The sequence below is a fragment of the Paraburkholderia sp. J67 genome, from assembly GCF_905220265.1.
Classification (GTDB): Bacteria; Pseudomonadota; Gammaproteobacteria; order Burkholderiales; family Burkholderiaceae; genus Paraburkholderia.
The window spans coordinates 56,227-113,897 of record NZ_CAJMZK010000015.1 but is presented as its reverse complement, the minus strand read 5'-3'; the positions used below and the strand labels follow the sequence as shown (position 1 = coordinate 113,897).

The following is a 57,671-nucleotide window of genomic DNA, read 5'->3' as shown; positions in this document are numbered from 1 at the left end:
GAGGACGAGGCACAGCACGAAGACTGGCGTATAACTGCCGGTATGATCGAATACCGCGCCCGCTGCGCCCACGAGTGCCGAACCGGTCAGCGTGCCGACCGCCAGCAGGATGCCGAACAGCTGGGCAAAAATACGGGCTCCAAAATAATTGCCGAGCAGCGCCATGAGGCAGACCTGGGAGGCGCCATAGCCCAAGCCTGCCGGGACCGCGAACAACCACGGGCCAGCGGCGACATCGGGCCGAACGGCGGCGTAGAGTCCCATCGTGAGCAGGGCCATCGCCGCGGCGCCGATACGATGCGGCGCGATGCGGTCTCCAAGAAGGCCTGCCACAAGGTTGCCTGCGAGAGACGAGGCGATCATCACCGCGATCGCGAAAGCGGCCGCTGCGGACGAATAGCCGCTATCGACGAGATGCACGACGCCATGCGCCATCAGCAGCATCCAGTCGAGGCCGACGACACAGGAGAAGCCCATGATCAGCCAGTACGCGCGGCAATGCAGTGCGTCGCGCAAGGGCCAGGCGTGAGTCGTGTTGAACACGTGGGCCGTTTCCGCGAAGGGTGCTGCGCTCGGCGTGGCATCTTCACCCGCGCCATCGTCCCGCATCACCAGCGCGGTAATCAGGAGTGCGAGTAATGCGGCAGCCGACATCGCATACCAGCCTGCGCGCCAACCAAGCGAACTGACGGCGATAATCTTGTCGAGCGCGGGCGGGGCGAACGTGCCGCCGATATCGATTGCCGACAGGACGATCGACACGGCCAGTGCGCGCTTGTCGGGAAACCAGCGAGCCACCGCGGCCTGCGCCGGGAGGATGCCCGCACACGCCACGCCCGCGCCCACCAGCAGGCCAAACACCGGCGGAAAGGCCCAACTGCTGGCCACGACCGTTCCGGTCGCCAGGGTGCCGACGACGAGCAGCGCGCACCCGGCCAGCACGACGCGCTTCACGCCGAAGCGGCGAATGAGCGCGGCCACGAGCGGGCCAGGCACGCCCATCGTGAGAATGAACAGCCCGAACCCGAGGCCGATAACCGTTCGGTCGAAGTGCAGGGCAGCGGCCATGTGTGCATTGACCACGCTCGAACCGATGCTCGGCACCGACACGGCGCAGACGATGATCAGCCAGAGCGCGGCCAGCAAACGCCAGCGATACGGCACGCGCGAGGCGCGTCCTGGGCGGGCTTGCGTGTCGAGCGCAGCGCCCCCCTCCTGGAGGATGTTCATATGTCTCCTTCTTTATGGTTTTTTCTAATGCCCGGCCTCGGGCCGCGATACGCTTTTGCGCGCTTCGATGCTGTTAGCCGGCTTTCTGGGGCGCGCCAACGTCGGGCAAGCCGCCTGCGAACATGTTGAAAGGCGGCCTGCCGAGTAATTGACGGCCGTGAATTTCCGCGAGCGGTTCGAGTCGCACAGCGCCGTGCAGATTCGCCACGCGAATGTCGCGCACGAAGCGCTGGATCGGATTGGTGTCGCGCGCCGTCGATGAGCCCAGGCACAACTGGATCATGCCCACCGCGTCGTCGCAGAGCTTTGCGCCGTAGACCGTGTGCATCGACATGCGGGATTCCGCCTCGGCGCTCAGGCCGGTGCCTTCGAGCGCGGCACGATCGACGACTTCCGCGCATTGCCGGATGACGGCTTCGGCGGCCGTGATCATGGCATCGGCCTTGGCCGCCACGATTTGCGTCGACGCCATGTCGGCGACGGTGTCGTAGGGCAGATTGAAGGGCTTCATCTTTTGCGTCTGCTCGATGAAGCATTCGAGCGCGCCGCGCGCCATGCCCAGCGCGATCGCCATCACGCTCAGATGCGTGACGAGCATGAGCCCGCGCATATCCACGCGATACGCGAGGCCGCTGTATTTGCCGCGCAACGCATCCATGCGCGGCGCGAGTTCGGCGATGTCGAGATAGCGGTGAGTGGGCACGAACACTTCTTCGCGCGCCGCCACGCTGTTGCTACAGGTGCCGCGCATGCCCATGACATGCCAGTCGTCGAGAATCTCGAACTGGCCGCGCTTGAGCAGCGCCATGCCCCGGCGCGGCATGCCCGCGCCATTCGCGAGTTCGACGCCCACCGTCACCCAGCCGGCGTGTTTGCAGCCGCTGCCGAAGTGCCAGACGCCTTTGACCATGTAGCCGCCGTCCACGGCGCGCGCTTCGCCCACGCGCGTGGAAAAGACCGATGCGCCCGCCGCGAGCGGGCCGATCCAGTCGTCGCGTTCGGCGAAAACCTCTTCGACGGCCTGCTCGGGGAACGGCAGCAGATTGCGCGTGCCGCCCGCCACGAAGGCCATCCAACCCGCTGCGCCGTCGCCGCGCGAAATCTCGGCGACGATATCCACGACATCGCGCGCGCCCAGTGCGTAGCCGCCAAGCTCGATGGGCGTCGTCAGCTTGAAAGCGCCTGCGCGTGTTAATGCATCGAGGGTGGCGGCGGGAATTTCGCCGAGGCGTTCGCCTTCGAGTGCGTGCTGACGAATCAGCGGAACCAGTTCGGTGATGTGGTCGCGCAAGCGGCGCCCGGTTTCCGTCGTCAGCTCGATATTGTTCGGAAGAAGCGATTGATTCATGGTTGCGTGTGTTCCTGTGAATGAGGTGACGGAAGGCGAAAGTGCTGCCGTTGCGCTGCAATGTGCGCTGCCAGCCGGGCGGAAGTAAGTCGCAAGACGTCTAAGACAACGTCGCGGGTGGCTGTCTTAAGACGTCTGCGCGAGCCGTTGGGGTTTGTCCGGAATGGCACGCCGCGCAGGCGGCAATTACGATTTCGCACTATCCTGGCCTCTTCTCGCGACGACGAATCTGATGAGCGAACGCACCGCGTTGCCCGTGCCGGCCGGCGAGTTGCCGGACCCCGACACCGTGCGGGCCGAGCTTGCGCGCGTGCTGGAGAGCAAGTGCTTCGCGACGTCGGCGCGCTTGCGCTCGCTGCTGGCCTGGCTGGTCGAGCAGACGCTGGGCGGCAACGCCGAGCGCTTGAAGGAGTACACGATCGCGCTGGAGGTCTTTGGGCGCGGCGCGGATTTCGATCCGCGTATCGAGGGCGTCGTGCGTAACGAGGCGTGGCGTCTGCGCACGCGCCTCGCCCAGTACTACCGGACCGACGGCGCTGACAACCCCGTTCGCCTCGAACTGGCACCGCGTTCTTTCGCGGTGAGCGTTGCCCGGGCTGCGGCTTCGGTCACTGGGCTTGCGCTGCCGGGCTCGCCCACATCGGTGCCTGCGTCGCCTTCGGCGGTGCGCCTCGCCGTCCTGCCGTTCGACGTCGACGAACATTCCCCGGAAGCCAGGCGATTCGCCGACGGTCTGGCCGAGGAACTCGGCCACGCCCTGCGCAAGCTGCCGCGCATCGAGATCGTCGGGCGTTCGTCGTGCCGCCGCGTGCAACTGGGCGCGCTCGATGCGCGCGAAATCGGCGAGCGTCTGGGTGCGCGCTTGCTGCTGGAAGGCAGCGTGCGCCATGACGGCGCGCGCTTTCGTCTGATGGCGGAACTCGTCGATACGCAAACCGGCTGCCAGATCTGGACCCATGCGCTCGAACGTCCGTGGAGCGACGCCATCACGCTGCCCGGTGTCATCGCCGACGATCTGCTCGCGGAACTCATGCGCAGCGTCGATGGCTGGATGACGCCGCTTGCCGAATCTTTCGTCGATAGTCTGTGCTTCGATGCCGACCTGCGGCAGATGCTGCTGTTCGGCATGGCCTGCCCGCCGCACGCGGGAAGCATTCTGCGTCGCGCGGTGACGTGGCTCGAAGCCCGCGTGTCGCGCGAGCCCGCCAACGGCGCCGCGCGAGCGCAACTGGCGTCCGTGCTGGCGCTGTTCGTCACGATCGTGCCCGCCGCCAGCGCGGACCTGCTGCCTCAGGTCGAGCGCCACGCGCTGGCCGCCCTGAGCGCGGACCCGCAACAGGTCGATGCGCTCGTCGCGTGGGGCATGGCGTCGTTGTTCGTGTGCGACTGGATGTCGGCGCGGCGCGCGCTTGGCCGCGCTATTGCCGTTGCGCCCCAGCATTGCAGCGCGCGCATCGCGCATGGTCTTTTGCAGATGCAGGTGGGCGAACTCGACGGCGCGCTGGACGATCTGCGTATCGCGCGCGAAGCGAATCCCTTGTCGGTTTCCGTGAGCGGGACGCTCTCTGCCGTGCTGATGAACGCCCGCCGCTATGGCGAGGCGGCGGAGTTCGCGCGCCGCGCAATCGCGCTCGACGAGGCGTTCAAGCCGGCATCGGTATTGCTCGCCGACGCCATGCTCTGGGACGGCCGCACCGCATGCGCACTGTCGCGATTCGAAGAGCTGAGCCGGATGGATGGGCGCACCGTCTTCGGGCTCGGCAAGCTCGGCTTCGCGTATGGGCGCGCGGGCAATATCCGCAAGGCGCGGGAGTTGCTCGACGAACTCAAGCAGCGCGATGAGGATCCGGCGCGCGTTGAAATGGCGTGCGCCCATATCCATCTGGGGCTCGACGAGCGCGAGGCCGCGCTCGATGCGCTGAGTACCGTGCTGGCTACGCCTACCGGCGTGGAACGGCTCGGGCCGGAGCTGATGCTGCGCAGCGCTCCGCAATTCGACGCCGTTCGCGGCGATCCCCGTTTCGTCCAACTGCTGAACCGGCTCGGCCTCGTCCGTAGCTGATCCCGCTCGCCGCGCCCCAACTCGGCGCGAATACCTTCTCCTCTATCAATCGCATGCCATCGCGCATGCCGAACGCACGCGCCTGTTCCGTCCCTCTCAGGCTGGCGCGCGAACAATCTATGCCGTTCAACTTATCGGATACACCTATATTTTATCGATAATTTTGCACTTACTCTACGATCCATTGTTCGACTTGAGGTCATGAGAATGCAGATCGATTCGAAACGCGGAAGGGCGGCCCTGCTGGTTGGGCACATCGCCGGCATGGTCGATATGGTGGCGCTGCCGGTGTGGGTCGGCACGCTGGTGCAGCGGTACGGCCTCAACGCGCAACAGGCGGGCGGCCTCGTCACGCTTTTCCTGAGCGGCGTGGTGGTGGCGAGCGTGCTCCTCGCGCCGCGCTTTGAGGCATTGCCGCGCCGATGGATGCCCACGCTCGGCTACGGCGTGGCGGCGCTGGCGTTTATCGTGCTGGCGAACCTGGACAGTTTTCCGGCCATGGCGGCGTTGCATGTGATCGGCGGTCTGGGCGTCGGCTGCGGTTTGTCGTTCACGCACGGCACGATTGGCCGCACCGCCAATCCGCATCGCACGTTTGCCTGGGCGCAGGCCGCGCTTGGCGTGTTCGCGGTGGGCTTTCTGGGCGTCGTGCCCAAGGTCGTCGCAGCGCGCAGCGGCGCGGCGTTCTTCGTCATCCTCGCGGCTGTGATGCTGACGGCGATGCTCGTTGTGACCGTGGGCTTTCCTGCAAGCCGCGCGGCAATCGCAGAGAAGCGCACGCCAGTGACGAAGCCGCCGATTCCGCGAGCAACCTGGTTTGTGATCGCCGCGGTGACGCTGCTGACGCTCAATCAGGCGATGGTGTTCAGCTTCCTGGAGCGGATCGGCGTCGACCGCCATTTCGGTGCGGCGCGCGTGAATCTCGTGCTGCTGATGACCGGCATCGTGGCGCTTTTCCCCGCGATCATCGCCGCGTGGCAGCAAAAGCGTCTGCATCCTCGCACGGTTGCACTGATCGCGCCGTGGGCGCAGGCGCTCCTCGCACTGACGATCTCGACGAGTCTTGCGTACGGACCCTATGCGCTCGCGGGCAGCGCCTATCCGTTCGTCACGCTGTTCGCGCACACCTTCCTGTTCGGCTGGATCGCCCGTCTCGATCCGAGCGGTCGCGCCGTGGCGCTGACGCCCGCGATGGTGATGAGCGGCTCCGCCATCGGCCCGTTTGTCGCGGGCACCCTCGTGCTGGGCATGGGCTATGGCGCCATCGGCGCGGGTGTCGTGGTGGTGGCGCTGCTTTCTACCGTGCTGCTGTCGCGCATTCCACGTTCGTCGGCTGCCATTGCCGCTGAGACCGTCATGAGGCCGGCGCCATGAGCGTGCCGTATGCCGACTTTGCTCACGCGTCACCGATATCCGGCCAGAATCCAGATAATCGACGAAGAAAACGATCATTTATAATGACGGTTGGGTTCGGCTGCACGCGCGGACCGTTTAACTCTGGGATTGCACACACCTATGGACATTCAAGGCGCGCCCGGCAGCGCGAAGAGCCTCACTACGACGGCCTTCGAGTCGATTCGCGGCGATATCCTGCTGGGCAAACTGCTGCCCGACGAGCGGCTGCGCGTCCAGAGCCTGAGCGAACGCTATGAAGTGGGCGCGACGGCGGTGCGCGAGGCGCTTTCGCGGCTTGTGACCGAAGGTCTCGTCGACGTCGAGGACCAGCGCGGCTTTTGCGTCGCGCCCGTGTCGGCGGAAGACTTGATGGATCTGACCGAGACGCGTATCGGCGTGGAGCGCCTGGCGCTGGACCGCGCGGTGCAGATCGGCGACCTCGAATGGGAAACCAGCGTGTTGAGCGCGTATCACCGGCTTTCGCGCACGCCCGTGCCCAGCGACCCGGAGAAGCATCTGGCGTGGGCGCAGGCGCACCGGCTGTTTCACGAAGCGTTGGTTGCCGGTGCGTCGTCGGCCTGGCTCACGCGGCTGAGCCGCCTGCTCTACGATCAGTCCGAGCGGTATCGCAATCTTGCCGAGATCCGCACTTCGCCGCATCAGCGCGACTCGCTCCAGGAGCACAAGCAACTGCTCGACGCCGCGCTCGAACGCAATAGCGCCACGCTGTGCCAACTGGTCGACGAGCACTTCCGCGCCACGACGAAGATCATTCTCGATGCCGGGTTTGTGCAGACGCCCGGGAAGAAGAAGTCGCGTGTGAACGCGCGCGCCGCGCTGATCGCCTGATCGGTGGGTCGTTGGACGGCCGGGTCGTCTGGCCGTCCGTTCTCGTTGTTCTCCTCGCTGTCCTCGTCGTTGTTCTCTTGACCGTTATGGTCGTCTCGCCTTAGCGCCCGCTACACCCGGCAAGGGCGCCGCACGCCATTTCCTCCTCGCTTTACGCCTGATTCCGTCCGGGCGCGCTGACCGGCGCGCGCTGGCGGCCTTCGTTCGCCCGTCGCGCAATTTCGTACAGTTTTTCATTGATTATCGATAAAACGTGTTTTAATCTATGTCATCGGGATCGGGGGGGAGATGTATCGCCGCCGGCCTCACACACAGAAAACGGAGACACGGAAATGAATTTCGATGCCGATGTGGCGATCGTTGGCTACGGACCAGTCGGTCAGGCTCTGGCCGCGGCGCTGCTGGGGCGTGGGCACAGCGTGCTCGTGCTGGAGCGCTGGCCGGCCCTGTACGCGTTGCCGCGCGCGGTTGTCTACGACCACGAGGTCGCGCGCATCCTGCAATCGATCGGCGTGGCCGATGCGATGCGGGAGCACACGGCATTGAGTTCGCGCTACGAGTGGCGCAACGGGCGCGGGGACGTGCTGAAGGCCTTCGAAGGTCTGAACCGCGACGGCGTCTCTGGCTGGCCCGAGCGCCTGAGCTTCAGCCAGCCGTCGCTCGAACGCGCGCTCGACGCCAAGGTGCGCGCTTATGGCGACCGTGTGCAGATCCTGCAAGGCTGGCAGGTGCAGGCCGTCGTGGAAGGCAATGACGGCGTGAGCCTCACCGCTGTCGCCACCGAAGCGGCCGACGGCGAGCCGCGCAGCTTCAGGACGCGTTACGTCGTCGGCTGCGATGGCGCAGGCAGTTTCGTGCGCGAAGCGATGGGCGCGCGCTATGACGATCTCGGCTTTTCGGCCGACTGGCTGGTCGTCGATGTGGTGCCCAACAATCCGGCGGACTGGACCGATGACCTGATCCAGCTATGCGATCCGATGCGGCCGACGACCAACGTGTCCGGTGGCCCGGGCCGTCGCCGTTTCGAATTCATGCTGCTGCCGGGGGAAACGAAAGAGGCCATGAACAACGCCGCCACGGCGTGGCGGCTGCTGGAAGCGCATGGCTGGAATACGTCGAACGCCACGCTCGAACGCCATGCCATGTACACGTTTCGGGGTTGTGTGGCGGCGCAGTGGCGCAATGGCCGCGTGATGATCGCCGGCGACGCCGCCCATCTCACGCCGCCGTTCGCCGGCCAGGGGCTGTGCGCCGGGATGCGTGACGTCGCCGCGCTGTCGTGGCGCCTCGATCTGATTCTTCGCGGACTGGCGCAGCCGCAACTGCTCAATTCCTACGGGCTCGAGCGCACGCAGCATGTGCGCCGCTTCATCGATTTCGCGATCGAACTCGGCAAGGTGATCTGCGAACTGGACCCGCAGGCCGCGGCCGGCCGGGACGCCTGGCTGCTCGGCCCGGGTGCGAATGCCGAAGACCGTTTCCCGCCGTTGACCTTGCCGCCTTCCGATTGTCTGCGCGCGGGCGACCTGCTGGCCGGTGAGCTGTCCGTGCAGGGCCGCGTGCGCATGGTCGACACGACGGGCCGGTTCGACGATATCGCTGGCGGCGGTTTCACGCTGATCGCCTGGGAACACGATCCGCGCGCGGATTTCAGTGCCGCACAGATTGCCTGGCTCGAACGGGTGGGCGTGAAGGTCGTCACGGTGGGCGAACGCCAGGCGCTGGCCGATATCGACGGCACCTACGCCGCCTGGTTCGCGCAAATGGGCTGTAAGGCCGTGCTCGTGCGCCCGGACTTCTACGTGTTTGGCGCTGGCGATGCGCTGGACCTCGTCCGCGACCTGCAACGCACGCTTCACTGGAGCACGCCGGAAGAGTCGGCGCCAGCGTCGCGCGACCTCGTCCAGCACTACTTCGCCGCCAGATTGCACGCGCGCGTGAGTCCCGCGGTGCTCCGGGGCTGGCTTGCCGTTGGCCGTACCGATGTGGCCGTCGTGGACGTGCGCAATCCGCGCCCGGAACTCAAGGCGCGCATCGAGGGCGCGCTCGTGGCCGCTGCGGGCGATCCGGCGGCGCTTGCGTCGTTGCCTCGCGACAAAACCCTCGTGCTCTATTCCTGGGACGACGCCTGCACCTTGCTCCCGGCGGTGGCGCTCAAGCTGCTCGGCGATGGCTATGCCGTGAAGGAGCTTGCTGGCGGATTCCGCGGCTGGAATGAAATGCGCTTTCCGGTGGTGGAAGCCACGCCTGACGAAGCGACCGCGGCATAAGGCTCGGCTCGTTACGATCGGGGTTTGTCGATAATATGGAAATCCCGATGTTTTATCGATAAAAAGTGGTTTAATCTTTCAACCATGTGGCCGGGATGCGGCCAAGGTGTGCCGCGCCGCCGTTGGCGGGCCACCTGCAACAAAGGAGACAGGCGTTGATTACCGTCGAGGACATTGCATTCGTCCGCTACCAGGTGAGCGATCTCGAGCGCATGGAGCAGTTTCTGGCCGATTTCGGGCTGCACCGCGTCGCGCACACCGGCGAGGCGCTCTACATGCGCGCTGCGGGCGCCGTTCACCACTCGCATATCAGCGAATTCGGCGAGACGAACCGGGCCATCGGCTTTGGCTTCTTTGCCCGAACGCGTGCCGACCTGGACCGTCTTGCTGCGCAGACGGGCACACGCGTCAAGGACAACCCGGAGCCGGGCGGCGGCCAGCGGGTCCGCCTGACCGATCCGGCGGGCTTCGTGGTCGATGTGCTGCATGGACAGGCGACGCATGAGCCGCTGCCGACGCGCAAGCCGGTCGAGGTGAATCCGGCATTGGGGCGTCAGCGCTTTGGCAAGACGATCCGTATCGGCCGTGCGCCGAGTTCGGTTATGCGCCTTGGTCACGTGGCGGTGCTGGTGCCGAATTTCCAGGAAACGCTGGCGTTTTATCGCGACGTGCTGGGCTTCCGTGTTTCGGACACCTACTGGGCGGGCGTCGAGCAGAACACGATTGCGGCATTCCTGCACTGCGGCCTGGGCGATCAATGGACCGATCACCACACGATCGCGCTGGTGGCCACGCAGGAGGGCCAGGCGCGCTTCGACCATACGGCGTTCGAGGTGCTGGATCTCGACGACGTCCATCAGGGCGGCGAACACCTCAAGGCCTGCGGTTACACCCACTCATGGGGCGTGGGCCGCCATGTGCAGGGCAGTCAGATCTTCGATTACTGGCGCGACCCGTTCGGCAACAAGATCGAACACTGGACCGATGGCGATCTCGTCAACGACAGCACGCCTGTCGGTCACGCTGAGATTTCCAACGACGAACTGAGCCAGTGGGCACCGCCGCTGTCTCCCGAATTTTTTGGCTGAACTCATGGCTGATCGAGGCTGACGGAAGCCGATCGCCCATCCGCATCATTTTCTCAGGAGTATTTGCATGAAACTCGCACGCTACACCTACGATGGCGTCACCACCATTGGCGCAATCGACGGCGATCGTGTCGTGCCGCTGGCGTCGCTCGATTCCGCTGCGCCCGCAACGATTCGCGAAGTGCTCGCGGCTGGCCCCGCGTTGATCCAGCGCTTCGCGCGCGCGCTGACCGACGCGCCCGCCGGAGTGCCGCTCTCGGCCGTGCGTCTGGAGGCGCCGATTCCCGATCCGCAGAAGTACCTCGCGATCGGCATGAACTATCACGATCACGCGGAAGAAGCTGCGCGCGCGGGCATCAAGGTGCCGGAAAACCAGCTGTGGTTCAACAAGCAGGTCACCTGCATCACCGGCCCGTACGATCCGATCTACAAGCCGCGCGTCTCGCAAAAGATGGACTACGAAGCGGAACTGGGCGTGGTGATTGGCAAGCGTTGCCGCTATGTGTCGCTCGAAGAGGCCGCGAGTGTGGTGGGCGGCTATTTCGTCGCCAACGACGTGACGGCGCGCGACTGGCAGTTCAAGAGCCCGACTTTCACGCTCGGCAAGTCGTTCGACAGTCATGGTCCGATTGGCCCGTGGATCACGACCGCCGACGAGATCGCCGATCCTCACGCGCTGCAAATGAGCCTGTCGGTCAACGGCGAGCCGCGTCAAAGCGCCAGCACGGGCGGCATGATCTACAACATCTGGCAGCAGATTCACGAGCTCTCGCAAGTCATGACGCTCGAACCGGGCGATCTGATCGCAACGGGCACATGCGCGAACGTGGGGATTGCACTGGGCAAGTTCTTGCAGCCTGGCGACGTGGTGCGCGTGGAAATCGAGCGGCTTGGTCATATCGAGAACACCGTCGCCGACGAACCGGTCTGAGCGCCATCCAGCCACGGCACAGCAAGTATTTTTACGCCGATAGACGTCGGTTTGAGTCGATTCGGAATGCGAATGAATAACGGAGACTAACGATGACGATTGAATTCAAACCTGGCGTACGCTATCGCATGCCCGCCGTGTTCGGCCCCGCACCGGGCCCGCGCCAGAAGGCCGATGGCACGATCTGGAAGCCGGAAGAAACCGGCATGATGCGCGCACAGTGGATGACGGTGAGCTACCGCACGCGACGCGAGAGCCTGGAGCGCATTTTGCCGCCGGGCTTCGCACTGCGTGGCGAGCCGGAAGTGCATGTTTCGCTGGCGTTCTTCAATGACCTGTACTGGCTGGCGGGCCGTGGCTACGGCATCCTCAATGTGGAAGTGCCGGTGGTCTACACCGGCAAGACGGAAACGATCGAAGGGGCGTTTTGCCCGGTCCTGTGGGAAGGCGTGCCGGACGCGATCATGACGGGGCGCGAGGAACTGGGCTTTCCCAAGCTGTTCGCGGACATTCCCGCGCTGAAGATCGACCACGACAACGGCACCGCAGGCGGCGAGGCGTCATGGTTCGACTATCGCTTCTTCGAAATCGACCTGCACGGCCTCACGGAAATCTCGGGCGACAAGAAGCTGCCCGGTCCTGGCGGCGCCACGCTGTTCTACAAGTACATGCCGCGCACGGGCAGTTCGGGCACGGGTGGCTGCGACGTTGCATACGCAACGACCTCGCAGCCCTTGCCGGGCGCATCGGGCGATACGTCGCCGATCAAGTTCAGCGACGCGAACTTCCGCAAGTGGAAGGGCACGGGCGGTTCGGTCAAGTGGAATCGCGCGAGCTTCGAGCAATTGCCGACGACCTTCCACATCGTCAATGGCCTGGCCGATCTGGAGATCGTCGAGTACCTCGGTGCGGAGATGATCGAGTTCAGCGCACCGGGTGTTGCTGTGATGGCCAACGTGATCCGCCCGGTTGACCCGGCGGTTTGAACCTGATGGCGCAGTGGCCGATAGCTGGGCGCGCCTGTGCAAGGCGCGCCCAGACACGCTGTCTTCGTCCCGTTAGCGCCAGGAGTTTCGAATGACAACTCAAATTCAACACGCGCCGAGTCGCGATTACCCCATCATCGAGCAGAAGGATTTCCGCAAGGTGCTCGGTCACTATCCCACCGGCGTTTGCATCGTGACGACGCGGGTGGACGGCAATCCTCTCGGGCTGACCATTGGATCGTTCACGTCGGTGTCGCTGGACCCGCCGCTCGTGGGTTTTTTGCCTGCGCGCAGCTCGAAGACCTGGCCGCTGATTCAACGCGCGGGAACCTTCTGCGTGAATGTGCTCGCGGACGATCAGGAAGGCCTCTCGCGGCGTTTCGCGACGTCGGTTCCGGAACGCTTCAGCGATGTCACACATTCGACCTCGGGCCTGGGATTGCCGGTTCTGGACGGTGCATTGGCGTGGATCGATTGCGAACTCCATAGCGTTCAGGACGCCGGCGACCATGTGTTTGTTCTGGGGCGCGTGATGGCGATGGAGGCGGTGCGCGATAGTCGTCCACTGCTGTTTTTCCAGGGTGGATTCGGTCGCTTCGTGTCTTGCGAAGCGGCCTGAGGTAACCACGGCTCTAGAGCCGATGCATGCAGTCCGGGCCGCTTCGAGAGGGCCCGGACTGCTTTGTTCTTTGCTACTGTGAACGATATTGCAAAAACCGATGCCCCGACATCGAGATGTCGGGGCATGTTTGCGGATTCGCTACGCTTTACGACGACGAATCAGGATGCGACACCGGGGCCTGACTCGCAGCGCGCAGATGTTCCATCGGCACATAGACGAGGCGGTCGGCGCCCCGCGCGGTGAAGTACAGCTTGCCGTCCACCATTACCGCGCCGCATGAGTAGTTGACGAGCGAGTCGCCGCTACCGGCGACCAGTTTCTCGACCGTTCCGCGAGCCGGATCGACATGTGTCACTTCCCACGCTTGGGGGCAGTCAGGGCCGCAATGATGGAGGCTCGCGACGCTTGCGCGCTGACCGGCGACGAGCAGCGTGCCGTCCGCGAGCCGATGGATATTGTCCGGCAGGAAATCGAGCGGCAGCTCGCGGACATGGCCGTCGGCGCGCGAGATGATCAGGAGCTTGCCTGCCGACCACGCGCTGACGTAGGCGGTTTTGCCGTCAGGGCTGACCTCGATCCCGTTAGCGCCGGCAACCGCCGGGAAATTTCGTGCGGGAGTGAATTCGGCGTCGCCCGGATGCCATTCCAGCACAACCCCGGTCGTTTCACCGCGCTCCATGCGAACTTGCGAATCCTTGTCTCTCGAATCGAAGAAGCTGGTTGCGAGGAGACCGCCATCGGGCAGTGCGATGACCCCATTGGGAAAGCCCCCTTCAGGCAGCTTGACGCAGCTTTCCCATTGCAGTTGCCGGTTGTGTTCGTCGAAGCGGAAGCCTTCGATCGAGCGGCGGGCGTTATTCACCGCGTAGAGGTGCGTCACTCCATCGGCATCGCGGCGCACGCTCAGTCCGGCGAAGGAGGCGTGGTCCGCATCGACGGGCGTCGAACAGGATTGCGCATCCTCTGACTGGACTGGTGCCGCGGACGCGTTGGGAAAGAGTGCTTCGACCTTGCGCGATCGGGCATCGATCAGATAGAGGTGCCCATGCCCTTGTGGACTCATGCCGCTGGCGAACAGCAGCGGTGCGCCGGGGACCTGGATGAGATCTTCACTGGCGACCGGGCCGCAGATGAAGTGCAAACCGTCGTGCGCGTCGCAGTTCGTCGTGACCGCGGGGGCTACTGCCGGTGCAGCGGCGAGCGCCGCTGTGGGCAGTGCTAAGGAGAGGGTGCTGCTACAAAGTAAAGCCAGCGTTCCGGCACGAACATACGTGCCAAGAGAGCGGATTCCACGGTCCATGATTGTGCTCCTCCATTGGGATTGACATTGCCCGGAACTGGGCGTGCTTTCACGATTCCGTCAGGTCATGACGAAGATGTGAAGACGACACGTCGATCTCCTCTCCCCGAACAGGGTGAACCTGTTCGGGGAGATCGATCTTCGAGAATTAATATGTTGTTCGTACTACGAATTATTACTGACGAAATAAAAATGACACTCGCTTGCTGATGTGTCGGTTGATAAAGTCAGGTCTATTCGAGAGACATCCGGGAACGTACTGCGTCGACAAGAGGCTGCGCGTTTCTTTAGAACATCAGCGCCACCGAAATGTAGCCGTTCACAGCAAGCGGAACATGCGGCGTGATCGTGATGTTCTTGACCAGCGCGATAGCGGGCTGGATGAAAACACCGCGTGCTACGTGGAAAGAATAAGAGAGGCTGGTGCTCTGTGAGTAGTGGTCAGTCGGTTGGCCGGGGAACACGGCTCCCAGCGCGGCGCGGCTCAGCCCGTTATACGACACGACGAATGACAGCAGGTCGGCAGGACGTCCCGGGATCAAGCCAATACCATACATGCGAGCTTCATAGTATCGCGTGTAGAGGTTCCGGTTCGGCGGCTGATAGCTTATCGACGCTCCCGCGTAGAGGCCGCGGGCTGGTGAGCCTGCGTCCGGTTGCCAGAACTGATAGTCCACCAGCGCGTAAAGGCCGTAGTTGGATTGTTTCGTGCCCGTTTCGAAGTTTGTGTATTGGGTGCTGTTATAGACACCGCCCGCGCGGAACCAGAACGATTTATGGTCCGGCGCAGCTGGCTGGTTGACGCCGATTTCGTTAAGTGTCACTACGCCAGAATTGGGAAAGGAAAGACGCAATCCGAAGGCGTTATTGTGAATGCTTTCGGTATATGACTGATTCGGAATGCTGCGCGCGACAGCAACCTTGTCGTAAAACCCGTTGGGACCGTTGTAGCGGAAGGTGAAGCCCGGCGTGGTCAGGCCCGGATACGAAAAGCCAGCCGAAACGGGAAGCGACGCGTTCGGGCCGAGCGTGCCAGAGGTGAAACTTCCCGCAATATTGGCGCCCATGAATTCGTTGGACAATTGCAGCCAGCCGACTTTCATTTCGAACTCGTCGTTGTTGAACGACTGAAAATACGCGAGCGTACCGATACCCTGCGAGCGGGTCGGATTCAGATCCGGCCGGCTGCTGGTGATGGCCTGAAGGAGCACCTGGATCTGCCCGCCCGGCAGCCCGATCTTGCTGGCGTCGTAGGTAATGAAAATACCCTGTGAGCCTGTGAAGTAGGTCGGGTATTTCCCGTTGTAGCTGGCCCCCGGCGTCTTGTCATTGCGGAAGTTATAAGCGACGGCATTGACGCTGTAGCCCACGATGCCGATGCCGTAATCGGCCAGCGCCGAGCGGGCGCCGCCCATATCCGCGAAGATCGTATCCGACGCCGGTGGAAACGGCGTGTCCCAACCCTTGACGCCGAGCGCGTCATACGCGGGCGGCGACGGCGGAACCGGTGAAAGCCCGGGCGTCGTCAAAGGCGTGATTTGTGGCATCGTCTGCGCAGTGCTGATGGGCGCTTGCGACTGACTTTGATCGTCAGCCTGGGCAAGTGCCAGAGCGGGACATGCGGCCACGCATAGTGCTGCAATCTGTGTTTTCAAGGACGTGCTCCTCCGTCATGTTTCTTGTATGGTTCAGCCTCGTCGACGCCATGCCCGCGAGAGGGATGGCAATCGGCGAGTGCCTGTGTTTCGAGCCGTCTGTGTGCTCGAATGTATGTAGGGCTACTAATCTATTGCCTGAGTGGCGGCCGAACTTTTCGCTACTTCCTGCTACTTCGTTCAGCCATCACGTCGCACTACTACTTCACTCACCGCCGCCGTTATGTCGGCGGCAAGCCTGTCAATCGCGCTGCAGAACCAGCGTGTCGACAGGCAGTCGCGTGCGCTCGGCGATCTCGCGCGCTTGCAGATCTTCGGGGAGCAGACCTACGTCCGCGACCTTGCCGATGGCGATCGTCGTGATCGGGCTGAAGTGCGCCGGAAGGGCAAACTCCTCGCGCATCTTGTCGACTTCCATACCGGCCATCTGATGAGCGTGCAGACCCAGCGCGTGCGCCTGGAACACGATGTTCGCCGCAGCTTGTCCCGTGTCGTATTCGGCCCACGGGTTCGGTCTCGCGTCCGCCGTCGGGCCGTCTGCCTTCACGGCGATGGCGAGAATCAGCAAGGACGCGTTCGGCGCCCACACCTTGTTGTTGCTCGTGAGGTGGCTGGCGATCTTGTCGAACGTCGGCGTGCCGCGCTTGCCCACCACGAAGCGTCGCGGCTGGAAGTTCACGGCGGAAGGCGCCCAGCGTGCGGCTTCGAGGATCGACAGAACCTGCTCATCCGTGATCGTTGCGTTCGCATCGAACGAGCGCGGCGACCAGCGCCATGCGAGCACGTCTTCGATCGGTGCGGAGGTAACTGCCTTGCGGTCAGATTGCGTTTCTAATGCCATTTCCTGATTTTCCCTTGATAAAGGACGCTACTAAAGCGTGGATGGGTGGAGGCGGTGATTCACGTAAATTCATACAGGGTGGTGGCATGCCACCTGACGGCCGTCGACTTCACGAAGGACCGGCCGCGTGTGCGTACAGAGCTGCGTCGCATTCGGGCAGCGACCCGCGAACGGACATCCGTTGCCCGCGCCGGGTAGCGGCGACTTTTCCCGTGTCGCGATCGAGAGCCGTGCGGTGCGCCGCCTGGCCTGTTCCTGGGGATCGGGAATGGGCGCCGCGTTGACCAGAGCGACCGTGTACGGATTTCTGGGCCGCGTGGTGACGAGCTCCGCCTTGCCGACTTCCATCACCATGCCGCGGTACAAGACGACAACCTGCTGGCACAGGAAGCGCACCACACCCAGATCGTGTCCGACGAACAGGAACGCATAGCGCTGCGTGTCGCGCAGATCGGCGATCAGATTGATCACATGTGCCTGAGCCGAAAGATCCAGCGCACTCACGGGTTCGTCCATCAGCACGATTTGGGGCGTGCTCGCCAGTGCGCGGGCGATACCGATGCGTTGACGCTGCCCGCCCGAGAACTGGTGGGGATAGCGGCGCAGGTCGCCGCGTGTAAGACCCACCGATTCCATCGCGTCGCCGGCACGATCCCACATTGCCGCGCGCGCGGTCTTGCTGTCGCGCAGCGCCTCGACGATCGTGTCGCCGATGGTCTGGAACGGACTGAGCGAGGCAAATGGGTCCTGAAATACGGCGCGAAGCTGCGAAACTACGGGGCGGCGTGCTTTCCCTGTTGCATGGGTAATGTCATTGCCGTTGAGGAGAATGTTGCCCTCGCTCGCGGTGGCCAGACCCAGGATCGCTTTGACGATGGTGGACTTGCCCGAGCCCGACTCGCCGACGAGTCCCACGGTTTCGCCGTGGCCGACGTCGAACGTGATGTTCTGCACCGCCGGTCGCGCTTTGCCGATCAGGCGCTTGGCGCCATACGATACGGAGAGATTCCGGATCGAGAGGGCGGCGGTTTGTGTTGCCTCACTCATGCGTTAGCTCCCATAACGACGCGCATCACCGGTGCGGGCAAAACGCAGGGTTTGGCCTGGATATCGTCTTGGCGGATGCAGCGAACCCATACACCGTTGTCGCCAGAAGAAAGGTCGACAGGCGTTTTGCATGCCTGTGCGGCGTAGGGGCATCGCGGCGCAAACCGGCATCCTTCGGGCCATTCGCCCGGACGAGGAACACGACCGGCGATTGCAGCCAGGCGCTCCGGCATCGGCTGATCTTCCGGCAGATGCGGGTTGGCCTTCAGCAGCGCCATCGTGTAGGGCTGGATCGGATTGCGCAGCACCTGTTCGACCGGGCCGTGTTCGACAATCTGGCCGGCGTACATCACGGCGACCTGATCGCAGACATCGGCGATCACGCCCATGTCGTGGCTGACCATGATCATCGCAATGCCGGTTTCATGCGCCAGCCTGTGCAGCAGGTCGAGGATTTCCATTTGCACGGTGACGTCGAGCGCAGTCGTCGGTTCGTCGCCGATCAGCAGACGTGGCTGACCGCTCAAGGCCATCGCGATGGTCACACGTTGCGCCATCCCTCCAGAAAGCTCGTAAGGGCGCGAGCGCAGGACACGCTCCGGGTCGGGTATCTCCACGCGCTTGAGCAGGTCGACGGCGATCTGACGGGCTTCGGCACGGCCCACTTTGCGCAGTCGCATGATGGGCTCCATCATTTGCGCGCCCACCGTGAACAGCGGATCGAGCGCGACCAGCGGGTCTTGAGGAATCCTCGCGATGTCCTTGCCGCGAATCTGGCGCATGTCGCGCTCGGACAGGCTGGAAAGATCGCGTCCATCGAACCCGATCGAGCCGCCGACCTGACGAACCTCGGCGTCGAGCAGACCCAGGATCGAAAGCGCCGTCACTGTCTTGCCGCAGCCCGACTCGCCGATCAGGCCGAGGATCTCGCCCGCCTGCACACGCAACGACACATCCGTCACAAGCTGCGTGCCGTTCTGGAGCTCGATGGTCAGACCGCGAATGTCGAGGAGTGCCTGGTTTGTCGGCGCTGGGGACGGCGTCACACGCTTCGCCGCCTGAGGACGACGTCGACGAATCGGCGCGGGGTCCGGATGCGCGATGACCAATGCAAGCTCGTTCGCCGCAATCACGGTGAGCGTGAGCAGGAGACCGGTCGGCACCATCATCCACGGCTGCTGGTAGATGTATTGCGAGGCGGTGGCGATAATGCCGCCCCAGCTCGGCACCGGCTGGGAAGGGCCGAAGCCCATGAAGGCCAGTCCTGCTTCCACGAGAATGGCGCCTGCAAACAATTGTGAAGCCTGCACGGCGATCACGGTGCGCATGCCCGGCATGACGTAACGCAGGCTGATCCGGACTGCGCTCACACCATCGACGCGGGCCGCATCCACGTACAGGCGCTTATGCAGCGATTGCGCCACGCCGAGCAGGATGCGGTACACGGGCGCTGCGGCCATCACGCCGAAGATCGCCATGATCGTGTAGGTCCGGTCGCCGCCCACGGCGCTGATCACCGCAAGCAGAATGACGGTCGCGGGCAGCGCGAGGATGATCTCGGCGCTGCGCGATAGCGAATTCGCCAGCATGCCGCCGCGCTCTGCGGCGACGAGGACCAGCGGCACGGCGATGAGCAGCGCAACGCCAGCGGTGATCGCTGCCGCAAGCAGGGCGGGGCCACTGGCCGTGAACATTCGCGTGAGGATGTCGCGGCCCAGTTCGTCGGTGCCAAACCAGTGGGCGGCGCTCGGCCCCAGAAGCCGTGACGCCAGGTCGCCATCGGTGGGGCTATAAGGGCGCCACAGCGGCGACGTGACCGACAGCAACACAACCAGGCCAAGCCATGCCGATGCCAGCGCGCCAGCGGGTCTCGTCAGCAGGCGTCGCAATGTCGATCTGTTTTCCACGCGCGAGTTGCCGGATTCAGTGGCGGGGCAAGGGGGCGTTTGCGGCTCGTTAGTTTTTGCGGCGTTCATGCGAGCCTCACTCGGGGATCCAGCAGGACGACGAGCGCGTCCAGCACCAGGTTGACCATGACGACGACCAGCGAAGCCACGATCACCACGCCTTCGACAGCCGGGAAGTCGTGATAGGTCACAGCGGTCGATGCCGCCTGACCGAGGCCGGGCAGACCGAACAGACCTTCGATGATGATCGAGCCCGTGAAAACCGCGACGAATTGCATGCCGAGCACCGAGACCACCGGCACGCTGGCCGATCGCAGCGTATGCACGAACAGCACGCGCCACGGCGGCGTGCCCATCGATCTGAGCATCTGGATATGCGGTTGCGCGAGCGACTGGATCGTCGACACGCGTGCGGTGCGGGCGACGATGGCGATCCCCGGGATGGCCAGCGCGATAACGGGAAGCGTGATGCTGGCGAGCCAGCCGCTCAGTCCATCCGCAGGCGAGACATAGCCCGTGGCGGGAAAGAGGCTGGTTTCCACCGCGAGCAGGTACACGAGCACCACCCCGATCCAGAACGGCGGCGCGGACAGCGCCATGCCGTTCGCGGCGTTGATCAGCCGATCCGTCACGCCGCCGCGCACGGCGCACACGACTCCGATTAGCACACCGAACACCGCGCTTACCAGCGTCGCGAGCGCTGCAATGGTGCCCGTGATCTGCAAGCGTGCGGAAAGATCGGGGCCGATCGCGTGGCCATCGATGATGGACTCGCCGAGATCGCCCTGAACCGCGCCCGCGAGATAGTGGGTCAACTGGCTCACGAGCGATTCGTTCCAGCCGATCTTGTCGTTCAAGGCGTCAATCTGTTCCTGCGACGCGCCCGAGCCGAGAATCAGCTGGCCCGGGCTGCCAGGCGTCAGATGGACCAGAAAGAAGCTGAGGACGACGGCGCCCATCACCGTGACCAGCGACAGGACCAGACGACGCGCGAGATACTGGATCATGATTTGACCGCGCTAATGCTCGACAGCAGGGGATAGACGCCCGAGGACGACGCTACCGGCTTGCTGACCTTCTTCGGGTTGTAACCCACATAGGTCGGCTGGCTGTAGACCGAGATGGACCATCCCTGATTGACGATTGCGTTGTTGACCTTGACGAGGCCGGCTTCGCCTTCGTTGCCCTGGCCGCTTTCGGCGTTGGCCAATGCGCTCTTGATCGCCGGATCGCTGGCGTGCTGCGGATTGACGCCGCCTGCGAGCAGGAAGCTCTCGACCCAGCTCAGCGGATTGAGCCCGTAAGCGAAGGCGAAATAACCCAGCGGCGTCACGCGTGGCGTTTGCAGCGGCTGCGTCACATGCTCGATGTTCATGTCCACGCCGATGCGTTGCCACTGCTCCTTGACCGCCTGAAGATCGAGGTCATAGGTATTGCCGGCGGCCTGCATCGGGAACGAGAAGCCGTTCGGATAGCCCGCTGCCGCGAGAAGTTGTTTGGCCTTGGCCGGATCGTACGCGTAGCGATGCTCCAGATTCGCGTCGTAACCAGGCTGCCCCTGCGGGATGTAATTCGCCGTTGCGAACGCGCCGTCGTGAATGCTGGCGACCTTCTTCCGATCGATGGCGAGAGACAGCGCTTCGCGCACCTTCACGTCCGCGAAGGGCTTCGACACATTGCCGAGCTTGTCGAACAGCGTGAACGCGAAAACCGTACCGGGGAAATCCGTCACGGCCATCTTCGAGGCGACGAGACTCTTGGTCGTGCTGTCGACGGGAGCAACGGCCACCTGGCCCGACACGAGTGCATTGGCCTGCGACTGCGCGTTGCCCAACTGCTTGAAGGTGACCTTCGCATAGGAATACGCATCGGCATTCCACGCGTCCTTGTTGCGGTTGAGGACGTAGGCGCTGCCTTTGACCGACTCGGTGGCGGACAGTATGTACGGCCCGGACCCGTCCGGCGTCGTCAGCAGCGACTTGGGATTGTCGATTGCTTTTTGACCCACGATGCGGCCGGAGTAGTCGGCCAGCAGCGAAGGCGCCGATGCGGTGGGCTGCGCAAACGTGATGACGACGGTCTTGGGATCGGGCGCGCTGACTTCCTTGATCTCGGCGGCGCCGCCCTTCGCGACGGCCGAATAGGCCGCCAGTGACGGATCGGTGCGGCGGTCGAGATTCGCTTTTACCAATGCCGAGGTGAGCGTCGATCCATCGGTGAACTTCACGCCGTCGCGCAATGTGAGCGTGAGCACCGTTTTATCGGCGTTGAACGAATAGCTGGCCGCAAGACCCGGCTTGATCGAGCCGTCCGGCGTTGGCGCAAACAGCGAATCGTAGAGGCCTTCCCAGAACGTCGTTACGCCGCCGCCGGAAATCCCCGCCGGGTCATAGCCGAAGGGCGCCGGATCGTTCGCCACTGCAATCGCCACTGCATCGACCTGGGGCGTGCCGTTCGCCGGGGTCGGTGAGCACGCAACCAATGGCGTCGCCAGAAGGGTTGCCGCGAAGACCGGGTACAAGGCGCTCGTCCACGGGGCAACCACACGGACGTTGTCACTGCGTCGTTCCATTACATCTCCTCTCTTCCATTTTTCGTCTCCCCTGTATGGTGTGTCGTTATTTTATTGGGGCGCTACTTGCGTGCGGGGCCGTCGAAATTGGCCATTCGATTCGACGACTGCACGCCCAGAATCTGCTTGCCGTTGATTTCCGCCATCGGGTCGAGGCGAAGCGCGCCATGAGTGGACAACACGCGGATGTCGCGCACGTGTCGCTGAATCGGATTGGCGAGCGCGATCGTCGACGAACCGAGCGCCAGTTGCAGCGAGTCGATGGCTTGCGCGAGCAGGTTGATCACGTAGATCAGATCCATCGAAATCACCGGTTCGTCTTCGCGCTCGAAGTCCTGGTCGTTCAGGGCGCGGCGGTCCAGTTCGTCGGCGTAACCGTAAATCGTGCGGCGCGCCACGTTGATCGCGGCCCGCGCCTTGCCCGCGACGACCTGCACGGAAGGCATTTGCGCGACGGACGGGTAGTCGAGATTGAACGGTTTGAGTCGATGTGCCTGTCCCACGAAACTCTCAAGACATGCCTCTGCAATACCCAGGCTCAGCGCGGCAAAGCTCACCGGCGCCAGCAGCATCTGGCCGAGCGGGCCGAAACGGAATGCGAGACCCTCGTATTTGCCCTTGAGATTGCCGGCCATTTGCGGCAGGTCGGCCATGTCGAACAGGCGGTGCGCGGGCACGAATTCTTCTTCGCCGACTGTTGTGATCGTGTTGCTGCACGACCCCATCTGGCCCATCACATGCCAGTCGTCCAGCACGCGGAACTGGTTTTGCGGCAGCACCGCGCGGGCGCGATGCGAGGTGCCGTCTTCCGCAGTGTACTGCACGCCCACGATGGCCCACGCCGCGTGCTTCGAGCCGCTGCCATAGCGCCATTGTCCACTGATCATCCAGCCGCCGTCGACCTTGCGCGCCTTGCCGGTAGCTGCCGAAAGCAGGTTCGCGCCTGCCACGAGCGGCCCTTGCCAGGTTGCCGCATTGGCGAACATCTCGCTGACGAATTGCTCCGGGAAAACCAGCTCGCCGCGAATGCCGGTGGAGACGATCGCCAGCCAGCCCGCTGCGGCGTCGCCGCTGCCGAGCGTCGTGATGATTTCCGCAATATCGCGCGCGCCGAGTGCGAGGCCGCCGTATTGCGCCGGAAGCGTCAGACGAAAGACGCCTAGCTCGCTGACGGCCTTGAGGGTTTCCGGTGCGAGCGCGCCAATGCGTTCGCTCTCTTGCGCATTACGGCGCAGCAAGGGAACGAGTTCACGCAGTGCATCACGCGTGCGACGACCGAGATCGCTGAGCGCATCGGCTGCGTTGTCTTCCTGCGGCCGCTCGGCGGGGATGGCTTTGAGTGCGTTACTGCTCACGGTTCGATGTCTCCTTGCAATGTCTCGCGATGGCGCCCATTCATGCGTCAACAGCGGGGCACGCTGCGAATCTTGGTCAATGTGTTCGATCACATCGTAATGCCTGATTTGTGACCGGTCAAGGTGTCGTGAATCGCGAATGCTGCTAGAAAACCCTGATAAAACACGGATGACACGCATTCGATGGATAGATTGACGTTGCAATGTGACCGGTCACGCAGTAGAGTTGGAAGCCTGCAAACTCAACACTTGAAGGGGCATGACTGATGGCGGACTTTACTGTCACGGGCGGGGTCGCAACGATTCACAACGAGGCGTTGTTCTCGACCTGGGAAACGCGAGCCGATTATTACGAAGCGTTGACCGCAGCCGCGGATCCTGTCGCGGCGGCGCACAAGCGCCTGCTGATGGATTTCGAGGTCGCACTCTCGGCGGTGGTGCGGGCAGGGCGTATTCACGAAGACATCGATGCGGTGCTCGAGCGCTTTATCGGCGACGTCTATATCCAGCACGATCCGAACGTGGGCGATGGCCGCGAAGCGCTGGCGGCCAGCTTTCGCGACGTGCCGGCGCCCGATTCGCCGCCGATCCCGGTGAATTTCGTCGTGGAAGGCGACCTCGTGTCCATGCTGCTTCAGCGGCGCCTGCCCGATCCGCACAATCCGGGCGCCACGTATGACATGTTCATGCCGGTGCTCTTCCGCGTTCGGGACGGGAAGTTCGTCGAGCACTGGGATTCGCGCGAGAAGATGTGAGGGGGACGGGCAATGAATGAACCAACTCAATCTGATGTGATCTTTGTCGGCGCGTACGGTCGCTCGGGTCAGGCGTCGGGTATCACCGAATACGCCGTGGACAAGTCGACGGGCGCCTTGCGCGTGAAAAGCTGGACGCCGGAATTCAATCCGGCGTACCTGGTCGTCGATCCTGTAAAGCGCATCCTGTACACCGAGTGCGAAGACCCTGCGCGCGCGGAAGGCTCGGTGGCGTCGTATCGCATCACGGATCAAGGTTTGCAGTTCCTGAGTCGCCAGCCGGTGCGCGATCCGTGCCATCTGGCGCTTTCGCCATCCGGCCGCTTTCTTGTTGCGCCTTCGCACGGCGACGGCACCATCGTCGTGATTCCTGTTGCTGAGGACGGTGTGCTGCTAGCGCCGAGTGACATCGTTCAACACTACGGGCATGGGCCGAGGCGCACCCAGAAGGGACCGCACCCCCATTGCGCTGTGTGGTCGCCGGACGGCCGGTTCGTCGTCGTCACCGATGCGGGCAACGACACGATATCGGCTTACGAACTCGACGAAGCAACGGGGCGGCTTCGCCTCGATGAGCGTCGAAAACTCGACATGACACCGGGCACGGCGCCCCGGCATCTGGTGTTCCATCCGGAATTGCCCGTCGCTTATGTGAACGGCGAGGGCAGCATGTGCGTGATGACGCTGAACTACGACGCCGAATCAGGCGTTTTCGAGGAGGTCCAGCGCATCGCCATGTTCACGGATGACGAACTTGCCGCGCTGGGCGAGCGCATGTACGGCTCGGCGGCCATCGTTCTGGATCGTTTGGGTCATCACCTCTACGTCTCCAACCGCGGGCCTGACGTCATTTCTTCGTACGATGTCGAGCCTTCGAGCGGACGACTCGTTGCGAAGTCGCGGATCGCGAGCGGCGGGCTCAATCCGCGGCACGTGTTGTTCAGCACGTCGGGGCGAACGCTTTACGTCCTGAATCAGGCGCAATCGGCCGATAGCAACGGGATTGGCTCGATCATGGCGATGACGGTAGCAGGCAACGGCGACTTGTCCGATCCGGATGTGGTGGACGTTACCGCCATGCCGGCGAACGCGGTGTTGCTGCGCGGCTAGTGTGCTTCAATGCGGCGCCGATCCCGACATTGCGAAAGGATCGGCGCCTTGGTCAGTTACCCGCGCGTTTTTTCAGGCGCATCGCGCTAAAGAGGCACCCCAACAGCGCACAAGCGCTACCCAGGCCAATCGCCATTCGTGGCCCGGCAGCCGGCCACCAATGAAAACATTGGGCGACGAGACCTGCCCCGAGCGTCTGCCCCATCAGTCGCGAGATGGCCACAACCGCACTTGCGCCGCCGCTGCGGGTGGCACTCGCGCCACTCATGATTTCGCGCATGTTCGGCGACTGAAACAGCCCGAAGCCGATCCCGCAGACGCCAAGGCGAACCGCGATACCCACGCTCGACACACCATCGCTCATCGTTGCCAGCGCAACCATCCCGAGTGTCAGCACGATAAGCCCCGCACTGCAAAGCAGGCCGGATGAATATCGATCGCTGAGCGGAGCGACCACAATCGCCATGACGGCCACGAGAAGCGGCCACGCTGCGATCACGAAGCCCGTTCGGGTGACCGGCATGCCGAAGGCGCCTTGCAGCAGAAACGGCAGGGAAACCAGCGCCAGCGATTGGGTCGCGAAAGCACAAATCGACGTGAGCGACGATAGTCTCACGGTGCGGATCGCCATGAGGTCGACCGCAAGCATGGGCGCGGGATGGCCGCGTTGCTTGCGCGTCAGTGCCGCCGCGCACGCCAGCGATGCGAGCACGCAGGCAATCGTCAGAGCGCTTGCGCCTGCATTCTCCAGCATGCAGATGCCAAGCATCAAAAGCCCAAAGAATGCCGTACACAATGCGGCAGACGCAGAATCGAATCGATGCCTGCCGCCTGCGGCATCCGGAAGATAAATTGCAGCGAGTGCGATAGCCGCCGCTGCAACCGGCACGTTGACGCGAAACAGCCAATGCCAGCTCGCGAACGCGAGGATCGTCGATGCGACGACCGGGCCGAGTGTGAAGCCGATGGCGACGACCAGTGCATTCGTACTCAGGCCGCGTCCCAGCATCGTGGGAGGATGGATGTGTCGAATGAAGGCCGCGATGACGCTCATGATCGCGGCCGCGCCCACGCCTTGCACCGCGCGTCCGGCGACGAGCCAGGCAAGCGTCGACGCACTGCCGCACATCGCCGACGCGATGCCGAATAGCGCCACGCCGCCGATAAACACCCTTCGATAGCCCGTGGACTCGCCAAGCGCGGCAAAGGGCAATAGCGCCGCGATCATCGCAATCTGGTAGGCGTTGGTCACCCAGATGATCGTTGCCTTGGTCGAGTGCAGATCGACCGCGATTTCCGGCAGCGCCGTGTTGGCGATGGTGGTGTCCAGCGCTGCGAGGATCGCTGCGGTCATCAATGCAGCCATGCACAGGCGGCGTCGTGCGGTTGAAACCCCTTCCTCTTGCGGCGCGGCTTCAGCCCGAAGCGTGTTCGTAGGCGTGCGAGCCTGTTTTTCCAGAACCGTGCTCGTATTCATTTCACGCGCCACGTCCAGTTGAAATCGTCGATTGCATGTTGAGGACTCGAATCATGATGGTGGGGGCGGAGTGGATCAACGCCGCGCGGGGCACGGCATGAGCGTTATGCTCCGCTCCCGGTCATCTCACGTCCAATATCGTTTCGTCGCTGATTGATACATAATCCGTATCATGGATCTCCGCAGACTCAGATACTTCGTGGTTCTGGCCGAAACCTTGCATTTCGGCCGCGCGGCGTTGCGCCTGAACATCGCGCAGCCGCCTCTGAGCCATCAGATTCGCGTGCTGGAAGAAGAACTTGGTGCGCGTCTTTTCGACCGGAGCAATCGTCATGTCGAACTGACGGCGGCAGGGATGGCGCTGCTGCCGGAAGCGCGGGCGCTGCTGGCGCAGGCGGAAAAGACCAGTGCGATTGCCGCTCGCGTCGAGCGGGGCGAACTGGGGGAGCTACGCATTGGCTTCACGAGCGCGGCAGCGCTGACCCACGTGATTCCGCGCCTGATACTCGCTTATCGTCGCGACTGGCCGGGCGTGCGTTTGAGCATCCACGAACTGACGACGCAGGGACAGTTGACGGCCATGCTTGAGCGACGCCTCGACTTTGCTTTCATCCGCGGAACCGTTGCGCCGGATTTGCCGCCGGCGTTTGGCGCGGTGCGCCTGTTCGAGGATGCGTTCTTCGCTGCGCTGCCGCCCGAGCACGCATACGCGGAAGGCAAGGGCCCGCTGGCAGTCAAGGCGCTAGCCGACGAACCATTCGTCATGTACCCGCCCGACAGCGGCACAGGGGCATACGAACAGGTCATGTCGATGTGCCGTCATGCAGGCTTCGCCCCTGTGGTGGTTCAGGAAGCGCTCTCGGCCGCCACGATGGTCGGGCTGGTGGCGGCAGGGTTGGGTGTGGCGCTGGTGCCGGAATCGTTCCAGCGGATCGAGGCAAGTGGCGTGGTTTTTCGTCCGCTGCGCGATAGTCAGGCCAGGTCGGCGATGTGGTTGGTCTTTCGTGCCGACGAAGTCTCTGTGCGCGAAGCGGCCTTCCTTGAAGTCGCCGGCGTCGTCAAAAGACCGCGCCGTTCGCGCTCAGGCGCCTAGCCGGCCGCGCCCCGCTTCAACCCAGCGCCGTGGGTAGCGGCTGCCCGGTGATAAACGCGTCCAGATTCGCCAGCACGAGATTCGCCATGCCGCGACGTGTTTCCTGCGTGGCGCTGGCAATGTGCGGACTCAGCACGACCTTGTCGCTTGCGCGCAGCGCTGCCGGTACGTTGGGTTCGGCTTCGAATACATCGAGCGCCGCGCCCGCGATCAGGCCTTCTTCAAGCGCAGCGATCAATGCCTGCTCATCGACCAGCGAGCCGCGCGCGACGTTGATCAGATAGCCGTCGGGGCCGAGTGCCGTGAGCACAGGTGTGGAGATCAGATGCCGCGTGGCGGCGTTCGCGGAACTGGCGATAATCAGGACATCGACGGATTCCGCCAGCGAGGGAAGATCAGCGACGAAGTGCCAGGGCACTGCTTTTTCCGCGAGATCCGTATAGAAAACCGGGCCGAACGGTGCGACGCGGCTGGCGATGGCGCTGCCGATCTTGCCGAGCCCCACGATGCCAAAGCGCAATCCGGACACTTTCCTGGCAAGCGGCATGTCGCCGCTCGGCCATTTGCCGGCGCGCACGTGCGCGTCGGATGCGGGCAGGCGGCGCAGCAGGGAAATGATCAGGCCGATAGCCAGATCGGCCACATCCTCGGTCAGCACGTCGGGCGTGGTCGTGACGCTGACGCCCCGCGCGCGTGCATGCGCAAGGTCGACCTTGTCGAAGCCGACGCCGTTAATGGCGACGATGCCGAGCGCGGGCAGTTGATCCATCAGCGCATTGCTACAGCCGAGATGACCGCCGGTGACGGCGGCACGCACGCTATCCGCGTGCGCGGATAGCCACGTCTGCTGCTGTTCGGCCGACAAGTCGAACCAGCGGACGATTTCGAGCCGTCGTGAAAGTTCGGATTCCAGATAATCGGAGAAGGGGCAAAGCTGAAGCGCAACAGGTTTGTTCACGGTGAGAAGCCTCAGATCACGGACAGGATGCCGCCATCCACATAGATGGTCTGGCCATTGACGAAGTCGGATGCGGACGAGGCAAGGAAGACGGCCGCGCCGTGCAGATCACCCAGCTTGCCCCAGCGGCCAGCGGGCGTGCGCTTGCGCAGCCATTCGTCGAAGACGGCGTCTTCGACCAGCGCCTTGTTAAGCGGGGTGTCGAAATAGCCCGGGCCGATCGCGTTGATCTGTAGCCCATGCTTCGCCCAGTCGGCGCACATGCCTTTGGTCAGATTTTTCACGGCGCCCTTGGTGGCCGTATACGGCGCGATGCCTGGACGCGCCAGCTCGCACTGAACGCTGCCGATATTGATGATCTTGCCGCGCCTGCGCTCGATCATGAACGCCGCCACCGCCTTGCTGACGTAGTAGACGCTGCTGAGATTCGTCGCCATCAGCGCGTCCCAGTCGGCGTCGTTGAACGTTTCGAGCGGCGCGCGGCGCTGGATGCCCGCGTTATTGACGAGGATATCTATCGGCCGGCGCGCCTCGATGCGCGCGATGCCATCGCGCACCGCTTGAGCGTCGGTCACGTCGAACGATTCCACGTCGACTTGCGCGCCCGTGGCGCGCAGTGTTTCAGCGGCGGCCTCGAGTGCCTGGCCGGAGCGGCCGTTGAGGATCACCGACGCACCGGCGTCGGCAAGTGCCGTCGCCAGCGCGAGGCCGATGCCCTGGCTGCTGCCGGTGACCAGGGCGGTACGTCCCTCAAGACTGAACAGTTGTTGCATGTGCTGCCTCCTTTCCCATGACGTGATCTGGGAGGCAAGTATAGGAAGTGACCGATAACATTGCAACATCGATTGAGCGGGGTATCGGCCATGAAAATTCTCTAAATTGCGCGTTTTCCCCTAATTTTATGGTTCATGCTTGACTCTCCAATGAGCGACAACTTAAGATGTGACCGAGCACATTAACGAATGTGCCGAAAACGGCGCGAAAACATTCGTCGACAGATTGGGCGCTGTTTATCCCACCACTAGATCAGGAGCCACACCATGCTTGCCGCCGTCTGCTACGGCAGGAAAGATCTGCGGATCGAAGAAGTTGCCGACCAGCCGCTTGCCGCCGACGAAGTGCGCGTGCGGGTGGCCTTCGGTGGAATCTGCGGCTCGGACATGCACTATTTCCACCGTGGCGCCGTCGGTAACTTCGACATTCGCGAACCGCTCGTGCTGGGTCACGAGATTTCGGGTTGGGTGGTCGAGGCCGGTAGCGCGGCGTCGCATCTGCGGCCCGGCATGAAGGCCGCACTGGATCCGTCGCGCCCGTGCCTTGTTTGCGCACGCTGCCGCAACGGCGAGAACAACCTCTGCACGAACATGTTCTTTCTGGGCTCGGCAGGGCGTTTCCCGCATGTTCAGGGGGGCTTCTCGCAACACCTCGTTCTGCGTGCGGACCAGATCGTGCCGGTACCCGATGACACCGACCTGCTCAAGCTCTCGGTGGCCGAGCCGCTCTCGGTTGGACTGCACGCCGTGAATCGCGTGGGCAGTCTGTTCGGCAAGCGGGTGATCGTCACGGGTTCCGGGCCGATCGGTCTGTTGACTGTGTTGTCGGCGGTGAAGGCGGGGGCGGCGGAAGTCGTTGCGACCGATATTGAGGATGCCGCACTATCGGTGGCCCGCGAAAAAATGGGCGCTGCGCGCACGATCAACGTTCGAACGGATGCCGAAGGGCTCAAGCCATTCGAAGCCGATGGCGGCTATTTCGACGTGGCGTTCGAGGCGTCAGGCTCGCCGCAGGCGCTGAATTCGCTGTTTGGCGTCGTGAGGCGTGGCGGCGTGGTGGTCCAGGTCGGCATGCTGCCGCCAGGCGAAACGGCCACACCGGTCAATCTCCTGCAATCGCGCGAAATCAATCTGATCGGCTCGTTTCGGGCCAACAAGGAGTTTCGTCAGGCCGTGGATCTGATCGTGTCGGGCGAGGTCGATGTCAGCCCGATTTTGTCCGGCACCGTGGCGCTGCGCGACGCCGTGTCCGCATTCGAACGCGCGGGCGATCGCAGCCAGGTCGTCAAGCTCCATCTTGCCATCAGTGAGTAATGTCCATGATCACCCGCACCGCTGTTTTCGAAGGTCGCATCAAGCCAGGTTGTGAAGCGCGCTTTTTCGCCGAGGTACAAGAGCGACTCGTGCCGCTGTGGCAACAGTTCCCCAAGGCGAGCAACGTTCGTCTGCAACGCGTGCAAGACCGTGACGCCGACGCGCCTTCGATTGTGATGATCCAGCAAATCGACTATCCCTCTGTCGCCGACGTCGAAGCTGCGCTCGCTTCGCCTGTGCGCAGCCAGGCGCGCGCCGTCACGCTGGAGATTCTGGAAATGTTCGAGGGACGCTTTTATCACCTGATCAGTGGCGAAAACCTCGTCGCCGCAGCGGCATAACGGCAAGCCACCGTTTCTAATTTTTGCAGCAGGACGGGGATGGGACGCTCATGAGCACGCAGGGTGATGACGAAGAGGTGGCCATCAAGGCGGAGAAAGTCGGCAAGCGCACTAAAAGCACCAAGAGCGCGAGGCCGACGATTCGCGACGTCTCGCGTCTTGCGGGCGTATCGCGCATGACGGTGTCGCGCGTGATGGGCGAGCCCGAGCGCGTGTTGCCCGAGACGCGCGAGCGCGTCCTGCGTGCGATTGCGGATCTTGGCTACGTCCCTGACAAGGCGGCAGGCAGCCTGTCGAGCCGGCGTACCGGTTTTATCGCGCTGATTCTGCCGACGCTGACGAATGCGAACTTCTCGACGGTGGCGCATGGGTTGACCGAGGTGTTGCGCGAGGCGGACTATCACCTCCTCATCGCTTACACCGGCTACGACCAGGCCGAGGAGGACCGGCAGCTTGCCAGCCTGCTCGCCCGTCGGCCGGAGGCGATCATCCTGACGGGCGCCGTTCATAGCCGGGCGGCGTCGCGCATGCTGCTCTCGGCGGAAATTCCCGTGCTGGAAGCGGCGGATCTATCGGGGCGCCCGTTTCAACATGCCGTGGGTTTTTCCAACTACGAAGTGGGGCGCGTCGCGGCACGTCATCTGATTAGCCGCGGTTTCCGGCGCATCGGTGCGGTGGGGGCGGTTCAGGATGGTCAGGTTGGCGATTATCGCGGCGAGGAGCGTATTCGCGGTTTCGAAGACGAGCTGCGTATTTCCGGTCTGTCCACCGACCTGGTGTTGCGTCATGGCCGCGCGCCCGTTTCCTACGCTCACGGTGCGGCGGCGTTTCTGATCCTGCTCGAACGCGAGCCCGCGATCGAAGCGGTATTCGCTGTATCGGATCTTTCGGCGGTGGGCGTCATCATGGAGTGCCAGCGCCGCGGCATTGCCGTGCCCGCCGATCTTTCGGTGATGGGATTTGGCGACTTCGAAATTGGCCGCGGCATCAATCCGCCGCTGACGACAATCCATGTCGATTTTCATGCGCTCGGGCGTCGTGCAGGCTCCATCTTGCTGGATGTGCTCGCGGGCGATAACGAGCATGAGGCGCCGCACGTCGTGGACGTCGGCCTGACGCTTATTGAACGGGCTTCTGTAGGGAGAAAGGGATGAAGGTAGCGGTCATTGGCATTGGCGTGATGGGTTCCGCCATCGCCAGCCGGCTGGTGGAGGTGGGGACGCAGTTGCATGTTTTCGATCTTGCGCGCAGCAAGGTGGACGAGCTGGTTGCGCACGGCGCGACGGCGGCGGCTTCGCCGCACGACGCCACGGCCGCAGCGGACTTTGTGATCACCAGTCTCAACAATGCGGATACCGTGGAGCAGGCGGTCTTTGGCGAACATGGCGTCGCGGCGGCCGCAGGGCCGGACAAAGTGCTGATCGACATGTCGAGTATCGACCCGGCCCGCACGGCGCACATGGCGTCCCGCTTGCTGACGAAGACAGGCATGGGTTGGGTCGATGCACCGCTCTCCGGCGGCGCGCCGGCCGCGCGCAACGGCTCGCTGACCCTGATGATCGGCGGACTGGAAGAACATGTGCAACGCGCGTTGCCGGTGCTCGAAGAACTGTCGCGCAACCACACCCATCTTGGCGCGTCCGGTGCGGGACAGACGGTCAAGTTGATCAACCAGATCCTGTGCGCCAACTACTTCATGGCGGTCACCGAAGCGGTGCGCTTTGCCGAAGACAACGGCGTCGATCCCGCGCGCATTCCCGCCGCGCTCGCCGGAGGACGCGCGGATTCGCGCATCCTGCAGGAGTTCATGGCGAAGATGGCGCGCCGCGACTTCACGCCAACCGGCAGGATCGACAACATGCTGAAGGATCTCGAAACGATCGAGGCGGCATGTGCGACGAAATTGCCAGTGACAGGACAGATCACCGAACTGCATCGGGTTCTCGTCTCAGCGGGGTTAGGTGCAGCGGACAGTGCAGAGTACATCAAACTCTTCGATATTCTGGATTCCTGATTGCTATTGCAGCAAGACGGAAACATCGAAGGACATCATCGAACCGGATCGGTTAACTGGAGGAGAAGGCTAGTGAAGAAGCAATCGCTCAGAGCCCTGCTGTCGCAGGCGGATCACTGTATTTTGACGCCGTGCGTCTACGACGCCGCGTCGGCGCGCGCGGTCGAACTCGTGGGTTTCGAAGCCATGATGTTCAGCTCGGGGGAGTTTTCCTGCGCGGCGAACGGCCTTTTCGAATACGGGTTCAACAACGTCAGCGACGTCGAGTGGATGGTGAACCGCATCACCCAGACCTCGCCGCTGCCGCTGGCCGTCGATATCGAGGACGGCTATGGCGGCCCGCTGGCGGTCTATCGTGCGTGCAAGCGCATGGTGCGTGCTGGCGCCACCGCCATTCAGCTCGAAGATGGCGGTCACCCGGAGAATCCGCTGGAACTGCTGCCGCGCGAAGAATACCTGGCCAAGGTGCGCGCTGCGGTGGAAGCGCTGGAAGGCACGGACTGTCTGCTGATCGCACGCACCAACGCCGACCCGAAGACGCAACTCGACGAAGCGGTTCGCCGCTGCGTGGCCTCGCATGAACTGGGCGCGGAGATGACGACCGTCGTGCGCCTCTCGAATCTCGACGATGCGCGTTATGTCGGCGAACGCGTTCCGGGCTGGAAGATGTACCCGGATGCATCCGCCAAAAACGGTGTCGTGGATGTTTCGGTCGACGATGTCTACTCGCTCGGCTTTAACTTCATGACCATCCATTATCTGTTGAAGGCAGCGATGGACGGCATGCTCGAGCACGGTCTGAAGAACTTCCAGCAGCAAAACTGCCTCTACACGAACAGCAAGGTCGACGCCACCGGCATCCCGGGCGAGAGCGCTACGCCCCTGTTCGAACCGAATGCCTTCATGGCCTTCGAGGCGCGTTTCACGGGCGTGCAGAAGAACTACAAGATTGGCGATCACGAGATGGCGCCGTTCCCCGAGCATTTCGTGCAGACGCCTGTCAGCAAGCGTTTCTGAGCGAAACCGCGCGTTGTGACCTGGTGCGTAGAGAGAATCAAATGACCCGCATTCGATCAGTAGTGCTGATGGGCGTAAGCGGATGCGGTAAATCTACGCTGGCCAGGGCGCTCGCCGAACGGCTGGGCTGGCAATTCGTCGAAGGCGACGATTGCCACCCGCCGGAGAATATCCGGAAGATGTCGGCAGGCCTTGCGCTGACCGACGAGGATCGACAGCCTTTTCTGCGCAACGTCGCGCTAGCGATCCAGCACTACGAGCCGGGCGGAGTCGTTGCGTCCTGCTCGGCGCTCAAACGCCAATATCGGGACTCGATACGCTCGATATGCCACAGTGCGAGATTTGTCCTCCCGGTTCTGCCCCGGGAGGATCTTTTTGTCCGTCTTCAACGGCGCGCTGGCCACTTTATGCCGGCTTCGCTTGTTGACAGCCAGTTAGCGACGCTCGAAATGCCGGAAAACGCAGACGATGCGATCGTGATCGATGGTTCGCTTCCAACGCATGGACAGCTCGATCGGGTGATGGAATTGCTCGGTCTTGGCGCTGGGATGCGATAGGCGATAGGCGAACGTGCCCGGCGCGACGCGGCTTACTCACCCAGAATCCGTATCAACTTCGTCAGCGTGGCATTGAAGCGCTCTCGCTCCGCCGCGGGGAGTTCCCGGATGCCGTTCATGAAGCGAGAGGTTTCGATCACGCTATCGCGCGCCTGTTGCATCAAACTGCGTCCCTTTTCGGTCATCTCGACGTAGATGGTGCGCTTATCCGATGTAGACGGGGCGCGCACGATATATCCCTCCTGTTCGAGTCTTCCAAGGCGCCCGGTAATCGCGCCTGTTGTGACCATGCAGAGCTCGGCCAGATCGCTGGGACGCAAGCGATGCGGAGGAGGCTGTTGCGCCAGATGAGTCAGGACATCGACATCACCAACGCCGATATTGAACGGCTGAAGCGCGTCCTGAAGCGAGCGTTGATCGACGATAGAAAGGTGTCGCAGACGAATGGCGATGGCCACCGGTGTGATGTCTTCGCCCGGAAACTCCACCTCCAGTTGCTCAATGGCGTGTCTGAGTATTCGTTCCCGTTGTGAGGTCGCAGGTTTGTTCATGATTGGAATTCGGGCAACGCTCGGTCGACTGACGATGTCTGGATTGTGCGAATCATTTTAACTGCTCCGCTCCCGCCACGCGCCGAAACGACTAACCGGCGCGAAAAGACCGTGTCGCGCTGGACCGCCAAGGGGCCACGGGATAACCCCAGGACAGCGCGCTTTGACAGGAAAATATCTTAGCACTAAGATATCTCTAAAGGAATTCGGAGGCAGGCATGGAAACGGTCCACACGACTGAATTGACGACGTCTTCGCGCCGTACCGCGAGCGAGCCTCCGATCGACAAGCAGCATTTGAAGGACCTGTTCAGCCGTGTGCCCGCTGGCGTCGTGGTGGTCACCAGCAGGACCGCCGACGGAGACCTGGCGGGTGCCACCGTCAGCAGTTTCTCTTCACTCTCGTTTGAGCCGCCGCTGATTTCGCTGGCACTCTCACAACGCTCGAAAACGCTCTCGGCGATTGTGGGGCACGGGCACTTTGCGGTGCATGTCGTTGCCGACTCGCAGCGACACATCGCGATGTGGTTCGCCTCCGATGCAGCCAACAAATTCGACTCGGTCGACTATCAACTCACCACGAACGGCGTGCCGCTCCTGAAGCGCTTTGACACGGCACTACAGTGCAAGCTGGAGTCGGCACAGCCCGCTGGCGATCATCAACTCCTGATTGCACGCATTGTGCAGGTCGAATTGCTGGAGCAGGACTCGGCGCCGGTTGCCTGGTTGCGTCGCGGCTTTCATATGTGCGAGCAACTCCCCGCGCATGCATAGATACGCTCATTGAGCAGCGCCTCGCACAGAGCAATAAGTAAAGCGCCTGTGCCAGATTCTGGATAATGATTCGTTATGCAGATGAAATAGAAATTGCATCACGCCGCACGCGACGCTCAAAGAAACTGGAGATACTGAAATGCAATTCGATGCCGATGTCGCCATCGTGGGCTACGGACCGGTCGGCCAGGCCCTGGCGGCGGCGCTGCTCAGCCGCGGGCATCGCGTGCTCGTCCTCGAGCGTTGGCCGTCGCTGTATGCCTTGCCTCGTGCCGTGGTCTACGACCATGAAGCCGCGCGGATCTTGCAGTCGATCGGCGTTGCGGACGACATGCAGATGCATACGGCGCTCAGCCCCCGTTACGAGTGGCGTAACGGCCGCGGCGAGGTGCTCAAGGCATTCGACGGACTGGATCGTGGCGGGATCTCTGGTTGGCCCGAACGGACAAGCTTCAGTCAGCCGAGTCTCGAACAGGCGCTCGATCGAAAGGTGCGCTCATTCGGCGAGCGCGTGCGCATCCTGCAAGGCTGGCAGGTGGGCTCCCTCGTCGAGCAGGCCGACGGCGTCACCTTGTCCGCCGTGACGCCGGACGCCACTCCACGAGAAGCCCGCGCCTTCCGCACGAAGTATGTCGTGGGCTGTGACGGTGCGGGAAGCTTCGTTCGCGATGCGATGGGTGCGCGCTACGATGATCTGGGGTTTTCGGCGGACTGGCTGGTCGTCGACGTGTTGCCCACGAATCCAGCGGACTGCCCAAACGAACTGATTCAGTATTGCGATCCGGCTCGCCCCACGACCCATGTTTCGGGTGGCCCCGGGCGTCGCCGCTTCGAATTCATGCTGCTGCCCGGCGAAACCAAAGAGTCGATGAACCACGTCGACAACGCCTGGCAACTTCTCGCGTCGCACGGGTGGGACAAGTCGAATGCCATGATCGAGCGGCATGCTGTCTACACGTTTCGCGGTTGCGTGGCCGGCCAGTGGCGCAACGGCCGTCTGATGATCGCGGGCGACGCAGCGCACCTCACGCCGCCGTTTGCGGGGCAGGGACTGTGCGCAGGCTTGCGTGATGTCGCCGCGCTGGCTTGGCGACTCGACCTCGTACTCAAAGGTCTCGCCTATCCGCACGTGTTCAACTCCTATGCGATCGAACGCAAACCGCACGTGCGCCGCTTCATCGACTTCGCGATCGAGTTGGGCAAGGTGATCTGCGAGATCGATCCGGCCGATGCCGCGCGACGGGACGCGGCGCTGCTCGGGGCGGGCGCGCCCGCCGATGACCACTTCCCGCCGTCGACGCTGTCCTCGTCGGATTGCTTGCGCGCTGGCGACCCATTCGCGGGCGAGTTGTCCGTGCAGGGCCGCGTGCGCATCGGCGACGCGACGGGACGCTTCGATGACCTGGCGGGCAGTGGATTCACGCTGATCGCATGGGAGCATGATCCGCGCGCGGCGTTCACGGTTGCGCAGAACGCGTGGCTCGACCGCGCGGGCATCAAGGTCGTGACGGTGGGCGCGCAACAGATGGCCGCCGACGTCGATGGCACTTACGAGGCGTGGTTCGCGCAGCTTGGTTGCCGGGCCGTGCTCGTGCGCCCGGACTTCTACCTGTTCGGCGCGGGGGAGGCGCTGGAACTCGTGCGCGATCTACAGACCGCGTTCCACTGGGTCATGCCGGGCCACGCCGCGGGGGCGACGCGCAGCTTCTCCGGGCTGGTATCCGCGCATCTCGGATCGTGCCTGCATGCCAAGGTTGGCCCCACGGTGCTGAAAGGCTGGATGGCGGCCGCCAGGCCAGACGTTGCCGTGATCGACACGTCTTCCATCGAGAACAACGAGGCGGCTGCCTGTGCAGCAAGATAGCGGCGCGCGACATTGAGCCGTATCGGGCCTGAAAGCCCAAACCAAAGGGCCGGTACGCCTAAGCGCAGTGAGCCGACCCAACCGTGCGTGGCCCGTTCCGTTCCGGCACCCTCCTGTCTGTAGAGCAAAGCGAAACGTCTGCCGCCAGTTTCGTGCCGCCGTCAAGTCAATGGCCAGCGCGCCGCGATCTTCCGGTCCGCGCGCCCGACGATCCGCACAAGCTCGCCTGACTGCCTCTGCGCAAGCGTGATCAAGCGCTATGATCACGCTTGCTGCCATTCCTGAAGCCGAGATCAAGCCCGGTTTCGACGTGGGCTCCCGCGCCGGGCGCGAGGCTCGTGCAGGACGCTGAACCTCCCCAAAATGTTCGAAGCCGGGTTCTATTCCCTCATCAGCGGCAACAATCGCCCTATCGCAGAAGCCCGGCGGTAAGTTATCGTGTCGTTTTTTCAAGCAGCACGCGGAGCGTGGCACCCATGAGCATCCAGGATGAGGGTCCGGAAGTCGAAGTCAAGCCGGAGAAGGCCGGCAAGCGGACCAAAAGCGGCCGGCCGACGATTCGTGACGTCTCACGATTGGCGGGCGTCTCGCGCATGACGGTTTCCCGCGTGATGAGCGAACCGGACCGTGTTCTGCCGGCCACGCGCGAGCGCGTGCAGCGTGCGATTGCCGACCTCGGTTACGTGCCGGACAAGGCGGCGGGCAGCCTGTCGAGCCGACGCACCGGTTTTATCGCGCTGATCCTGCCGACGCTGACCAATGCCAATTTTTCGACGGTGGCGCACGGGCTGACGGAAGTGCTGCGCGAATCGGACTTTCATCTTCTGATTGGTTACACCGACTACGACCTGGCCGAAGAAGAGCGGCAACTCACCAGTCTGCTCGCGCGGCGGCCGGAGGCGATCGTTCTGGCCGGGACGACGCATAGTCGCGCGGCGTCGCGCATGCTGCTGTCGGCCGAGGTGCCGGTGCTGGAAATTGCCGACCTGTCGAGCCGTCCGCTTCAGCACGCGGTGGGTTTCTCCAACTACGAAGTGGGTCGCGTGGCGGCACGCCATCTGATCGGCCGAGGCTTCCAGAGGATCGGCGCCGTTGGCCCGGCGCAGGAAGGTCCGGCCCGCGACTATCGGGGCGAAGAGCGAATCCGCGGTTTCGAGGAAGAGTTGCGCCTTTCAGGCTTTCCGACCGATCTGGTCCTGCGCCACGGCAGCCCCCCGATCTCCTACGACCACGGCGCGGCGGCAATTGGCTTGTTGCTGGAGCGTGACCCGTCGATCGACGCGGTGTTTGCCGTATCCGATCTCCCGGCGGTCGGGATCATCATGGAGTGTCAGCGACGCGGTATCGCTGTGCCCAGCGAGCTTGCTGTCATGGGCTTTGGCGACTTCGAGATCGCGCGCGTAACGAATCCGCCTCTGACAACGATCCACGTCGATTTTCACGCGTTGGGTCGGCGCGCGGGCGCGATCCTGCTCGATGTCTTGTCGGACGATGAAGCCGAGGAAGCGCTGCACGTCGTCGACGTGGGCTTGTCGATCATCGAACGGGGTTCGGTCGGGCGCAAAGTATGACCGCAGCGGGGATCGGCGTCGGCGTGATGGACCGACGTCGCGTCCCGGCGTCCGGTTTGACTCAGGGAAGGCCCACTCGTCGATTCCGTTAGCGCCTATTCACAGTGCGGCGCGATGTTCAGGAGTGCTGGCCACTGCCGGCTCCAGTCGCTATCGTGCGCCATGCCAGGAACCGTGCGCACGCTCACGCAGCGCCCGCCCGCCGCGGTGGCGAAACGGCGCGCGACCTCGGGCGTGACGACGCTGTCGGCGTCGCTATTGAAGTGAATCTGCGCAATCGTCGCGACGCGCGCCGCGAAATCGACGGGGTTGAGTGAATCGGGCATCGCGGAGACACCGTGCGTGCGATTGATGTACTCGTCGTCGAGATTGCCGGCGACGGTGCGCAGCGACGCGACGTCGCTGCGTTGCGCGGCCACCAGCACGGCGATCGCGCCGCCTCCAGAAAAACCGGTCAGATTGAGACGCTGCCCCGGCACGCGCGCCGCGATCTGGTCGATCGCATCGTCGATCGATGCCACCACCTCTGGCGCGAAACGCTTGCCGGTCCACCAGTCAATCGAACAGCGCGGGTTGAGCGCCATCGGCGTGAACTGGCAGGGGCGCGCGAGATAGACGACGTTGGGACCGGGGTCGGTGGCGGCGAGCGCGAGACCGGTCGCCTCGCGCGGCGTTGGATCGAGCGAGGGCTCGCTGCGCGAGAGCCACGCGAGGCCATCGCCTTCGATGTAGACGTCGATGGGCTGGTCGGCGCGCGTGATGCGTGTCCACGCGGTAAGGACGAATTGTGGTGTGGTGATCTGCTCGCGTGCGAGCGCGGCCGGTGCGGCTAGCGCATCGGCGTGCGCGCCCCGATCGAACTGGGCGCACGCGGCCAACTGGAGAGCCGCGCCCACCAGTGCGCTGAGCGTGAACAGCGCGCAGCGGCGCAGCGGGCGAGGAATGCGTTTCGTGAGGCTCATGGTGCGGTGTGAAGCTCAGTGGAGCGACGCGTATCGGTTACGACGCGCGTGAGATCGGCGGCCAGCGCCTGCATGACGCTATCCCAATCGCCGCGACGCGGCTGGCGGTAAAGCCGCATCGACGGATACCACGGGCTGTCGTCGCGACCTAGCAGCCAGCGCCAATCGGGGACGAACGGCAGCATGACCCAGACGGGCCGGCCCAGCGCACCGGCCAGGTGGACCGGCGACGAGTCGACCGAGATCAGCAGGTCGACCACGGTGAGGATCGCGGCCGTATCTTCGAAGTCGCGAATCTCGTCGCTCAGCGCGAGCAGCGGCATGCCTGCGGGCGGCGTGCTTGCCTGCGCTTCGGCGGGCCCCTTCTGGATCGACACGAAACTCGCGCCCGTTGACTCAAGCGGCGCAAGACGTGCGAGCGGCAGCGAGCGGTTCGCGTCATTGCCATGAGTCGGGCGGCCCGCCCAAACGAGCGCGACGAGCGGGCGCGGCAGATCCGCAAGGCGCGCGCGCCAGTGCGCGACGCGTTCGGGATCGGCGCTTAGATAAGGCGTCTCGCAGGGAAGATCGGCGAGCTTGAGTTGCATCGCCATCGGCAGGCTCATCATTTCGCAATGCTGATCAAACGCGGGCGGCAGCTCGCCGCGCACCACCAGCGCGTCATAGCCTTTGATGCGGCGTGCGAGCGGCAGCGCCTCGGCATTGACTTCCAGCACCACGCGCGCGCCGCTGCGCGCCTTCGCCCAAGGCACCATGCGCATGAACTGGAAGGTGTCGCCGTAGCCTTGTTCGTCGTGGATCAGCAGCGTTTTGCCCGGGAGCGGCTGGCCATCCCAGCGCGGCAGTTGCACTTTGCGTTCGAAACGCGTGGTGTGCGCGAGGCTGTAACGGTAACGGTACTCACGCCAGCCGCGCTCGAATTCGCCGAGCAGGAGCAGCGTTTCGGCGAGGTCGAAGCGCAGCGGATAGTCGCCGGGCAGGTTCGCGACCAGCATTTCCTGGATCGTCCGGGTGGCGGCGAGCTTGCCCTGAGGACGCAACGCATGGGCGAGCAGGCGCCACAGACGCAGCGGCCCGGTGCCCGAGGCGAGCGACGGCGCGAGCAAGGCCTCGGCCTCCTCGAAGCGGCCCGCTGCAAGCAGCTTCTGCGCGGCTTGTTCCAGGGCCGAGAGCGCGGCGATATCGACGCTGGCGGCCGTCATGCGCTGGCTCCCGGCTGTCCCACGCCCGCCGCCGCTGGATCGGCGACGAGACCTGTGCGCTTGAGCCGATTGGCGGCATCGACATGCGCGGCGGAACGCTCTGCATCGCCCAGATCGCGCCAGGCCTTGCCGAGCGCGCCGCGCGCCGCGATATGTTCGGCGCGCGGACGTTTTGTGCCCTCGGCGACAACAGCCTCCAGCCTGACGATATCCGCTTCGTCGGCGCGGGTGAATTGATGGAGGTCGGCGCGGCCAGCGAGGGCCAGCACCGAGCCCGGAAATTCGGCGAGCGTCTGTTCGTAGACCGCCAGCGCTTCGTCCTTGCGGTCCGCGTCGAGCAGCAGCGCGGCGCGGCCGAGCAGCGCGCGTTCGCGCACCGCGCCGGGCAGTTCCACCGCGCGCGCGTAAGCGTCCAGGGCGGGCTCCGTGCGGCCGAGCGAATGCAGCGCGAGTGCGAGTGTGAAGTGCGCGTCGGCGTGCTCCGGGATCAGCGCGAGCGCGTCGCGCGCGATGGCGTACGCCTCATCGTAGCGACCGAACTGGCGCAGCACCTTGGCGCGCGCGAGTAGTCCGCCCGGATGACGCGGCGCGAAGGCGCCGAGCATGTCGAGCGCGCGCAGCGCGGCGTGGGCGTCGCGGCGCGCGCTTTCGACTTCGGCGAGATTGAGGTAGGCGTCGATCAGATGCGGATCGAGATCGATCGCGAGACGGGCTTCGGCGGCCGCCTCGTCGAGGCGTCCCTGCGTCGAGAGCAGAAACGCGAGATTGCTGTGCGCCTGCGCATAGGACGGTTTGCGCGCGAGCGCTTCGCGGTAGCAGGCTTCGGCCAGGTCGAAACGCGCCAGCCTGCGCCACGTATTGCCGAGGTTGTTGCGCGCTTCGGCGGAGTAGGGCTGGAGCGCGACGACGCGTTCGAGACAGCTACGGCTTTCTTCGAAGCGGCCGGCTTCCTGGAGCACGATGCCGAGGTTGTTCCAGGCGGCGGCGAGCGTGGCGTCCAGCGCGACGGCGCGGCGCGCGGCCTCCTCGGCGTCGGCGAGACGGCCGCGCTGGCGGCACATTTCGGCGAGATTGGCGTGGTAGCCGGCGCTTGCACGCGGCGCGCGGCAGGCGGCCTGAACGTGCTCGATCGCGAGGTCGAGGTTGCCGTAGGCGTGGGCCATGAGGCCCAGCAGATGCAGCGCATCGGGCTGGCCCGGCCAGGCGGATAGCACACGCTGGCACAACTGTTCGGCCTGGGCGGCTTGCCCTGCGTTCCAGTGGGCGTGCGCGCGCGCGAGCACCTCGGCGAGCGTCAGGGTAGGGGCAGTACTGGGTTCCGGCATGCGCGGTGTCGAATTCGTGGCAAACAGTGCCGGGGTTGAAACTGCGGCCAGCCGGCCGCGCGCCATCAAGGCGGCGCGGCCGGCTGGCCAAAGGGCTAGCGCGACATCAGAAGCGCTGCTGCACGCGCAGGATGCCGGTATTCGAAATGAACCCGGACCCGGCTTGCAGCTCATAGCGTGCGGACAAGCTCATGTTGTTCGCGCGCACGAGCGTCACGCCGATCGAGATATCGGCGAGATTCGAGATCGGCGAGGCGGCGAGCGTCGTGAACGCGGTTTCGCCGGTCGTGTCTGCCGCGAAGCTCGCGCTCGTGGTCTGGCGAGTGCGATTGTAGTCGTGCACCCACTGCGCGCGCAGTTCCGGCACGAGTTCGCCGTACGAGGTCGAGAAGGACTTCTCGAGCTTCGCACCCAGCGCGCTACGCACCGAATTCGAGTGCTCGCTGCCGATCGTCAGCGCCGCGCCGTTGCCGCCCGTTTCCGTGTAGCCGGCTTCGTTCAGGTAGCTATACGTGAGGCTCGCGAGCGGGGTCAGCGTCATGCCCGCAATGGCGAGAGGCCAGCCGGTCTCCGCGCGCGCCACGTACTGCTGACCGCTGAAGCTGCCGTCGGCGACGCCGCTGTAGCCCGTCATCGTCACGGCGCGGGTGGTGTCGAAGTGCTGCAAGGTCGCCGCACCCGAGAGGTTCACGTACCACGGTTCGCCCGAGAAGCTGGCATAGCCGATCAACCCGTAGGCGTTCACGCCCGCGCTGTCGCCCGAGTCGCTGCCGTTGAAATCGATCGCCGTGTGCGAGTAGTCGAACGCCGCGCCCACGCGCCACTTGTCGCCGAAGCTGCGGTCGGCGCCGATCAGCAGGCCGCCGTAGTTCGCGCTGTAGCCGTCGGTGTTGTCGCGTTCGTCCTGGCTCGCGTGGCCGCCGAATGCCTGTGCCCAGGTGGTCCAGTGCGTCGGGCTGTCGCCGGTCGAGAGGCCGGTAGCGCCCGAGGAGTGGGCGATACGCAGCGCGTCGATGTGCGCGCCGACCACGCCCATGGCATCGAGCGTGGCGGCGGAGCCCGCGTACTGCGTCTGGAGCGGCCCGAGTTGCTTGCCGAGCTGGTTGGCGCTGCTGCTCGAACCGTCGGAGAGCGAGGAGATGGCAGCGTCGTAGAGATTCAGAAGCGCCGCGTTGCTCACGCCGGTATAGCCGAGCAGACCCGTGAGCGCGCGCTCGGCGTTGGCCTGCGTCGCGACCTTCGCATAGTCGGTCGTCGAGGTGCTGGACGAGCCGCTGCTGCTTGAGCCTGACGAATCGCCGCCGCCGGACGTCGTGGTCGTGCCGACGCTGTCGACGGTGACGACGAGATCGGTGTGACCGTCCGTCGTCGTGACCGAGGTGCCGGTCAAGGTGGCGGTGACGCCCGCGATCGAATAGTTGAGCGTGCTCTCGTTATAGGTGCCGGTGCCGGTTGCGTCGACCACCACGAAGCGCTGGCCCGCGGCGAAGCTGTAGCCGCCCGTCGTGCTCTTGAGCTCGACCGACGAACCCGAGGCGATGGTGGCGTCGCCCGACACGACCAGGCGGCCGTAGCCGGTGTCGGTGAGGCTGCCCGTGGTCGTCGCGCCGCTCGACACGCCGATCAGCAGCGTGGCCGCCTGGCCTTGCGAATAGTTGCCGGTGATGGTCGTGATGCCGTCGACTTCGAGTGTCGCGCTGTTGTTGTAGACCGTGTTGCTGCCGACGTCGATCGAGTCGTTGAGCAGCAGGTTGCCCGAGTCGAACACCAGGTCGGCGTTCTCGCTCGTGATCGTGCCGCTCGTATCGTCGTAACCCGTGAGCGTGCCGAAGATCGTGCCGGTGCCGCCGCTGATCGTGAGCGTGTTGGTCGACGCGTTCAGGATGTTGCCGGCGATCACGCCCGAGTTTGTGATCGAGCCGATCGAGCCGCCTTCGGTGTTGTCGATCGCGTAGCCGCTGCCGGTGATCGTGCCGCTATTGTTGATCGAGCCGATTGTGGCGGCGTTGTAGACACCGTAGTCGCCCGTGATCACGCCGCTGTTGTCGATCGTGCCGATGCCCCCCCCGTTTTCGATGCCCGCGACGTAGCTGCTCCACGTGCCTTCATTGCTGATCGAATCGATCGTGCCGTAGTTGAGCAGGCCGACCTGGCCGCTAATCGTGCCGGTGTTGCCAAGCGTGCCGATCGAGCCTTCGTTGTCGATGGCGTACTCGGTGGCGGTGATCGCGCCGCTGTTGCTGAGCGAGCCGATGGTGCCACCGGTGTAGATGCCCTCCTCGCCGGTGATCGTGCCGCTGTTGTCGATCGTGTCGATCGAGCCGATGTTGTAGATGCCGTCAGTGCTGCCGTTGATCGTGCCGCTGTTGCTGAGCGTGCCGAGCGTGCCTTGATTGTCGACGCCGAACGCGCTGCCACTGATCAGCGCGGTATTGCTGATCGAATCGATCGTGCCGGTGGTGCCGTTGATGATGCCGACATAGCCGGAGATCTCGCCGCTGTTGTCGATCGTGCCGATCGTGCCGACGTTATAGACGCCGTAGGAGGCGGTGCTGAGCGTGCCGGCGATGGTCCCGCTATTGTCGATCGTGCCGATCGAGCTGCTGACGGTGCCGTTATAGATGCCGTACTCGGCGCCTTCCATCAGGCCGGTGTTGCTGATCGATCCGATGATGCCGGGCGTATTGTCGATCGCCGCGAAGGTGCTGCCGTTGATCGTGCCCGCGTTGCTGATCGAGTCGATCGTGCCGGTGTTGCGAATGCCAGTGTTGTGCGCATAGATGGTTGCGCCCGCTTCGTTCACGATCGACGTAATCGAGCCGCCTTCGTTCCAGACACCCGAGTTGTTGTTCGCAGTGAAGGTGCCCTGGTTGTCGATCGTGCCGATGGTGCCCAGGTTGAGCACACCGTAGTTGCCGGTGAGCTGGAGGGTGTTGGTGAGCACGCCGATCGTGCCGGTGTTGTACACCGCATAGAGTGAACCGACGATGCTGCCATTGTTGGTGATCGCGTCGATTTCACCTTCGTTGTCGATGCCCGAATACGCCGTGCCGTTCATCAGGCCGCTGTTGACGATCGAGGCGATGGTGCTGCCGCTGTCGTTGTAGAGGCCGTAGGAGGTGCCGGAAATGGTCCCGTTGTTCGTGAGCGTGCCGATGGTGCCATCGGTTTCGGCGCCGATCGTCGTGCCGCTGTATGTCGTGCCCGCGTCGATCGTCGGGCTGTCCGAGGTGTATGTCACGGCCGCAGCTGTCACTGCGTACGCGCTGGACGCCGCCATGAGCATCACGCCCGCCGACACCGCCAGCGAGAGCGCGTTGAGCGCCGGACGCCACACGCTTGCCGCTGCATTCACCATCGTGCCGTTCGACGTCGAGCGCTGGCCTTGCCGCTTTGCCAGTTCGGATACTGCTTGCCACGTCCCCTGACTTGCATTCCAGATGACGTTGTAGGTCTGATTCATTGTTCGATTTCCCCGTCTTATACGTTGCACTCGCTCCGGGCGCGACGAAAACGACCGGAGCGAAGCGGAATGGGTCTGCTATTCCGCCAGGGGATTTATCGGCGTTAACAATCGGAAATTAAGTATTAATTTTGTGGAAAGATCCTGATTTTCCTTTCCTTAACTTACGCAAAGGTTTGCGCGGATGTTTTTATAAAAAGGGTATGATCGTGTTAATTAAAAAAGGCGGGAAAGGCCGATGGGACAAGGGTTTGGGGAAAGGAACGGAAAGATTTAAGGCAGGTAAGTTAGCCGGGAAGTGGATTTGTCTGATTAAAGACTCTTGCGTCTTTAATACGGCATATTTCGCGGTTTGATGCGGGCGGAGATACGCCGGTTCAGAAAGCGATAGCAATCCCGAACATGGCGACAAATTGATTATTCGTGGAAGACGGCGTGGTGTTTTGCGAATCGCCGACGATAGGCAGCGCATTGACAATATCGCCCGCTCCGCTCGCGCCGAGCGTTTTTCCCGACGCATGTTGATACGCCTGTAGCGTGTAAAGCGTCGCCCGCTTGGACTGGTGGTACATCTCGCGCAGGGAAACCTGCTGATAGCGGGCAGCATCCTGAATGCCATTGGCCGACGACGCGCGCGTGTAGCTGTAGCCGCCGGAAACTTCGAACGGAGCGTTGATGCGATAGTTGCCAACTCGCTCCTGCGCAAGCGCAGATGCCAATCAGTCAATCGCATCTGCGCCTGTCGTGAGTTCCACTAATAGAACGTCCGTGTCTTTATTCGCTTCGAGCGAAACAGCGGATTCGTCGCGAATGACTGCTCCTTCGCGTGCTTCAAGCCGGACATCGCCGACATTGACAGCGCCATGGTCGGTCACGAGGTACGCCACGGTGGAGGCGGGCAACGGATAGACAATGCGCGTGCTCTCGCGCAATGTCGCGAGGCGCACGCGTGCATTCGCATTGATCGGCAACGCGCCCGCACCAATATCGTTGGGGTCTGCGCTGGCCAGCGTCACGAATTTCCCTTCGCGGCTCGCCTGCGAGCAACAACGCGCGGCCCAGCGCGCCGCGCCGCCCATCGTCCGTGGCGTGAGCCAAAGTTGAAACAGCCTTGCCGGCACAGCTTCTGCATTGCGCTCGGCATGATGCACGCCCGCGCCCGCGCTCATGACCTGCAAGGATCCAGCCACGAGGCGTGCCTGATTGCCCGCATCATCCTCGTGCGTGATGGCGCCTGAACGTACCCACGTCACGATCTCGACATTGCGATGCGGATGAAGGCCAAAGCCCGAATGAGGCGCAAACTCATCGTCGTTCAGTACATGTAATGCGCCCAGCGGCGCATGGTCCGCCCGGCCAATATTGCCGACGCGAAAATGCAGGCGTGCCTTGAGCCAGTCGCTCGACACCGCGCCGAGCGACGCAAAAGGGCGATGTTCGATCACGTTAGATCTCCTTCGAATTGGGCGGATGCGGTGAGTTCAAGTTGAACCGCATCCGCCCGTCTTTGCGTATCCGCACTCAGACCTGCTGCTGGCCGCCATCGACGAACAGTTCCGTGCCGTTCACGAAGCTCGACTCGTCCGAGGCGAGGAACAAGGCGGCATTCGCGATTTCCTCCGGTTCGCCCAGACGTCCCAGCGGGATTTGCGAGGCGAGGTAATCGGCCAGACCTTGCTGCTGTGCGGCATCCGGACCGGCGAGGTCGAGCAGGCCGGGCGTGCGCGTCGCGCCCGGGCTGAGCGTGTTCACGCGGATCTGGCGATCCTTCAGATCGAGAATCCAGCTACGGGCAAAGTTGCGCACCGCAGCCTTCGAGGCCGAATACACACTGAATGCCGCCGTGCCTCCGCTGCCTGCCGTCGAGCCGGTCAGGATCACCGACGCGCCCTTGCTGAGCAGCGGCAGCGCCTTTTGCACCGTGAACAGCACGCCCTTGACGTTGCGATCGAAGGTGTCGTCGAAGTGGGCTTCGGTGACGTCGCCGAGTGGGAGCATCGAGCCGCCGCCGGCATTGGCGAACAGCACGTCCAGACGGCCTTGTTCTTCGCGGATCTGGGCGTACAGGGCGTCGAGTTCGACGGGCTTCGACGAATCGACGCGCACGCCGGTGGCGCTGCCGCCCGCTTCGGTGATCGACTTCACGGCGGCTTCGAGTTCGGCCGGCCGGCGGCCGGTGATATACACGTGCGCGCCTTCGGCGGCGAAGCGACGGGCGCTGGCGAGGCCAATGCCGCTGGTGGCGCCGGTGACGAGGGCGATCTTGTTGTCGAGTCTGCGTGCCATGGTGATGCTCCTTTTTCTATCGATGAGGGAAGACGTCGGTGACTGCGTTCGGTGCTTCGTTTCGTGCTTTGTTTCGTGTTGCTTGCTGCGATGTGTGAAGAATATCGACGCTCCGATCTTTTCGAAATAGAATGGATCGCAAACCAACGTTGCAAAAATGAAATGATGAGTGCTTATGTCGAAGCTGCCTGATTTCGAAGGACTCGCGATGTTCGCCAAGGTCGCCGAGGAGGGCTCGTTTGCCGCCGCAGCGCGCACGATGGGCGTGTCGGTCGCCACGGTGTCGCGCGGAGTCGCGCGCCTGGAGGACCGGCTGGGTGCGCGCCTCTTGAACCGTACGTCGCGCCAGCTCGCGCTGACGGAGTTCGGGCGGACGATCTGCGAGAGAGCCGGCGAGCTTTATCGCCAGGCCGAGGAGGCCGAGAGCGCGGCGCGCGAGATGTCGGTGCAGCCGCGCGGGCTGGTGCGGCTGGCGGTGCCGATGTCGTTCGGCCTGCGCTGGGTCGCGCCGCTGCTGCCGGGCTTCTTCCGTGCATGGCCTGAAGTCTCGATCGACCTGCATCTATCAGATGCGATGGTCGATCTGGTCGCCGATGGTTTCGACGCGGCGCTGCGCATCGCCGCGCTGCCGGATTCGTCGCTCGTCGCGCGGCGGCTGTGCGGCGTGACGCAATACGTCGTGGCGTCGCCAGCGTATCTGGAGCGCGAGGGGCGACCCTCGCATCCGCGCGAACTGGCCGAGCGGCCTTGCCTCTCGTACGCGTACCGCGCGCGCAGCGACGTCTGGCGCTTCACGAACGACGCGGGCGAGGAGGAGCCGGTGATGCCGAGCGGCCCGCTGCGCGTGACGAACTCCGACGCCTTGCTGCCCACGCTGCTCGACGGCCTGGCTATTGCCGAACTGCCTGAGTTCATCGCGGGCGAATATCTGGCCGATGGGCGGCTCGAAGCGATCCTGACCGACTGGTCGCTCACCCGAGGCGGGCTCTACTTCGTCACGCCGTCGGCGCGCGCGCGGCCCGCGAAGGTCAGCGTGCTGTCCGATTACTTCGCCGAGCACCTGGCTGATCCTTCATGGCGTTGGCCGAAATAACGCGCTGATCTATCCGTGAGCATCCCCATCATTGCATTTCTGCAATGATGGGTTTCAAACACTTCTATTTCGTAAAGACGGGCGGGTCCGTATTCTCCTTTCCATCGGCTGCACGACGTTTCACCCGGGCGCCACTCAACCACCTATGGAAAGGAGAATCACGATGACCACGCAGACCGCCGCCTTCAATCCCGACACCCAAACCGCCGCCTTCCTCGACGTGCTGAATAGCGCGCAAGGTCCGGCAATCGAAACGCTCGCACCCGCCGCAGCTCGCGAAGTGCTGGCCGGCGCGCAGCGCGGTGTGGCGGTCGATGTATCGGGGATCGACGTCACGCAGCGCACGATCGAGCAGGACGGCATCACGGTGCCGCTCACCGTCGTCAAACCGCAGAACGCATCGGGCGTCCTGCCGGTCTTCATGTTCTTCCACGGCGGCGGATGGATTCTGGGCGACTACGCGACGCACGAGCGTCTCGTGCGCGACCTCGTCGTGCAGTCCGGCGCCGCGGCGGTCTTCGTCAACTACACGCCGTCGCCCGAGGCGCGCTATCCGGTCGCGATCAACGAGGCGTACGCCGCAACGAAGTGGGTCGCCGCGCACGGCGAGGAAATCGGCGTCGATGGCGCGCGGCTCGCGGTGGTGGGCAATAGCGTCGGCGGCAACATGGCGGCGGTCGTGAGCCAGATGGCGAAGGACCGGCATGGTCCGGCGATCCGCTTCCAGGGCCTCATGTGGCCAGTCACGGATCACGACTTCGACAACGCTTCCTACGAGGCTTTCGCGAACGGCTATTTCCTGAGCCGCGACATGATGAAGTGGTTCTGGAATGCCTATACGCCCAATGAGGCCGAGCGCAATCAACGCTATGCGTCGCCGTTGCGTGCCTCGATCGACGAACTCAAGGGCTTGCCGCCCGCGCTCATCCAGACGGCGCAATTCGATGTGCTGCGCGACGAAGGCGAAGCCTACGGTCATCGGCTCGATCTCGCGGGCAACGACGTGACGACCACGCAGTACAAGGGAACGATTCACGATTTCGGCCTGCTCAACGCGCTCGCCGCCGATGTGCCCACGCGCGCCGCCACGAAGCAACTGGCCAATGAATTGAAAACGCGTCTGCAATAACGTGCCGCTGCCATTAATCCATTTCACTCATCTTTTATCGAGTCAATCATGAAAAACGCCACGCAACTGCTGTCCGCCTACCTTGAATCGATCCGCAATCCGCGCGCGGCCGCCGAGCTGTTCGCCGATGACGGCGTGCTGGAATTACCGTATCTGAAGTCGCTCGGTATCGACGGGCGGGCGCAGGGACCCGAGCAGATTGAAGGTTTTATCGCTTCGCTATTGGCGAAGGTGCCGGATTTCGAATTCAGGAATACGCGATTCCTGATTGAGACACCGGAGCAGGCTTTCGGCGAATATGAAGTCGAGGCGCTGGTGCCATCGACCGGGAAAATCTATCGGCAGATGTATGCCGGGCGGCTCGTGGCGCGCGACGGCAAGATTGCGCTGTTGCGTGAGTCACTGGATACGGTGGCGGCGGCCAATGCGTTCGCACCGAGCGATGATGGGCATTGAGTATTAGCTGCCCGTTGTTTCGGGGAAGTCACTCGGCCGGGTTCCTCAATGGCTGGTCCCGGCCGTCTGTCGATTGTCTTTGCCGTCGTCCCGTCCGGGATCAGAACCCCGGCAGCATGGCAGTCTGCGGAACGGACTCCTGTTCCCTGGTCGCGATCGCCTTCTCGTGCTCCAGCAGCCAACGCTTGCGATGCACGCCCCAGGCATAGCCCTTGAGGTCGCCGTTGCTGGCGATGACGCGATGGCACGGCACGATGATGGCGATCGGGTTGGCGCCGTTGGCCGCGCCGATGGCGATGGCCGCGCGCGGGTCGTCGAAGCCCAGTTCCCTGGCCAGCTTGCCGTAGGTCGTGGTCGTGTTCGCCGGGATACGGCGCAGCGCGGCCCAGACCCGGCGCTGTAACTCCGAACCGGCGGTTGCCGTGCACAGCGCGTTCAACACCTCCCATTCACCGTCGAAATAACGTGCCAGGGCATCGGCAACCTCCGCCGGGGCCGGAGCCTCGACAAGTTCCGTCTCGCCGTAGTGCTCGCGCAGGCCGCGATGCAGCCGCGCCTTGTGGTCGGCGAAATCGAGCGCACGCACAGCCTGCTGCGCATCGGTGACGAGCAGCATGGCGCCCAGCGGCGAATCCAGTTGGCTCATGACAAGCTTCATGATGCACTCCTTATTGATTGGGGCGAATGGCTTTTCCCTCGCCTGTCGAACAGGAAGGCGGCAGGCCTGAAACTCCGCTCGTTGCGATCGAATGATGCAAATCCAGTTGCTGGACTACGGCAGAAAGATAAAACGACTGGGATCGCTTGACGTCCTGATTCTTGCTTTTTAAAAATCAGCATCGATGAAGCGAATCAGAAATCGTCACAAGCTTTCATTGACGATCCCGCACGCCTTGCGCCGAACTCATGAAGTTGACGCTGATTCGCGCCTCCTCGATGTCCGGCTCCTTGGGCACACAATGCACCCAGTCCTGTTGGGATCGCCCACCCATCACGACCAGGTCGCCGGAGGAGGGTTTAAAGGTCATGGATTTGCCGCCTTTTATCGGCTTGATCAGGAACCGTCGGGTCGTTCCGAGCGTCAGGACGGGTACGACGCAATCGAGCTTCTGGCATGAGCGATGGTCGCGGTGCCAGCCGGTGCTGTCCTGTCCATTGCGATAGAGATTCATCCACAAGCCATCGTAAGCCACGCCGTAGTGACTTGAGAGCGCGCGAACGGCCTGCAGCAGGCCGTTCTCCGATACATCACCCAGGTCTTGATAAACCGCGGTCATGCGCGGCTCGCGAAACACCTTGTTGAACATTCGCCGATCATGTTCGAGCCACGAAACGCTGTTGCGCAGCTGCTCGAAGAACAGGCGAGCTCCCGACATCCAGCCGGGCACAACTTCAACCCAGGAATGCGTGTCGAGAGCGAAACGCGTCGCCGTCCGGAACGATGTGTCGATAGAGAAGTGCGTGTTGCTGCTGTCGCCGAATAAATCGCTCTGCGCAGGTGCGGGATGCTGGATTGGTGTGAGTGTATTCATCGCGAGTTTCGACCACGTCCGCGTCGGCCAGTTGTATCCGACCGGGAGCGGTGTCGATCTGAGTCGTTTTCAGGTTGAAGTGCTGTGTTCGATCGCATGCCAGACCCGCAATACCGAGTAGCCGCGCCAGGGGCGCCAGCTCTCGGCAGCTTGCGCGGCGGCGCGGGCATTGCTCACGCCCAGCGCTTTTTGCAGGGCTACGTCGCCGGCAGGAAAGGCATCGGGCCAGCGCAACGCGCGTAGCGCGATGTACTGCGCCGTCCAGTCGCCGATACCAGGCAGCGCGCGCAAATTGGCGCAGGTGGTGGCGACGTCCACGCCGGGATGCAGGGCGATGCGGCCTTCCAGCACGGCATGGGCCAGCGCATGCAGCGCAGCCTGACGCTGGCGCGTGATGCCCAGTTGGCCCAGCGCGTCACCGCTCGCGCAGGCCAAAGCGGCTGGGGTGGGAAAAAGACGATCCAGGCCCGCGACGGGCGTTGCGATGGAGTCGCCGAAGGCCGCCACCAGGCGCGCGCCGAGCGTGCGTGCGGCCGCCACGGTGATCTGCTGACCCAGCACGGCGCGCACGGCCAATTCAAAACCATCCAGGGTGCCCGGCACGCGCACGCCATCGCTCGCTGGGAACGCGCTGTGCAGGGTGGCGTGGATGGCGATGGGATCGGCATCCAGATCGAGCGCCGCGCGTACGCGGTTGATCAGCGTGGGCAACGCGGCAGCGAGCGAATCGCTGGCCGTCAGCACGGCGTGGGTGCGCTCCTCGTCGAAGCGCACACGCAACCATCCGCCCAGGCTCTGCGCGCCTTGCACGAGGCGCAGCGTGCGCGTGAATTCCCGATCCGTCACCTGCTCCACGCCGGGCAATGCGCGCAGGCGCAAAAAACCTAGCATCGCGGGCACGTCATAGGGCGGCCGCCAGCCCAGGCGCACACTCACGCCTTGACCGTCCGGCGTTGAGCTGGCGCGGCGCAGGGCGCTGGGGTTCAGGCCGTAGTGACGCGAGAAGGCGTCGTTGAAACGCCGTACGCTGGCAAAGCCGCTGGACAACGCCACCTGGACCATTGGCAGTTGCGTATCGGCGATCAGTTGCTTGGCCGCCAGCAGCCGCCGCGTTTGCAGATACTGGAGAGGCGAGACCCCGAAATGGGACTCAAAAATGCGGCGCAAATGGCGATCGCTAACGCCTAGCTTTTGCGCAATCTGGGTCATCAAGCCACCGCCGGATCGACCCACTGCGCGATCCGCGGGGGCCATGTGCTTCCAGGCGTCGGGCTCGTCCATCAAGCGCGCCGCCTGGAGGGCCAGAATACGTGAGGCATCTTCCGTGCTCCACGATGCCGCGCGCGGAGCCAACTCGGGGCGGCAACGCAAACAAGGCCGGAAACCCGCCGCCTCGGCTTCTGCCGCGTGGTGGTAAAAGCGGAGGTTCTCGCGACGAGGGATCTTTACGCGACACACCGGGCGGCAATAGATGCCGGTGCTGGTGACGGCCGCGAAAAATGAGCCGTCGAAGCGCGCGTCGTGCGCTTTCAGTGCCAGATAACAGGCGTCGCTTTCGGGGGTGTCGATGATGGCAGGCATGGGGAACATCGTACATGCCGGTTGCCCACGAAGCTCGCCATTTTCGGACATGTGGTTAGCCGTCTGGCCGTCCCCCTTCGATCATGGCATCGAGCCAGATTACACAGCAAAAAGCGGCGTTTCGAACTGCAAACGTGCGCTTATCGTGCAGGCCAGATCATCGGATGGCTCTGATGATCTCTTCCGGCGAGGCCTGCCGCTTCAACGTGCTTCAAAGGCCGCTTCTATCTCGGACTTCGATTGGAGCAGCGCACTGAGCAGATCGTCGAAACGCTCCTGAAAACGCACCGCCGGAACGGCCAGTGCGATGGCATAAGCATCAGGCAACGCTACATCGATCGTGACCCCCAGGCCACAGACGCCGAGCGCGTGCTCCTGATCGTCGATCGCGTAACCCGCCGAACGAATGGACTCCAGGTTAGCGATCAATCGCTTGCGGTTCGTCTCGGTCTTCGACGTCCGGTTGAGAAGATCGCCGGTTAGCGCGGACTCCAGTGTTTCGCCCGATAGTTGCGCCAGCAACGCTTTCCCGTGCGCCGTGCAATGAACGGGAAAAGCCGTGCCGATTTGGGAAACGACCCGCAATTCCTGATCGGACGGGAACTGGTCCACCGACACCGCATGCTGGCCGCGTCGCACACACACATCCACGGTCTCGCGTGTACGACGGCCTAACGCTTCGACAAAAGGCTTCGCCAGCGCCACCAGATCCGTGTGGGCGCTGGCGGCAAGCCTGCTCAGCGCGGGCCCGAGTCGAACGCCTTGTGAACCCGCTGTGACAAACCCCTGCGCTTCGAGCGCGTTGACGAGCCGATGCACCGTTGTGCGTGGCAACTCTGCTGCGCGCGCGATCTGTCCAAGGCTTAAGCCAGTGGATTGATTCTCCAGCGCTCTCAGTACCGCGGCGGCGCGCGCGATCACTTGTTTGCCCGACCCGCTATCGCTTTCTGACTCGTCGTTCATGTCCACGCCCCCCTATTTGGCATCTATGACCCTGACAAGAGACGCTTGACCGCCTCAAAGAATCTCGGTTAACCTTGTTCCACATAAAGGAACATGCTGTTCCGAATAACGGACATTGTAGAACAGCGTCATCGTAGGATCAAGTCATGAAAACCGAAAAACCGTCACGTCTGGCGGCGTTCACGCTACTCGCCGTGGCCTGCCTGACGATCATGGTGGGCTGCGTCATTGTCCCAGGACTGCCGACCGTCGCTAAAGAGTTGGGGATGTCTGAATACGCCGGGTGGCTGGTCACCACGCCTTCGCTGGGCGTCGTTATTTTCGGGCCCTTAGCGGGCCGGCTCATTGAAAAGTGCGGACTGCGCCGCTCACTGCTGCTCGGCCTGTTTTTTTACGGCCTGCTCGGCGCGGCAGGCATGTTTCTCTCGGGCATTGGCATCGTGATTGCGGATCGCCTGTTGCTAGGCGGAGCGACGGCGCTCGTCATGTCTGCCGGAACCGGGACGATATCGGAACTCTACGAAGGGCACGCCCGGCTCACGATGATTGCCCGTCAAGGCATGGCCATCGAGCTTGGGGGCGTGATATTTCTGTCGATTGGTGGCGTACTGGCCGCGTTGCACTGGCAAGCTCCGTTTCTGCTTTATCTGATTGCCTGGCTACTTGCCGCGCTGGTCTACTGCTTCGTGCCGCATGCCGCCACCGCTCAGGAACCTGAAACCAACGTGAGCGATACAGCGGTATCCGGCGTTTTGAAGCTCGTCTATTTCGCGGCGGCGGCGTCGATGGTCGTCTTCTTTACCGCCATTACTGCACTGCCGATCCGCTTTGCAGGGCTGGGCGCAAGTGAAACGACTACCGGCTATTTTCTGTCTTTTATTTCTCTCGTCGCCGTGGGCGCAGCGGCATGCATGCCACGCGTGTGTGCGTGGATTGGCGAGTTCAAGACGTTAGCGCTCGCGTTCCTGTTTTATGCCGCGGCGCACGTCCTGTTTGCGGTGGCCAATGAACCCGCGCTGTTCGTTATCGGCGGCGTAGCGATGGGTTGTGGCTTTGGGCTCTCCATTCCACTTGTCAATCACATGACCGTCGAGCGAAGCCACGTTCACCAACGAGCGCGCAATCTCGCGTATCTCTCGATGGCCATATTCACCGGCCAGTTCTGCTCGTCTTTCATGAATGTGGTCGGCGCCGACTACCGCAGAGTCTTTGCGGCGGCAGCCATCCTTGCGATCACTGCGTGGTTCGGCATCGCTTTCGCCCATAGACGATTGCGTGTCGCGCAACGCCCTATCTGATTGAACGCATCCGCAGCAAGGCTGCGGATATTCGAACCATGACTTATCAAGGAGCATCATGAAACTGCACGAACTCAAACCCCTCCTGGACCCGTCTCCGCTTCGACTCGAAACGGGTTTTGAGCGTTTCGAAAACGGCGTTGTGCACATTGCCTGCCGAACGGATATGCACCGTTGTACGGGCGATATGTTCGAATGGTGGTTTCGCTCGCGGCCGGACACCGAACGCTATACGTGGTGGCATCCGATCGATCACGTTTCGAGCACCTGGAGCGAAGCAGTCGAGGGCACCCACGTTGGTTCGATCCACCACGCGGAAGAATTTTTCACCGGTCTGCCGTCGCAAAAGCTCGCAATCCAGTTCCGTCATCCGAACGAGTTCTTCGAAAGCAGCGAATATGAGCGAGCCAGAAACGAAGGCCGAGTGAGTGCGGCTGTGTGCGGACGAGTCGGCACGGACCCAAATCCTGCACGGGGCGCCGAAGGCGAGGTTCTCGGCGGACGACTGCTTCACATCGGCCGGGACACGGAATGGGGCCTCGTACTTCGCAGCCACTTCTATATGGGTCAAGATCTCCCGGCACAAGGTCGATCGCCGCAGGAAATCGAGCAGCTGATTCCCGACGAGTTCGCTCAGGCGCTGCTCATGCATTGCTACAACGAGTTCGTGTTTCTCTCGCGCTTTCTGCCGTCGCTCTACATCGCCGCGCATCGGGATAGTCGGAAAATAGTCGCTCCGTGGTAACGCCGCGTTG

General features: G+C 63.4%; 50 protein-coding genes (1 of these 50 running past the window's edge). 25 read left to right on the top strand and 25 right to left on the bottom strand.

The features are described from left to right. Positions 1-1,230, bottom strand: partial view of an MFS transporter gene (locus U5782_RS24790; RefSeq protein WP_322046532.1) — the 5' portion only. It extends 90 nt beyond the left edge of the window; only the first 1,230 of its 1,320 coding nucleotides appear in the window; it begins with the start codon at positions 1,228-1,230; its stop codon lies off the left edge, out of view. Positions 1,231-1,303: 73 nt separating this feature from the next. Continuing rightward, positions 1,304-2,578 carry an acyl-CoA dehydrogenase family protein gene (locus U5782_RS24785; protein WP_322046531.1) on the bottom strand — a complete coding sequence of 425 codons (1,275 nt, stop codon included), beginning with the start codon at positions 2,576-2,578 and terminating at the stop codon, positions 1,304-1,306. 232 nt (positions 2,579-2,810) lie between these two features. On the opposite strand from U5782_RS24785, the gene U5782_RS24780 reads away from it, so the two are divergent. The 8 genes from U5782_RS24780 (at position 2,811) to U5782_RS24745 (ending at position 12,778) form a co-directional block, all read left to right on the top strand. Next, positions 2,811-4,640, top strand: coding sequence for a hypothetical protein (locus U5782_RS24780; protein ID WP_322046530.1), 1,830 nt, complete (start codon positions 2,811-2,813; stop codon positions 4,638-4,640). A gap of 207 nt (positions 4,641-4,847) precedes the next feature. Beyond that, a complete protein-coding gene (locus tag U5782_RS24775; RefSeq protein WP_322046529.1) occupies positions 4,848-6,014 on the top strand; it encodes an MFS transporter in 1,167 nt (388 codons plus the stop codon). Positions 6,015-6,155: 141 nt separating this feature from the next. Continuing rightward, on the top strand, positions 6,156-6,884 hold the full coding sequence (locus U5782_RS24770) for a GntR family transcriptional regulator (protein WP_322046528.1): 729 nt from the start codon (positions 6,156-6,158) through the stop codon (positions 6,882-6,884). Positions 6,885-7,216: 332 nt separating this feature from the next. After that, the gene (locus tag U5782_RS24765; RefSeq protein WP_322046527.1) at positions 7,217-9,154 is read left to right on the top strand and encodes a bifunctional 3-(3-hydroxy-phenyl)propionate/3-hydroxycinnamic acid hydroxylase; all 1,938 of its coding nucleotides are present in this window, start codon (positions 7,217-7,219) and stop codon (positions 9,152-9,154) included. 155 nt (positions 9,155-9,309) lie between these two features. Continuing rightward, positions 9,310-10,242: a VOC family protein gene (locus U5782_RS24760; protein ID WP_322046526.1), complete on the top strand. Its 933-nt coding sequence runs from the start codon at positions 9,310-9,312 to the stop codon at positions 10,240-10,242. Positions 10,243-10,309: 67 nt separating this feature from the next. Beyond that, positions 10,310-11,173, top strand: a complete 864-nt coding sequence (locus tag U5782_RS24755; protein ID WP_322046525.1) for a fumarylacetoacetate hydrolase family protein — start codon at positions 10,310-10,312, stop codon at positions 11,171-11,173. Positions 11,174-11,265: 92 nt separating this feature from the next. After that, positions 11,266-12,159 carry an acetoacetate decarboxylase family protein gene (locus tag U5782_RS24750; RefSeq protein ID WP_322046524.1) on the top strand — a complete coding sequence of 298 codons (894 nt, stop codon included), beginning with the start codon at positions 11,266-11,268 and terminating at the stop codon, positions 12,157-12,159. Positions 12,160-12,250: 91 nt separating this feature from the next. Then, entirely contained in the window at positions 12,251-12,778 is a 528-nt protein-coding gene (locus U5782_RS24745; RefSeq protein WP_322046523.1) for a flavin reductase family protein, read from the top strand. A 148-nt stretch (positions 12,779-12,926) separates the two neighbouring features. Here U5782_RS24745 and U5782_RS24740 read toward each other — a convergent pair whose 3' ends face one another. From U5782_RS24740 to U5782_RS24705, 8 genes are all read right to left on the bottom strand, one after another. Continuing rightward, positions 12,927-14,081: a hypothetical protein gene (locus tag U5782_RS24740; protein ID WP_322046522.1), complete on the bottom strand. Its 1,155-nt coding sequence runs from the start codon at positions 14,079-14,081 to the stop codon at positions 12,927-12,929. A gap of 287 nt (positions 14,082-14,368) precedes the next feature. Then, a complete protein-coding gene (locus tag U5782_RS24735; RefSeq protein ID WP_322046521.1) occupies positions 14,369-15,736 on the bottom strand; it encodes a carbohydrate porin in 1,368 nt (455 codons plus the stop codon). 241 nt (positions 15,737-15,977) lie between these two features. After that, positions 15,978-16,577 carry a nitroreductase family protein gene (locus U5782_RS24730; protein WP_322046520.1) on the bottom strand — a complete coding sequence of 200 codons (600 nt, stop codon included), beginning with the start codon at positions 16,575-16,577 and terminating at the stop codon, positions 15,978-15,980. Positions 16,578-16,646: 69 nt separating this feature from the next. Further along, on the bottom strand, positions 16,647-17,624 hold the full coding sequence (locus U5782_RS24725; protein ID WP_322046519.1) for an ABC transporter ATP-binding protein: 978 nt from the start codon (positions 17,622-17,624) through the stop codon (positions 16,647-16,649). After that, positions 17,621-19,600: a dipeptide/oligopeptide/nickel ABC transporter permease/ATP-binding protein gene (locus U5782_RS24720; RefSeq protein WP_322046518.1), complete on the bottom strand. Its 1,980-nt coding sequence runs from the start codon at positions 19,598-19,600 to the stop codon at positions 17,621-17,623. Before U5782_RS24720 ends, U5782_RS24725 begins: the two co-directional genes overlap by 4 nt. Beyond that, positions 19,597-20,538: an ABC transporter permease gene (locus U5782_RS24715; protein ID WP_322046517.1), complete on the bottom strand. Its 942-nt coding sequence runs from the start codon at positions 20,536-20,538 to the stop codon at positions 19,597-19,599. Before U5782_RS24715 ends, U5782_RS24720 begins: the two co-directional genes overlap by 4 nt. Further along, the gene (locus tag U5782_RS24710) at positions 20,535-22,103 is read right to left on the bottom strand and encodes an ABC transporter substrate-binding protein (protein ID WP_322046516.1); all 1,569 of its coding nucleotides are present in this window, start codon (positions 22,101-22,103) and stop codon (positions 20,535-20,537) included. The genes U5782_RS24715 and U5782_RS24710 overlap by 4 nt, the downstream gene beginning before the upstream one ends. Positions 22,104-22,165: 62 nt before the next feature. After that, positions 22,166-23,458 (bottom strand): acyl-CoA dehydrogenase family protein, encoded by a 1,293-nt coding sequence (locus tag U5782_RS24705; protein ID WP_322046515.1) that lies wholly within the window; start codon positions 23,456-23,458, stop codon positions 22,166-22,168. A gap of 266 nt (positions 23,459-23,724) precedes the next feature. Between U5782_RS24705 and U5782_RS24700 the strand changes: the two genes are divergently transcribed. Together U5782_RS24700 and U5782_RS24695 are read left to right on the top strand one after the other, a co-directional pair. After that, entirely contained in the window at positions 23,725-24,213 is a 489-nt protein-coding gene (locus U5782_RS24700) for a nuclear transport factor 2 family protein (protein WP_322046514.1), read from the top strand. Between the two features lie 12 nt (positions 24,214-24,225). Beyond that, the gene (locus U5782_RS24695) at positions 24,226-25,323 is read left to right on the top strand and encodes a lactonase family protein (protein WP_322046513.1); all 1,098 of its coding nucleotides are present in this window, start codon (positions 24,226-24,228) and stop codon (positions 25,321-25,323) included. 52 nt (positions 25,324-25,375) lie between these two features. Here U5782_RS24695 and U5782_RS24690 read toward each other — a convergent pair whose 3' ends face one another. Continuing rightward, positions 25,376-26,677, bottom strand: coding sequence for an MFS transporter (locus tag U5782_RS24690; protein ID WP_322046512.1), 1,302 nt, complete (start codon positions 26,675-26,677; stop codon positions 25,376-25,378). 322 nt (positions 26,678-26,999) lie between these two features. Between U5782_RS24690 and U5782_RS24685 the strand changes: the two genes are divergently transcribed. Then, positions 27,000-27,893, top strand: a complete 894-nt coding sequence (locus U5782_RS24685) for a LysR family transcriptional regulator (protein ID WP_415914403.1) — start codon at positions 27,000-27,002, stop codon at positions 27,891-27,893. A 16-nt stretch (positions 27,894-27,909) separates the two neighbouring features. On the opposite strand, the gene U5782_RS24680 is transcribed toward U5782_RS24685, so the two are convergent. Both U5782_RS24680 and U5782_RS24675 read right to left on the bottom strand, forming a co-directional pair. Then, on the bottom strand, positions 27,910-28,851 hold the full coding sequence (locus U5782_RS24680) for a 2-hydroxyacid dehydrogenase (RefSeq protein ID WP_322046510.1): 942 nt from the start codon (positions 28,849-28,851) through the stop codon (positions 27,910-27,912). A gap of 11 nt (positions 28,852-28,862) precedes the next feature. Continuing rightward, complete coding sequence (locus U5782_RS24675) at positions 28,863-29,624, bottom strand: SDR family NAD(P)-dependent oxidoreductase (RefSeq protein WP_322046509.1); 762 nt, start codon at positions 29,622-29,624, stop codon at positions 28,863-28,865. Between the two features lie 267 nt (positions 29,625-29,891). Between U5782_RS24675 and U5782_RS24670 the strand changes: the two genes are divergently transcribed. The 6 genes from U5782_RS24670 to U5782_RS24645 all read left to right on the top strand — a co-directional run bounded on the left by U5782_RS24670 (position 29,892) and on the right by U5782_RS24645 (position 34,867). Beyond that, on the top strand, positions 29,892-30,938 hold the full coding sequence (locus U5782_RS24670; RefSeq protein WP_322046508.1) for an L-idonate 5-dehydrogenase: 1,047 nt from the start codon (positions 29,892-29,894) through the stop codon (positions 30,936-30,938). 5 nt (positions 30,939-30,943) lie between these two features. Continuing rightward, a complete protein-coding gene (locus U5782_RS24665; RefSeq protein WP_322046507.1) occupies positions 30,944-31,279 on the top strand; it encodes a hypothetical protein in 336 nt (111 codons plus the stop codon). 50 nt (positions 31,280-31,329) lie between these two features. Then, a complete protein-coding gene (locus U5782_RS24660; RefSeq protein ID WP_415914402.1) occupies positions 31,330-32,433 on the top strand; it encodes a LacI family DNA-binding transcriptional regulator in 1,104 nt (367 codons plus the stop codon). Continuing rightward, complete coding sequence (locus tag U5782_RS24655; protein WP_322046506.1) at positions 32,430-33,293, top strand: NAD(P)-dependent oxidoreductase; 864 nt, start codon at positions 32,430-32,432, stop codon at positions 33,291-33,293. The genes U5782_RS24660 and U5782_RS24655 overlap by 4 nt, the downstream gene beginning before the upstream one ends. 72 nt (positions 33,294-33,365) lie before the next feature. Beyond that, positions 33,366-34,310 (top strand): isocitrate lyase/PEP mutase family protein, encoded by a 945-nt coding sequence (locus U5782_RS24650; protein WP_322046505.1) that lies wholly within the window; start codon positions 33,366-33,368, stop codon positions 34,308-34,310. 41 nt (positions 34,311-34,351) lie between these two features. Next, positions 34,352-34,867, top strand: coding sequence for a gluconokinase (locus tag U5782_RS24645; RefSeq protein WP_322046504.1), 516 nt, complete (start codon positions 34,352-34,354; stop codon positions 34,865-34,867). Positions 34,868-34,899: 32 nt separating this feature from the next. Here U5782_RS24645 and U5782_RS24640 read toward each other — a convergent pair whose 3' ends face one another. After that, positions 34,900-35,418: a MarR family transcriptional regulator gene (locus U5782_RS24640; protein WP_322046503.1), complete on the bottom strand. Its 519-nt coding sequence runs from the start codon at positions 35,416-35,418 to the stop codon at positions 34,900-34,902. A gap of 218 nt (positions 35,419-35,636) precedes the next feature. Here U5782_RS24640 and U5782_RS24635 point away from each other — a divergent pair, with 218 nt between their 5' ends. The 3 genes from U5782_RS24635 to U5782_RS24625 all read left to right on the top strand — a co-directional run bounded on the left by U5782_RS24635 (position 35,637) and on the right by U5782_RS24625 (position 39,626). Next, positions 35,637-36,191 (top strand): flavin reductase family protein, encoded by a 555-nt coding sequence (locus U5782_RS24635; RefSeq protein WP_322046502.1) that lies wholly within the window; start codon positions 35,637-35,639, stop codon positions 36,189-36,191. Between the two features lie 139 nt (positions 36,192-36,330). Continuing rightward, entirely contained in the window at positions 36,331-38,055 is a 1,725-nt protein-coding gene (locus tag U5782_RS24630; protein WP_322046501.1) for a bifunctional 3-(3-hydroxy-phenyl)propionate/3-hydroxycinnamic acid hydroxylase, read from the top strand. Positions 38,056-38,531: 476 nt separating this feature from the next. After that, a complete protein-coding gene (locus U5782_RS24625; protein WP_322046500.1) occupies positions 38,532-39,626 on the top strand; it encodes a LacI family DNA-binding transcriptional regulator in 1,095 nt (364 codons plus the stop codon). 95 nt (positions 39,627-39,721) lie between these two features. Here U5782_RS24625 and U5782_RS24620 read toward each other — a convergent pair whose 3' ends face one another. From U5782_RS24620 to U5782_RS24590, 7 genes are all read right to left on the bottom strand, one after another. Next, a complete protein-coding gene (locus U5782_RS24620) occupies positions 39,722-40,588 on the bottom strand; it encodes an alpha/beta hydrolase (RefSeq protein ID WP_322046499.1) in 867 nt (288 codons plus the stop codon). Continuing rightward, positions 40,585-41,790 carry a glycosyl transferase family 8 gene (locus U5782_RS24615; protein WP_322046498.1) on the bottom strand — a complete coding sequence of 402 codons (1,206 nt, stop codon included), beginning with the start codon at positions 41,788-41,790 and terminating at the stop codon, positions 40,585-40,587. The genes U5782_RS24620 and U5782_RS24615 overlap by 4 nt, the downstream gene beginning before the upstream one ends. After that, the gene (locus U5782_RS24610; protein ID WP_322046497.1) at positions 41,787-43,115 is read right to left on the bottom strand and encodes a tetratricopeptide repeat protein; all 1,329 of its coding nucleotides are present in this window, start codon (positions 43,113-43,115) and stop codon (positions 41,787-41,789) included. Before U5782_RS24610 ends, U5782_RS24615 begins: the two co-directional genes overlap by 4 nt. 106 nt (positions 43,116-43,221) lie before the next feature. Beyond that, positions 43,222-46,578, bottom strand: coding sequence for an autotransporter domain-containing protein (locus tag U5782_RS24605; protein ID WP_322046496.1), 3,357 nt, complete (start codon positions 46,576-46,578; stop codon positions 43,222-43,224). A gap of 377 nt (positions 46,579-46,955) precedes the next feature. Next, a complete protein-coding gene (locus tag U5782_RS24600; RefSeq protein ID WP_415914401.1) occupies positions 46,956-47,297 on the bottom strand; it encodes a hypothetical protein in 342 nt (113 codons plus the stop codon). Further along, complete coding sequence (locus U5782_RS24595) at positions 47,298-48,023, bottom strand: pirin family protein (protein ID WP_322046495.1); 726 nt, start codon at positions 48,021-48,023, stop codon at positions 47,298-47,300. It lies immediately after the preceding gene. 76 nt (positions 48,024-48,099) lie between these two features. Continuing rightward, positions 48,100-48,864, bottom strand: coding sequence for a glucose 1-dehydrogenase (locus tag U5782_RS24590; protein ID WP_322046494.1), 765 nt, complete (start codon positions 48,862-48,864; stop codon positions 48,100-48,102). A gap of 175 nt (positions 48,865-49,039) precedes the next feature. Between U5782_RS24590 and U5782_RS24585 the strand changes: the two genes are divergently transcribed. From U5782_RS24585 to U5782_RS24575, 3 genes are all read left to right on the top strand, one after another. Continuing rightward, a complete protein-coding gene (locus tag U5782_RS24585; RefSeq protein ID WP_322046493.1) occupies positions 49,040-49,957 on the top strand; it encodes a LysR family transcriptional regulator in 918 nt (305 codons plus the stop codon). Between the two features lie 163 nt (positions 49,958-50,120). After that, on the top strand, positions 50,121-51,086 hold the full coding sequence (locus U5782_RS24580) for an alpha/beta hydrolase (protein WP_322046492.1): 966 nt from the start codon (positions 50,121-50,123) through the stop codon (positions 51,084-51,086). A gap of 48 nt (positions 51,087-51,134) precedes the next feature. Continuing rightward, entirely contained in the window at positions 51,135-51,542 is a 408-nt protein-coding gene (locus tag U5782_RS24575) for a nuclear transport factor 2 family protein (protein ID WP_322046491.1), read from the top strand. A 100-nt stretch (positions 51,543-51,642) separates the two neighbouring features. Here the strand turns inward: U5782_RS24575 and U5782_RS24570 are convergent, their stop codons facing one another. From U5782_RS24570 to U5782_RS24555, 4 genes are all read right to left on the bottom strand, one after another. Beyond that, the gene (locus U5782_RS24570; RefSeq protein ID WP_322046490.1) at positions 51,643-52,200 is read right to left on the bottom strand and encodes a methylated-DNA--[protein]-cysteine S-methyltransferase; all 558 of its coding nucleotides are present in this window, start codon (positions 52,198-52,200) and stop codon (positions 51,643-51,645) included. 214 nt (positions 52,201-52,414) lie between these two features. Continuing rightward, positions 52,415-53,074: an alpha-ketoglutarate-dependent dioxygenase AlkB gene (locus U5782_RS24565; protein ID WP_322046489.1), complete on the bottom strand. Its 660-nt coding sequence runs from the start codon at positions 53,072-53,074 to the stop codon at positions 52,415-52,417. A gap of 69 nt (positions 53,075-53,143) precedes the next feature. Next, positions 53,144-54,655 (bottom strand): AlkA N-terminal domain-containing protein, encoded by a 1,512-nt coding sequence (locus U5782_RS24560; RefSeq protein WP_322046488.1) that lies wholly within the window; start codon positions 54,653-54,655, stop codon positions 53,144-53,146. Positions 54,656-54,856: 201 nt separating this feature from the next. Then, positions 54,857-55,618, bottom strand: coding sequence for an IclR family transcriptional regulator (locus U5782_RS24555; RefSeq protein ID WP_322046487.1), 762 nt, complete (start codon positions 55,616-55,618; stop codon positions 54,857-54,859). A 146-nt stretch (positions 55,619-55,764) separates the two neighbouring features. Between U5782_RS24555 and U5782_RS24550 the strand changes: the two genes are divergently transcribed. Both U5782_RS24550 and U5782_RS24545 read left to right on the top strand, forming a co-directional pair. Continuing rightward, positions 55,765-56,916: an MFS transporter gene (locus U5782_RS24550; RefSeq protein WP_322046486.1), complete on the top strand. Its 1,152-nt coding sequence runs from the start codon at positions 55,765-55,767 to the stop codon at positions 56,914-56,916. Between the two features lie 58 nt (positions 56,917-56,974). Beyond that, complete coding sequence (locus tag U5782_RS24545; protein ID WP_322046485.1) at positions 56,975-57,661, top strand: DAPG hydrolase family protein; 687 nt, start codon at positions 56,975-56,977, stop codon at positions 57,659-57,661. Positions 57,662-57,671 lie beyond the last annotated feature (10 nt).

Bases quoted from the DNA above. Each gene is read 5' to 3' on its own strand.
- U5782_RS24580 (WP_322046492.1), top strand. From the start codon at position 50,121: ATGACCACGCAGACCGCCGCCTTCAATCCCGACACCCAAACCGCCGCC.
- U5782_RS24635 (WP_322046502.1), top strand. From the start codon at position 35,637: ATGGAAACGGTCCACACGACTGAATTGACGACGTCTTCGCGCCGTACC.
- U5782_RS24785 (WP_322046531.1), bottom strand. From the start codon at position 2,578: ATGAATCAATCGCTTCTTCCGAACAATATCGAGCTGACGACGGAAACC.
- U5782_RS24565 (WP_322046489.1), bottom strand. From the start codon at position 53,074: ATGAATACACTCACACCAATCCAGCATCCCGCACCTGCGCAGAGCGAT.
- U5782_RS24670 (WP_322046508.1), top strand. From the start codon at position 29,892: ATGCTTGCCGCCGTCTGCTACGGCAGGAAAGATCTGCGGATCGAAGAA.
- U5782_RS24780 (WP_322046530.1), top strand. From the start codon at position 2,811: ATGAGCGAACGCACCGCGTTGCCCGTGCCGGCCGGCGAGTTGCCGGAC.
- U5782_RS24660 (WP_415914402.1), top strand. From the start codon at position 31,330: ATGAGCACGCAGGGTGATGACGAAGAGGTGGCCATCAAGGCGGAGAAA.
- U5782_RS24555 (WP_322046487.1), bottom strand. From the start codon at position 55,618: ATGAACGACGAGTCAGAAAGCGATAGCGGGTCGGGCAAACAAGTGATC.
- U5782_RS24585 (WP_322046493.1), top strand. From the start codon at position 49,040: ATGTCGAAGCTGCCTGATTTCGAAGGACTCGCGATGTTCGCCAAGGTC.
- U5782_RS24665 (WP_322046507.1), top strand. From the start codon at position 30,944: ATGATCACCCGCACCGCTGTTTTCGAAGGTCGCATCAAGCCAGGTTGT.
- U5782_RS24730 (WP_322046520.1), bottom strand. From the start codon at position 16,577: ATGGCATTAGAAACGCAATCTGACCGCAAGGCAGTTACCTCCGCACCG.
- U5782_RS24745 (WP_322046523.1), top strand. From the start codon at position 12,251: ATGACAACTCAAATTCAACACGCGCCGAGTCGCGATTACCCCATCATC.
- U5782_RS24740 (WP_322046522.1), bottom strand. From the start codon at position 14,081: ATGGACCGTGGAATCCGCTCTCTTGGCACGTATGTTCGTGCCGGAACG.
- U5782_RS24630 (WP_322046501.1), top strand. From the start codon at position 36,331: ATGCAATTCGATGCCGATGTCGCCATCGTGGGCTACGGACCGGTCGGC.
- U5782_RS24755 (WP_322046525.1), top strand. From the start codon at position 10,310: ATGAAACTCGCACGCTACACCTACGATGGCGTCACCACCATTGGCGCA.
- U5782_RS24640 (WP_322046503.1), bottom strand. From the start codon at position 35,418: ATGAACAAACCTGCGACCTCACAACGGGAACGAATACTCAGACACGCC.
- U5782_RS24710 (WP_322046516.1), bottom strand. From the start codon at position 22,103: ATGGAACGACGCAGTGACAACGTCCGTGTGGTTGCCCCGTGGACGAGC.
- U5782_RS24590 (WP_322046494.1), bottom strand. From the start codon at position 48,864: ATGGCACGCAGACTCGACAACAAGATCGCCCTCGTCACCGGCGCCACC.
- U5782_RS24620 (WP_322046499.1), bottom strand. From the start codon at position 40,588: ATGAGCCTCACGAAACGCATTCCTCGCCCGCTGCGCCGCTGCGCGCTG.
- U5782_RS24575 (WP_322046491.1), top strand. From the start codon at position 51,135: ATGAAAAACGCCACGCAACTGCTGTCCGCCTACCTTGAATCGATCCGC.
- U5782_RS24695 (WP_322046513.1), top strand. From the start codon at position 24,226: ATGAATGAACCAACTCAATCTGATGTGATCTTTGTCGGCGCGTACGGT.
- U5782_RS24550 (WP_322046486.1), top strand. From the start codon at position 55,765: ATGAAAACCGAAAAACCGTCACGTCTGGCGGCGTTCACGCTACTCGCC.
- U5782_RS24610 (WP_322046497.1), bottom strand. From the start codon at position 43,115: ATGCCGGAACCCAGTACTGCCCCTACCCTGACGCTCGCCGAGGTGCTC.
- U5782_RS24720 (WP_322046518.1), bottom strand. From the start codon at position 19,600: ATGAACGCCGCAAAAACTAACGAGCCGCAAACGCCCCCTTGCCCCGCC.
- U5782_RS24725 (WP_322046519.1), bottom strand. From the start codon at position 17,624: ATGAGTGAGGCAACACAAACCGCCGCCCTCTCGATCCGGAATCTCTCC.
- U5782_RS24770 (WP_322046528.1), top strand. From the start codon at position 6,156: ATGGACATTCAAGGCGCGCCCGGCAGCGCGAAGAGCCTCACTACGACG.
- U5782_RS24560 (WP_322046488.1), bottom strand. From the start codon at position 54,655: ATGCCTGCCATCATCGACACCCCCGAAAGCGACGCCTGTTATCTGGCA.
- U5782_RS24570 (WP_322046490.1), bottom strand. From the start codon at position 52,200: ATGAAGCTTGTCATGAGCCAACTGGATTCGCCGCTGGGCGCCATGCTG.
- U5782_RS24645 (WP_322046504.1), top strand. From the start codon at position 34,352: ATGACCCGCATTCGATCAGTAGTGCTGATGGGCGTAAGCGGATGCGGT.
- U5782_RS24765 (WP_322046527.1), top strand. From the start codon at position 7,217: ATGAATTTCGATGCCGATGTGGCGATCGTTGGCTACGGACCAGTCGGT.
- U5782_RS24750 (WP_322046524.1), top strand. From the start codon at position 11,266: ATGACGATTGAATTCAAACCTGGCGTACGCTATCGCATGCCCGCCGTG.
- U5782_RS24615 (WP_322046498.1), bottom strand. From the start codon at position 41,790: ATGACGGCCGCCAGCGTCGATATCGCCGCGCTCTCGGCCCTGGAACAA.
- U5782_RS24605 (WP_322046496.1), bottom strand. From the start codon at position 46,578: ATGAATCAGACCTACAACGTCATCTGGAATGCAAGTCAGGGGACGTGG.
- U5782_RS24655 (WP_322046506.1), top strand. From the start codon at position 32,430: ATGAAGGTAGCGGTCATTGGCATTGGCGTGATGGGTTCCGCCATCGCC.
- U5782_RS24625 (WP_322046500.1), top strand. From the start codon at position 38,532: ATGAGCATCCAGGATGAGGGTCCGGAAGTCGAAGTCAAGCCGGAGAAG.
- U5782_RS24700 (WP_322046514.1), top strand. From the start codon at position 23,725: ATGGCGGACTTTACTGTCACGGGCGGGGTCGCAACGATTCACAACGAG.
- U5782_RS24715 (WP_322046517.1), bottom strand. From the start codon at position 20,538: ATGATCCAGTATCTCGCGCGTCGTCTGGTCCTGTCGCTGGTCACGGTG.
- U5782_RS24545 (WP_322046485.1), top strand. From the start codon at position 56,975: ATGAAACTGCACGAACTCAAACCCCTCCTGGACCCGTCTCCGCTTCGA.
- U5782_RS24690 (WP_322046512.1), bottom strand. From the start codon at position 26,677: ATGACCGCAGCGATCCTCGCAGCGCTGGACACCACCATCGCCAACACG.
- U5782_RS24675 (WP_322046509.1), bottom strand. From the start codon at position 29,624: ATGCAACAACTGTTCAGTCTTGAGGGACGTACCGCCCTGGTCACCGGC.
- U5782_RS24775 (WP_322046529.1), top strand. From the start codon at position 4,848: ATGCAGATCGATTCGAAACGCGGAAGGGCGGCCCTGCTGGTTGGGCAC.